Genomic DNA, 57,671 nt, shown 5'->3' with positions numbered 1-57,671 from the left:
TTATTCGTTAAGGTTTTGGTAATTTAAATTTAGCCACACGGCCATCAACGGTAAGCGGATACGCCTCGCCTTTATAAGTAATACGAACGTTACCCGGCGCACCAATAATCAATGCATAGTCATTACCATTAAAGGTTAAGACTTCGCCTTGTTTATATTCTTTTTGCGCTAAAACTTTACGATTTTGGTCTTTCACACTAATCCAGCTTGAATTTTTGGTAATCTCAATAACAAGATCGCCTTTTGCTGTGGTTGGCGCTTCAGAAATGGCTGGATTTTCAACCGCACTTTGAGCATCTGGTACGGTTGGCTCTGTTGTAGGTTCTGTGTTAGGTAAGGTTTGTTCCACAACAGGGGCTTGAACTTGTTCAACGGTAGGGGCCGAAGTTGCGCCAGTTGAAACTTCTGCGTTTACTGGTTGAACTTGATTCTCTTGAGTATTTGAAACAACAGGTTCAGCAGCATTATTTTTTGCTTCCGTTACAGGTGCTGTTTCATTATTTGACGTTAAAGGCTGGTTATTCACCGCGACTGGGATGTCATTCGAATGAGTAACCGGTACCTCTGCTGTTTTTTCTTTTTCAACGTAGGTTTGCACTAAATTATCACGTTCTTCGTTTGATTTTTGATAATTCTGCCACCACCATAAGCCTGTCATCCCAACAGCTGCGAGTAAAATAATGGTTGTAAGTGTGCCGACCCAGCGACTATGAGAAGAGTATTGGTTTACTGAACGCGTCGCGCGTGCATTTTTACTTAAATCGTTTTTGTATGCTTCACCAAAGGTTAAATGCGCCCATTCGCTCTCAGGAATACGTAAAAATTTTGTATAACTACGCACATATCCTTTCATAAAAGTTGATGGCACATTTTTTTGGACAAATTCATTATTTTCTAATTTTTCCAAAATGCTTGGGCGCAAAGAAATTGCCTTTGCCGCATCTTCCAGAGAAAGATTTAACGCTTCGCGAGCTTGACGAAGTTTATCCCCAAAGGAGATGTCTGTTTTTTCGGTTTGTTCAAGGATTGTATTCATAGGTATAAAAAAAGAAATAGCAATAAAAAACTAAATGCTAAATTTTAAAGTCGAAAGGGGCTTTTGGCAATGATTATTTGAGTGAACGGAGCTTTTCCGCTCTAGAAGGATCAACTTGACGCAATTTATCCAATGCCTGTTGATAAACATCGGTTTGTTTTCCAGCAAAAGCACAAAGCGCTATGTTTTCGTAAGTATCCGCTTGATGGTAATAATTCGGCGCAGCGAGTGCCGCATTAAATTGTGAATAAGCTTGTTCAAACTCACCTTGTCCACATAAAAATGCACCGAAGTTGTTATACACATCGCCTTGCTTATCATCTAACTTGATCGCCTGTAAATAAGCTTGCTTCGCTTTTTCCGTATCGCCTTGTAATTGATAAAAATGCGCAAGTGCTGAGTGCACAAGATAATATCGCTCATCATGTTCAAGGGCTTTATCTAAATTAAGTTTTGCTTGAACAAAATCATTTTGTTGAAGATAGCCTAATGCCAGTTCAACGCGAGCTTTTGCGGCTTGTTGTTTATTAAAGTCAACGGAAGACTGAGAGACACAAGCCGAAAAAACAAAAGGAAAAATGACCGCACTTAGAATGTTAATTGGGATTAATTTCATCTTATCACTCCTCTCTCTTATCACTCTTCTCTAGGACATTTTTCCTTTACAAGTATTGCTATATTTAGCTTAGTTAACCGCTTTTACGTCAATGCCTTCACCAAACTTACGCTTTATTGCTGTACGTTTGGTTCGGTCGATCACATCCCCCGCCAACTGGCCACAAGCGGCATCAATATCATCACCACGAGTTTTGCGTACAATCACCGTAAAGCCATATTCCATTAAGGTTTTTTGGAAGCGATCGACACGGCTATTTGAGCTTTTACCATAAGGCGCTTCTGGGAACGGGTTCCATGGGATCAAGTTAATTTTACATGGCGTATTTTTTAACACTTGAGCTAATTGATGCGCATGCTCTGTGCCATCATTCACGTGATCTAATAACACATACTCAATAGTCACTTTACCATGGTTAGCATTCGATACTTCTAAGTATCTGTGTACTGAATCCATCAGCATTTTGATATTGTATTTTTTATTGATTGGCATAATTTCATCACGCAATTCATCATTAGGTGCGTGAAGTGAAATCGCTAATGCCACATCAATCTTATCGCGCAACATATCGAGTGCAGGCACAACACCTGATGTGGATAACGTCACACGTCGTTTAGATAATCCGTAAGCAAAATCATCAAGCATAATTTCCATCGCAGGTACAACATTGGCTACATTTAACAATGGTTCACCCATACCCATCATCACCACATTGGTTATCGGACGAACACCTGTGACACCAAAATTACCGATAATTTTTGATGCGCGCCAAACCTGACCGATAATTTCAGACACTGTTAAATTACGGTTAAAGCCTTGCTGTGCTGTTGAACAGAAGGTACAAGCTAAGGCACAGCCTACTTGAGAAGAAACACAAAGTGTCGCACGATCTGCTTCAGGAATATAGACCGTTTCAACTTGCTGTTCACCTACCTGCATCGCCCATTTAATGGTGCCATCTGCAGAGCGTTGTTCAACCGCCACTTCTGGCGCTTTAATTTCCGCGACCGCTTTTAATTTTTCTCGTAATTTTTTATTAATATTGGTCATATTGTCGAAGTTATCTTCGCCAAAATGATAAATCCATTTCACTAATTGATCCGCACGAAATGGTTTCTCGCCTAATTCAGCAAAAAACTCACGCATCTGCTGACGCGTTAAATCCATTAAGTTAATCTTTTTTGTATTCGTTTCGGATGAAAGGGGTTGTTCTAACATAAAGCCTCGTTATTACACATTACGGCGATGATGTTACTCAGAATTGAGCAACAAAAAATTCGCATATTAAAAATGAGCCGAGATTTTACAGATTTACCGACGGATAAGCTAGCAGATTTGAAAAACAAAGAAAATTTTGACCGCACTTCTTTGCGATCGCTATCGCAAAAATCAAAAAACAAAAGAAAAAAGTGCGGTTAAAAAACTTTAAATTTTTTCTCTTTCACACATCCCAAACCCTTACAAAAACTGATAGAATACAAGCTTTGTTTTATTCTCTAAGTTGTCAATATTAAAAGATATGTTAAAAAAAGTGCTTTCTGTATTGTGTTTAGTGCCAGCAATGGCAACGGCACAATCTTATGTCGTGTATGATTTCACCCATGATCGCGTGCTCGAAAGTAGTTCACCGAATCATGTTCAACCTATCGCATCCGTCACCAAGTTAATGACTGCAAATGTGTTTCTTGAAAATAATCGAAACGCAAATTGTACTGCATCGATTACTGACGACGATTACGATTACATTAAAGGCACACATACAAAATTACCAAAATACACGCCGATTTCTTGTAATGAATTATTAAAAGCGATGCTTGTCCATTCTGACAACTATGCTGCTCATGCCCTTTCTCGCTCTGCGGGCATGAGTCGTTTGCAATTTATCCAAAAAATGAATGAGAAAGCGAGAGAATTAGGTATGCGCTCTACCCGCTTTTCAGATAGTTCTGGTTTATCCGACAGCAACATTTCAAGTGTGATGGATCTCGTAAAACTGGCTAAATACTCTCTTAACAAAGCACAAATCAAAAACCTCTCGAATATGCCAAGTGCTTTCATTCAAGCTGGCGGACGTAGCGTTTTTGTTAAAAACACCAATAAATTAGTGCGTGAAGAAGTGTTTGATGCGGCAATTAATAAAACGGGTTATATTCGCGAATCTGGCTATAATTTAGTCTTTGTGAATAAAAATCCATGTAATCGCGCGACCATTGGGGTGATCAGTTTAAATAACCATTCATCTGCGTTTCGTACTAACTTTACTAAAGGAAAATTGGAACAATACGGTTGTATCGCAGGGCGTAGCATGCACAACTTTACCGTTGATGAAGCCCAATATGAAGAAGGCTATGATGAAGCGGGTATGGATCGCCTAATCCAACAAGTTGGTGGTTAATCATTTCAAAAAGAGCGGTCAATTTTGCACAAAATTTTCCGCTTTTTAATTTTAATCACCTATCGATTTGATAATTATTTTCATTTGAAAACTTTATAAAAAATGATATTATTCTGCAGAATGCTAATCGATCATTATTTTTAAGGAGATCTCATGAAGCATTTATTTAAAAGCCTATCTGTTATCGCTCTAGGTTTAGCAGCTTTACAAGCCGAAGCGAAATTTAAAGTGGTGACCACATTTACTGTGATTCAGGATATCGCACAAAATGTTGCGGGCGATGCCGCGACGGTGGAATCTATCACCAAACCTGGTGCAGAAATTCACGAGTATGAACCGACCCCTAAAGATATTGTAAAAGCTCAATCTGCTGATTTAATTTTATGGAACGGATTAAATTTAGAGCGTTGGTTTGAGCGTTTCTTCCAAAATATCAAAGATAAACCAGCCGTTGTGGTAACCGAAGGCATCACGCCACTTTCTATTTATGAAGGTCCTTATAAAGATGCCCCTAACCCACACGCTTGGATGTCGCCATCTAATGCGTTGATTTATGTCGAAAATATCAAAAATGCATTCGTTAAATACGATCCGCAAAATGCTGATACTTATCAAAAAAATGCAGCGGCGTATGCAGAAAAAATCAAACAGCTCGATAAACCTTTACGTGAAAAACTCTCACTGATTCCTGCCGACCAACGTTGGTTAGTGACCAGTGAAGGTGCCTTTAGTTATTTAGCGAAAGATTACGATCTCAAAGAAGGCTATTTATGGCCAATTAACGCTGAACAACAAGGTACGCCTCAACAAGTGCGTAAACTTATTGATTTAGTGAAAAAAAATCACATTCCAGTGGTATTTAGTGAAAGTACCGTGTCAGCCAAACCTGCTCAACAGGTAGCGAAAGAAAGCGGTGCTAAGTACGGCGGCGTGCTTTATGTCGATTCCCTTTCTGCCGCTGACGGTCCTGTACCAACTTATATTGACTTACTGAATGTCACTGTATCCACCATAGTCAAAGGATTTGAAAAATAATGACCGCACTTTCCGCTTCGATTTCCGTTAATGATGTAACTGTGCGTTACAACAACGGGCACACTGCAATTTATGATGTTGCCTTTGCATTACAAGGAGGAACCATCTGTGCTCTTGTCGGCGTAAATGGGAGCGGAAAATCAACGCTATTCAAAAGCATCATGGGCTTAATCAAGCCACAGCAAGGCAATATTGCGCTTTGTGGTTTGCCAATTAATCGAGCATTGAAACAAAATTTGGTTGCCTATGTGCCGCAAGCGGAAGAAGTCGATTGGCAATTTCCAGTCTCCGTTTATGATGTTGTCATGATGGGACGCTACGGCTACATGAATTTCCTACGCATTCCAAAAGCTGAAGACAAACAAAAAGTGCTCGAAGCGATGCAACGAGTAAACATCGAGCATTTAGCTGAACGGCAAATCGGCGAGCTTTCTGGTGGGCAAAAAAAACGCGTATTTTTGGCTCGTGCATTAGCACAACAAAGTAAAATTATCTTGCTTGATGAACCTTTTACAGGTGTGGATGTTAAAACCGAAAATGCCATTGTGGAACTCCTTCGCCAATTACGTGCTGAAGGCCATTTAATTTTAGTTTCTACCCACAACTTGGGTTCTGTACCAGACTTCTGTGATCAAGTGGTGATGATTAACCGTACTGTGATTGCTGCCGGTAAAACGGAAGATACATTCAATCAGCATAATTTGGAAAAAGTCTTTGGTGGTGTATTACGACACATCAAATTATTGGGTGAAGATCTGCATAATGATGAAGATAAACGTGCTGTCACCGTGCTTACGGATGATGAACGCCCAGTTGTCTTCTATGGTGAAACCAAAAATGATCCGCCTGCAACGGCTGTAAAATCCTGTCGTCTGCCGCCGTCTGACAAGGAATAAGTCATGCTTGAATATTTGCTGGAACCTTTCTCCTATGAATATATGCAAAAAGCCATGTGGATAAGTACTGCAGTCGGCGGCATTTGTGCCTTTCTTTCTGCCTATTTAATGCTGAAAGGCTGGTCATTAATTGGCGATGCTCTCTCCCACTCTGTGGTACCTGGTGTGGCAATTGCTTATGCCTTTTCACTCCCCTATGCTTTAGGTGCTTTTTTTGCCGGAATTTTGGCCGCGCTTTCTATTTTATGGATCAAATCTATCTCAAAACTCAAAGAAGATGCCGTTATTGGCTTTATTTTCAGTACCTTTTTTGCCCTGGGATTGCTGATTATTTCTCTAAATCCAACCTCAATAAACGTGCAAAATATTATTCTCGGTAATATCCTCGGGATTGCCGATGAAGATATTTATCAAGTAGCCATCATTATGTTGATTTGCTTGGTCTTATTGCTTATTTTTTGGAAGGATCTGTTACTGATTTTCTTTGATGAAACGCAAGCAATTACAGTTGGACTTTCACCACTGTTTTACAAAGTTCTCTTTTTTACACTCTTGAGTGCTTGTGTCGTTGCGGCATTACAAACTGTCGGGGCGATTTTAGTGATTGCGATGGTAATCACACCAGGCGCAACCGCCTATTTACTTACTGACAAGTTCAAAACTCTTATCAAAATTGCCGTAGCATTAGGCGCAATCACTGGTTTTGTCGGTGTCTATTTAAGCTATTATCTCGATGGAGCCACAGGTGGTGTCATCGTAACATTACAAACTTTGTTATTTTTATTAGCTTTTCTATTCTCGCCAAAATACGGATTAATGAGTCAAAAACGACGTAAGGCGGTGGTTCATGACTGAAATATTCACTATTTTCGCTGAGCCATTTCAGTTTGACTTTATGCAAAATGCGCTACTCACCGCATTAGTGGTTGCCGTTATCTGTGCGCTACTCTCTTGCTATTTGGTATTGAAAGGATGGTCATTGATGGGAGACGCTATTTCCCATGCCGTCCTCCCAGGTATTGTTTTAGCTTTTTTAGCTGGTATTCCATTAGTGATTGGTGCCTTTGTCTCAGGTATTGCCTGTGCCTTAGGGGTGGGTTATTTAAAAGAGAACAGCCGTATCAAAGAAGATACCGCAATGGGGATTGTATTTTCGGGGATGTTTGCCATTGGTTTGGTGCTGTTCACTAAAATCCAAACTTCACAACATCTCACACACATCTTATTCGGTAACGTATTAGGTGTAAGCCGACAAGAGCTGATTCAAACGGCTATCATCGCCTTAATCATTTTTATTTTACTAGGCTTAAAGCGTCGTGATTTTCTCCTCTACTGCTTTGACCCTAGCCATGCCCGTGTTGCAGGTCTTTCGCCTAAATTATTACATTATGGACTACTCACACTACTTGCACTCACCATTGTGAGTACGATGCAAGTTGTTGGGGTTATTTTGGTTGTAGCGATGCTAATTGCACCGGGCATCACTGCTCTCACACTGACGAATCGCTTCGATAAGATGCTTGTTATCGCGATTATCAGCGCTGTAACTGCAAGTCTATTAGGCGTGCTACTTAGTTATCATTTTGATGCATCTACTGGTGCATGCATTATTTTGTTACAGGCTGTATTTTTCTTAATTGCGCTAATTTATAGCAAATTAAAAGTGCGATTAAATTTTTAAATAAAAAAGCTAACAGAGATGTTAGCTTTTTTATTAGGGATTGAGCTCCAGTAATGTTAGTGCTTCATAATGCGCTGTATGTGGGAACATATCAAATAATTGAATTTGAGTAAGTTTATAATTGGTTAGATGCTGCAAATCTTTTCCCATGGAAATCGCATTGCAACTGGAATAAAGAATAAAATGCGGTTGCATTTCATTGAGAAATTCAGCAAGTTCCTTTCCGATGCCTCGACGAGGCGGATTGACGATCACCAAATCGGGTTTGTTTTCATCTTGTGTTAAAGCAAAATTAGCCGCATCCAAAGATTGGAATTTAACGTTGTTTAACCCTAACACCTGGGCGGATAGAGTCGCCGCTTGAATAGCAGATGCCGAAATTTCAATCCCCGTCAATTCTACTTCTAGCTGATGTTTATCCTGTAAAGCTTTAGCGCAATGAAGTCCAAAACCTCCAACGCCACAAAAGAGATCCCAGAGTGTAGTAATCGGCAAATCTTGCACCCAATCTTGTGCCGTTGCATATAGCCCTTGTGCTACCAGTGGATTCGTTTGGAAGAAACCTTGAGGGCGAATAAACAACGGAATACCGTTAAAGCTTTCTGATAAAGTATGTTGGTCAGTCAAAAAGATTTCTTTCTCACCTTCTAAGATCGCCGCATGTTGAGGTTGGATATTCACGCTCACCACTTCAAGTTGTGGTAATTTTTCCAATAAGCCTGCAAATTCACGTTGAATTAACGGCAATTTAGTTTCTGAACGCAATACAAAACGCAACATCAATTTTTTTGTATGTTGGCTTTCTGTGAGCAGAATATATTTGAGCTCACCTTTTTGCTTAGCCACGTTATAAGGGACTAAACCCGCACGGCCAATAAAATCTTTTAGAATCGGAAAGAGTTCAGCAAAGCGTTGCGGATAAATCGGACAATCACATAAATCCACCGCACTTTGTGGATCATTCGAGTCTTGTAAAATACCTAAAATGGGACGTTCCACCGCGCCACTTACAACCATTTTCGCTTTATTACGAAAGGCAGTCTCGGAGGAATAAAAAGGCGGATGCCAAATTAAATTATCACAATCTAATTTGGCAAGTTGTTGTTTTAGATGCTCTTCTTTCTTGGCGAGTTGCTGTTCATAAGGCATTTCAAGCCATTGACAAGAACGGCAATTGCCTTTTTGATAATGATAGCAATCAATCATTTAGAAGCAAGCCACTCTTGTTGAAGTGCGGTCAGTTTTTGATGATTTTCAATCCAACGCGAAGTTTTTGTGAGTTCTGACCAATCAAAGGATTTTTGTTTAAAGAGCGATTTCAAGCGAGCTTGGCGTGCTGCAAAATGCTCTGTGGTTTCCTCTAACTTCAGATTATCAAGCACTTGGATGACACCTTCACGTTCATTGCAAAGCAATAATAAGTCACAACCAGCATTCAAGGCTTTTTCACTACGAGCCACAAAATCACCCATAAAACCTGCGCCCTTCATGCCTAAATCATCAGAGAAAATCGCCCCTTGGAAGCCCAACTGTTTACGCAAAATTTCTTTTAACCAATAAGTCGAACCACTTGCAGGCTGGCTATCACACTGCGTATAAATCACGTGAGCCGGCATAATCGCATCAAGCTTACTCTGTTGAATTAATTGCTGGAATGGCAAAATATCATGATTAAAAATCACTTCTTTTGCTCGCTCATCATAAGGGGTTTCAAGATGAGAATCAGCTAGAACATGACCGTGTCCTGGAAAGTGTTTTCCTGTTGTTGCCATGCCTGCTTGATGCATACCATCAATAAAAGCAGCCGCCAAATTGACCGCACTTTTTACATCACAGCCAAAACTACGATCGCCAATCGCACGACATTCGTGACCTAAATCCAACACGGGAGCAAAACTCAAATCAATATCTAACGCCACCATTTCTGCTGCCATTTGCCAGCCTGCTTCTTTTGCTATTTGCTGTTGCTGAGTTGAGCCCTCAACTAATGCCGCAAAAGCCTGCATCGCAGGGAGCTGAGTGAAACCCTCACGGAAACGTTGCACGCGCCCACCTTCTTGATCAACCGTGATCAATAAAGGCTTTTTCACTCGCTGACGAATGGATTTAATTAGCGCTTGAACTTGCTGACGATCATAAAAATTGCGGGTAAATAAAATCAAACCGGCAACTAAAGGATGTTCCAGTAATTCAACTTCTTCTTGTTTGAGCTCATGACCTTCAAGGTCAATTAATAGTGTGGACATAAACTATTGTAAATAAAGACGATAATTAGTACTTTCTGTGCTTGGTTTTGGTAGCTCAAACACTTTCTTTTCTTGTGGTTGCAACAAAATATTACCTGATTGGCTTTCTTGCTGATTCGGCCAAACTTGCGTTACACCTTGTGTGTTATACCAATAAAGGTGGTAAAGCACATTGAGTTGTTGTGTAGTTTTATTTTTTAAGGCTGCGGTATTATCCGACAAATCAACATCTAAAGCCGGTGCTAAATTTGCCGCCATATTTAAAATTGGCTTATTGGTTCCCACAATATTTGGTGCAGATGAACAAGCCGTTAAAAATAATACCGTTGCTGTAATTAGGATCTTTTTCATTATTTCGCCAACATTCTACCTAAAGGTTCACCACCAACAAGATGCATATGAATATGGAATACTTCTTGTCCACCATGTTTATTACAATTCACAATTAAACGGTAACCGTCTTCGGCAATGCCTTCTTCTTTAGCAATTTTAGCCGCGACAGTAAATAAGCGACCCAAGGTAACTTCATCTTGTTCTGTCACATCATTAACCGTTGGAATCACTTTATTTGGGATAATCAAAATATGGGTTTTCGCTTGCGGTGAAATATCTCGGAATGCGGTCACTAATTCATCTTGATAAACAATATTGGCAGGGATTTCTTTGCGAATAATTTTGCTGAAAATCGTTTCTTGAGCCATAGTCTTCTCCTTGTTTTATATAAAAAAGTGCGGTCAAAATTTACCGCACTTTGCTTTTATTTTCCATCAGAAATTGATGATGAATGACATTTCAATCGGCTTAGTGAGCCGCACCTTCTTCTGAATCATCTTGATTAATAAAGCTGGTATTAATCTCGATTTGTGCTTTTTCACGCAATGCTTGCATTAACTGTCCTTGTAATTCACCTTGACGCGCACGAACAAGTTGAGTGCTAAATTTCGCTAATTCTTGCTCATTTAAAGTAGGTTCTTCTACACGTTCAAGGGCAACCACAACCACATCACCTTTGCTGTTACGAGCAACTTGATAAGCCGCTTTGCCATCTTGTGGTTTTGCAATGGCAAATACACCTTCATAAAGCACCGGATCTTTATTATCCACTAACGTAAAGGTTTGTGGCTCACCAAAACTAATACCTGCTGGAACTTTAGCAGGATTCGCAGATAGTTCTTTAACTGCTTGTTCTGCTTTTTCAGCTAATACTTTATCGGCTTTTTCACGTTTTAAGAACTGCTCAATCGTTGATTTCGCTTCATCAAGGCTTTGTAAACCTTCAGCTTTATGATCCACGACACGCACCACAACAAATTCATTTTCACCCACAGTTAATGGCTCAGAATTTGCGCCGCCGTTTGCAATATCTGATTCAAAAATGGCAGAAGTCACATTTGGGAAATTTAACGCCGCAGGGACATTATTTTTACCGAAATAATCTGTTTCTTCCACTTTCACGCCTGCTGCTTCTGCTACCGCAGCTAAAGAATCACTGCTTTCTGCTGCTTTTTCACGAACCGCTTTTTCTACCGCTTGGAAACGACTTCCTGCTAAGTTTTTACGTACGGTATCCGCGATTTGCTCTTTTACTTCATCTAACGTACGTTCTTTACGATCTTGCACTAAAATAATATGGTAAGCCCCATCTACATTAACTGGTGTGCTATATTGACCAACATTTAATAATAATGCGGCATCTTCAAAGTTTTTCGGTAATTCGTTGTCTTTTACCCAACCTAATTCGCCGCCTTGTGCACCAGAAAGTTTATCCACAGATTTCGCTTTTGCTAACTCAGCAAAATCAGCGCCTTTTTGCAGTTCTTGATAAACTGCATCCGCTTCTTTCTCAGTGGCTAATTGGATATGCGCTAATTTTTGGCTAATGAATTGCGCTTTATTTTCTTGATAATATTGTGCAATTTGTGTTTCAGTGACAGGTTGTAATTTACCTAATTCGTTCGCTGAAACGCGAATATATTGCACTTTCGCCTGTTCAGGTTGAACAAGTGATTTCGCATTCGCATCGTAATACGCTTTAATTTCTTCTTCTGTCACCTTTTGTTTTGCCACTTCATCGGCTAATGGAAGGGTTGCAAGACGAGCGATACGTTTTTGGAAAAAGGTTTGTGCACTATCTTTTACTTGAGCCGGCACAACAAATTCACTGTCAGCCAAACCGTTTTGCATTTGTTCAAGTGTTAATGCATTACGTAAAATAGCCGCATAAGTATCTGACGTTAGACCATTTTGAGTCAATAATTGTTGATAGCGCGCGTTATCAAATTTACCGTTAGATTGTAAGTTAGGATCGCTTACAATCGCACGTTTGATCATCTCATCACTTACACCTAATTTTAATTCTTTCGCATATTGACGGATTAATTCTTGATCCACCAAACGTTGAATTAAATTTTGACGAAGTGCAGTCACAAATTCCACAGAGTCAGTTTTTGCTAGGAAGCTCTCGCCTTCTTGTTGAGCTCGCGCTTCAAACTCTTGGTTATAACGATTTAAGAAATCTTGTTGAGAGATAGTCTCGCCATTTACTTTTGCCGCAAAACTATCGTTGCTGCTATACAGATAACCTGACATCCCACCAATCAAAAATGAAACTGGAATTAAAGCAAAGATCGCTTTTCCGATAAAGCTATGGGCGATGCCATGCATTTTTTCAATTAACATTCAATTATTACCCTTTTAAAAAAGACAAAGTTCGTAAGATTATAATCTAAAAGGCGAAAATTCGCACTTAAAAAACACCATGTTCGTGTAGGATTTTCACAGCCATGACTAATAACACTAAACCGCCAAAAATCTCTGCTTTGCTTTTGAATTTTTTCCCTCAAAAATGACCGCTCTTTACACCAATAAAAGAGATGACGAAGGTTGTTAAACTTATGATGAAGACAGCCAATAAAATGTCCACGGAAAGAAAAGCAAAAGAGATACCGACGGCTAATGCATCAATACTCGTTGCCACACCAAGTGTTAGCAAGTGTTTTAAACTAATCAATGAGGGAGCGGGTTCATCATCCGAGCTAAGCCCTTCTCGAATCATATTCACACCGATGAGCGCAAGCAAAACAAAGGCAATCCAATGATCCCAATTTTGAATCATCTGACTAAATTGCAGCCCGACAACATAGCCTATAACAGGCATAATGCCTTGAAATAACCCAAAGCAGCATGCAATAGCTAATGCTTGTTTCCATCGAAAAGCGCGCATTGCTAAGCCTTTAGAGATGGAAACTGCAAAGGCATCCATCGAAAGACCAAGCGCAATGACCCACACCATATGAAAAGTCATAAACTAACGTTTATTTTCCAATACAGAAAGAACTGAAAATATTGCCGAGCAAATCATCCGAAGTAAATTGCCCCGTAATTTCACTTAGGTTAGCTTGTACTAAACGAAGTTCTTCCGCCAATAATTCACCTGCATGAAATTCAGTTAATTGGACTAACCCAATTTGTAAATGTTCGGCCGCTTTTTCTAAGGCATCAAGATGACGACGGCGTGCTAAGAAACCACCTTCCATCCCTGTTTGGAAGCCCATAGCCTGTTTTAAATGCTCACGCAATAAATCTACACCCTGATGTGTTTGGGCGGATAAACAAACGGTCGTTGTTCCATTTTCTTCTTTTAGCCCAACTGCCTCGCCGCTTAAATCTACTTTATTGCGAACAATGGTCACTGGCATATTATTTGGCAATTTTGATAAAAATTCTGACCGCACTTTTTCGATATTTTGGCTATCAGGATCGCTACTGTCTAACATTAAGATAATACGATCAGCTTGCTCAATCTCCGTCCAGGCACGCGAGATCCCGATACGTTCAACTTCATCTGTCGCTTCTCGAAGGCCTGCGGTATCAATAATATGTAAAGGCATGCCATCAATATGAATATGCTCACGCAACACATCACGAGTGGTTCCTGCAATATCTGTCACAATGGCTGCTTCTCTGCCCGCTAAAGCATTCAGTAAGCTGGATTTACCCGCATTTGGACGACCGGCAATCACCACTCTCATCCCTTCACGCAAAATCGAGCCTTGTTTCGCTTCGCTACGAACTAAATCAAGTTGATCAATAATTTCTCGTAATTTTGCTTCGATTTTACCGTCTGCCAAAAAGTCAATTTCTTCATCGGGGAAATCAATCGACGCTTCCACATAAGTACGCAGATAAATCACAGAATCCACTAACTGATTCACTTTATTAGAAAATTCACCTTGTAATGATTTTAATGCTGAACGAGCAGCTTGCTCCGAAGTGGCATCAATCAAATCGGCAATGGCTTCAGCTTGGGCTAAATCTAATTTATCGTTTAAAAAAGCTTGTTCAGAAAATTCACCTGGACGCGCAAGACGAACGCCATCAAGTTGTAAGATTCGTTTTAGCAACAAATCTAATACCACTTGTCCACCATGGCCTTGCAATTCCAATACGTCTTCACCGGTAAAGGAATTCGGCGATTTAAAATAAAGCGCAATGCCTTGATCTAATACTGTGCCATCAGCATCTTTAAAAGGTAGATAATCTGCCATGCGTGGTTTAGGACATTTACCTAGTACCGCTTGTGCTACTTCAACCGCTTTTGGGCCGGATACACGCAAAATACCAATACCGCCACGACCAGGCGCTGTCGCTTGTGCGACGATTGTTTCTTTCATAAAAACTCACTAAAAATTGACCGCACTTTTATCTGCGATAAAAAAATGAGAGGGCGCATTAATACGCCCATGTGATTATATATCAATCAATGATAGAAAAAAGGCATCTTTCGATGCCTTCTATCTGTTATTTTTTACGGGTATGTAACCCTTTTTTCTCTAAACCACGGTAGATCATTTGTTGTTGTACGATAGTGATTAAGTTAGACACTAACCAGTAAAGTACTAGACCTGCCGGGAACCAGAGGAAGAAGAACATGAAGATCAACGGCATGAAATTCATCACTTTTTGTTGCATTGGGTCGGCAACTGGTGTCGGTGACATTTTTTGTAACAAGAACATTGATCCACCCATTAAGATTGGGAGAATGTAGTAAGGGTCTTGTGCCGATAAATCTTGAATCCAACCAAAGAATGGCGCATGACGAAGTTCAACTGCTTCCATAAATGTCCAGTATAATGCAATGAAAATTGGCATTTGAAGGATTAATGGTAAGCAACCGCCAAGTGGATTTACTTTTTCTTCTTTGTAAAGTTTCATCATTTCTTGGCTCATACGTTGGCGATCATCACCAAAACGTTCGCGCATTTCTTGCATTTTCGGTTGCAACATACGCATTTTCGCCATAGAAGTGTATTGTGCTTTTGTAAGCGGATATAAAATCGCTTTAACCACTAAGGTGACACAAATAATTGCCACACCCCAGTTAGATACAATACTTTGAATGAAAGTTAATAACCAGAATAATGGTTTCGCGATAAACCATGCCCAACCATAATCGACAGTTAAATCTAAGTGGTTAGCCACTTCAGCCATTTTGTTTTGTAATTTCGGACCTGTCCATAATGAGCTGGTAATAGTCTCTGTTGCACCTGCTGGAATAGAAACGACTGGACCACGATAACCAATAGACGCAACGTTATTTTTACTGTCTGTAATACTATAAAGTTGGTTATTTACATCTTGATTTGGGATCCAAGCTGATACGAAATAGTGTTGTAAAATAGCAACCCAACCTGCTTTGGTATCGATAGAAAGATTTTTATCTTTCATATCGCTGAAGCTGTATTTTTTGTAATTGGTTTCTGAAGAAGAATACGCACCACCGGTATAAGTAGGCATTGCCACGTTACCGCTGCTTTCAACTAATGTGTGTTTTAATTGGCCGTAAGGTTCAACTTCAATTGCACTACCACTTTGGTTCACAATTTCAAAGTTAACACCTACATCGTAACTATCACGTTTTAACACAAAGATTTTACGATAAGTCACACCATCTTTTTCAAATGTTAATGGCACTGAAAGTTCATTTTGACCTTCTGCTAATTTGAAATTGTCGCCAGTAACTTGATATTGCGCGCGACCTGCTTTTGTATCGATCCCGTTTTTACCAATTAAACCGCTTTGTGCAATGTAAACATGCTCGTTTGTATCTTTTAACAAAACGAAAGGTTCTTTTGAACCTAATTCTGCATCATATTTTAATAGTTCAGAACTGATTACATCACCACCTAATGTATCCACTTTCAAACGGAGTACATCATTTTCTAATGTGATAATTTGACCTTTTGTTTGTGAGTCTGCCACTACTTCGGCAGATGAAGAAGAACTTGCCGGGACATCAGAAGAGGCGGCTGTTGTTTGTTCCGTGGTCTGTTGTTGAACAGGTGGATTTTTATCAAGTTGCCATTGCTGATAAACAAGGAAAGAAATAAAGAGTAGTGCAAGCACTAATAGGCTACGTCTTGAGTCCATTATTTTTTCTCATCGTTATTATTAATCTTTTTCGGCGGAACAGGATCGAATCCACCGGCGCTTAAGGGGTGACATTTTAATACACGTTTTAGCGTAAGCCAACTACCTTTTAACAATCCATGTGTTTTTAACGCCTCAATACCATAACAAGAACAGGTTGGCACAAAACGACAACGCGGCCCGATTAAAGGGCTAATCGCTACTTGATAAAACTTAATTAAAGCGATGAGGATTTTTGTGCCAAACGAATGTGACGTGCCCATAATTTATCCAAAGTTTGTAAAAACGTTTGATTATCAAGCTGACCAATGCCACGTTTCGCCACAAAGACAAAGTCACAAGAAGGCAAATTATGTTGAGATAAACGAAAACTTTCACGAACTAAACGTTTAATACGATTACGATCATGTGCTCGTTTAAGATATTTTTTAGCCACAGTTAAACCTAAGCGTGGATGCTCAAGATTATTTTTGCGTGCGAGAATGGTAATTTCAGGGGTGCTTGCTCGAAACGGTTGTTCGAAGACATTTTTGAATTGAGTGGGAGTTAGCAATCGTAACTCCCGAGAGAAGTTTAGCTTAATCACTAAAAACGGTGATTATGCAGATAAACTCTTACGACCTTTAGCACGACGACGAGCTAAAACTTGACGGCCGTTTTTAGTTGCCATACGAGCACGGAAACCGTGAGTACGGCTACGTTTTAATACAGAAGGTTGAAATGTACGTTTCATTGTAATCTACCTAAATCAAAATGGTTTACTGTTTTGATATTCAAAACACAACAAGGGTTATAAAAAATAGACCGCAATTTTAATCATAAATTGGGCTTTCGTCAAATAAGAAAAGAGAAAATTCCGAAATAATCTTCCGTTTCTTCTAAAATCGTGGGGATTATACGGATTTTGGACAAAATCTCAAGCAACCTTTTTGTCTTTTTTTGACGACCAACAGAAGATCTTTTGCCTAAATTATTGTAAAATTCTCTTCGATTTTTAACCGCACTTTTGCGGCTTTTATTTTATACGCATATAACATAAGGATAATTTATCGTGAGCCTTTCTACCCTATGGCAAGATTGCTTATCACAACTACAAGATCAGGTTTCCCCTATGGATCTCAGCACGTGGTTACGTCCATTACAAGCGGATGTCATCTCGCAAGATCAAGTGGTGTTATATGCGTCAAATATGTTTGTGAAAAGCTGGGTAGAAAATCATTACTTGGCCCAAATTCATCAAATTTGCCAAGCCCTTGCGAAAAATCCAAATTTACAAATTATCGTAAAAGAAGGGGTAAAACCAGCTCCAAAAGCTGTTGAACCGTCCTCAACTCAAACAGCTAACCATCAAGAAAGTGCGGTGAGTTTTCAGCAAGAATCTGATGTTCCCACTAAATTTGAATCTCATCTAAACCATAAACATTTATTTGAAAACTTTGTTGAAGGTAAATCAAACCAACTCGCTCGTGCTGTCGGTCAAAAACTCGCTCTCGCACCTGGTGAACCAACCGCAAACCCATTCTTTTTATATGGGGGGACAGGTTTAGGTAAAACTCACTTATTACACGCAATCGGTAATGGCATTTTAGCGAATAAACCGAATGCTCGCGTGCTTTATATCCATGCCAATAATTTTATGCAGCACATGGTAAAAGCGATGCGTGATAATAAGATGGATCAATTCAAAAAATTCTATCGTTCTCTTGATGCATTATTAGTGGATGATATTCAATTCTTTGCAGAGAAAGAAAAAACACAAGAAGAATTTTTCCATATTTTCAATAGTTTATTTGAAACTGGCCGTCAAATTATTTTGACCTCTGACCGCTATCCAAAAGAAATTGAGAAAATTGAAGAACGCCTAAAATCTCGTTTCGGTTGGGGCTTAACCACTGCGATTGAGCCACCTGATTTAGAAACTCGTGTTGCGATTTTGCTGAAAAAAGCAGAAGAACATAATATGGAGCTACCAGAAGAGGTGGCATTCTTTATTGCCCAACGCTTACGCACCAATGTTCGTGAATTAGAAGGTGCGTTAAACCGTGTGAAAGCGATGCAAGACTTCAAAGGTGGTCACATTGATATTGATTTTGTCCGTGACACATTAAAAGATATTCTTGCCTTACAAGAACGTTTGGTTACCATTGAAAACATTCAAAAAGTCGTGGCAGAATACTATCGAATTAAAGTGGCGGATTTAAAATCAAAAAGCAGAGCGAGATCAGTCACCCGCCCACGCCAAGTTGCGATGGCATTAGCAAAAGAATTAACCAATAAAAGTTTACCGGAAATTGGCCGTGCCTTTGAACGCGACCATACGACAGTCTTAAATGCTTGTCGTGAAGTGCCAAAATTCCGTGAAAAAGACAGCAGTATTCAAGAAGATTGGGCGAATTTAATTCGCACATTATCTGCATAAGGAGCCAATGATGCAATTTAGCATTTCAAGAGAAAATCTATTAAAACCCTTACAGCAAGTTTGTGGCGTATTAAGCAATCGTCCGAATATTCCCGTATTAAATAACGTGTTATTACAAATTGAAGGTAACCGTTTAACGATTACAGGTACAGACCTTGAGGTTGAGCTTTCTAGCTATACTCAACTTTCTTCTTCAACGGCAGATGGTGCTTTCACTATTCCGGCTAAAAAATTCTTAGATATTTGCCGTACATTATCAGATGAATTTGAAATTACAGTTACCTTTGAAGAAGATCGCGCCATTGTAGAATCAGGTCGCAGTAAATTTAATCTCACTACTCTGCCCGCTGAAGAATATCCAAATCTGACAGATTGGCAATCTGAAGTGGATTTTGCCTTACCGCAAAGCACCTTACGTCGCTTAATTGAGGCAACCCAATTTTCAATGGCAAACCAGGATGCTCGTTATTTCTTAAATGGCATGAAATTTGAAACGGAAGGTAATTTATTACGTACTGTTGCAACTGACGGTCACCGTCTTGCCGTTTGTACGATCGAATTAGATCAAGATCTGCAAACCCATTCAGTTATTCTCCCTCGTAAAGGTGTATTAGAACTGAATCGCCTATTAGAAAGCAGTGATGAACTTGCTCGTTTGCAAATCGGCACGAATAATCTTCGCATTCACTTAAACCACATTGTGTTTACCTCAAAACTCATTGATGGTCGCTTCCCTGATTACCGTCGTGTATTACCACGTAATGCAACGCGTATCGTAGAAGGTAACTGGGAAACCTTAAAACAAGCTTTTGTACGTGCTTCTATCCTTTCTAATGAGCGTGTGCGCAGTGTGCGTTTAAACTTAAGTGAAAACCAACTTAAAATTACCGCATCAAACCCTGAACACGAAGTGGCGGAAGAAATTGTTGATGTAAACTACCAAGGTGAAGAAATGGAAGTGGGCTTTAATGTGACTTACATTTTGGATGTATTGAACGCCTTAAAATGCCAACAAGTACGCATTCGCCTCACTGATGCGTCATCAAGCTGCTTAATTGAAAACAGCGAAGATGCAAGCGCAGAATACGTCATTATGCCAATGCGCCTCTAAGAATAATGGCCATTTCCCGCTTAATTGTTGAAAAATTTAGAAATTTAAATGCCGTGGATCTTGAATTTGATCACGGCTTTAACTTTCTAGTCGGCAATAATGGCAGCGGAAAAACGAGCTTATTAGAAGCCATTTTTTATCTCGGGCATGGTCGCTCTTTTAAAAGTGCGGTCGCAAATCGCATCATTTCTTACGACGAACCTCATTTCACGCTTTTTGGCCAAATTCAAGAAAGCCAACATCAATGGTCTGTTGGCTTACAAAAACTTCGTCAAGGTAATACCATCGCGAAAATAAACGGTGAAGACGGCAATAAAATTGCCGATCTCGCTCACCTTTTACCCATGCAATTAATTACGCCTGAAGGGCTTACCTTATTAAATGGCGGCCCTAGTTTTCGACGTGCATTTTTAGATTGGGGCTTATTCCACCACCATAATAGTTTCCATTCCTCTTGGGTTGCATTAAACCGCTTATTAAAACAGCGAAATGCCGCATTAAGTCAAAATCAGCCTTATTCTGCAATAAAAATATGGGATATTGAATTAGCTAAATTAGCCCACCAAGTGAGTGATTGGCGAGCTGAATATGCAGAAGCCTTACGCCCAGAAATTGAAAAAACCTGCCAGTTATTTTTACCTGAATTAGAAATTACTGTTAGCTTTCATCAAGGCTGGGAGAAAGCGACAGAATATGGTGAATTATTGGCGCAAAACTTTGAGCGAGACAAAGCCATTGGTTATACAGTTTCAGGCCCACAAAAAGCGGATTTCCGCTTTAAAGCCAATGGACTACCTGTAGAAGATGTGCTCTCTCGTGGTCAATTAAAATTATTGATGTGCGCGCTACGTTTAGCGCAAGGTGAACATTTAATGATTCAAAAACAGCGTCATTGCATCTTTTTAATTGATGACTTTGCCTCTGAGTTAGATCAACATAAACGAGCCCTGCTTGCGGAACGCTTGCAACAAAGTGGTTCTCAAGTTTTCGTAACCGCTATTACTCAAGGCCAACTCAAAGAAATGCAAGTGGGAAAAGGAAAATTGTTCCAAGTAGATACCGGTAAGATCGCCGAACTACAGTCATAAAAAATAATCCGATCTGTTTAAAGATCGGATTACGTTTAAAACAATACTATTTTTGACCGCACTTTAGTTTGGTTTCCATTCGCCGTTCAGCACAGTACCAATCACGTCATAATCTTTTGTAAATACCGCTAAGTTTGCTACCTTACCAGCTTCAACAGAGCCTAAACGATCATCTACGTCAATCGCTCTTGCTGGGTAAAGATTACTCATACGAATTGCTTCTGCTAATGGAATTTCCACATATTCCACGGCATTCTTGATGGATTCCATCATGGTAATTGATGCGCCTGCAATCGTACCATTTGCGTCGTAGCAACGACCGTCTTTCACATAAATCGGTTTTCCTACAAAAGTGAAGGTTTCCAATTCAGGTGGTGCACCTGCAGCAGCAATAGAATCGGTCACAATACAAAGTTTGTCGCCTTTCGCTTTTTTATCTAAACGAACGTTACCAAAATTCACATGCACGCCATCTACAATAATGCCCGTGTAAACATCGGAGTCTAATACCGCACCAACTACGCCCATTGCACGTCCTGAACTGATTGGCGACATGGCATTGTGTAAGTGAGTCGCAAAAGTCGCACCTTTATGAAAAGCGGCTTTCGCTACTTCATAAGTCGCATTAGAGTGCCCAATAGACACAATAATGCCTGCTTTTACAAAATCCGGAATATATTGCACCGTTGGATTTTCAGCGGCAATGGTAAGCTTGGTAATAACATCCGCATTATCACATAAGAAATCTTTCATCTCTGGCGTCGCTTCACGGATATATTCCGGGCGATGCACGCCTTTTTTCTCAAGACTTAAATAAGGGCCTTCGATGTGTAAGCCAAGCGCTTGATTTTTATGCTTATTCAAATACTCACGCATGATATTTATTGCGTATTTGATATCTTCATCCGGTGCAGTAATAAACGTTGGTAAGAAACTGGTGCAGCCTGATTTCAAGTTCGTGGCTTGCATGATTTCTAATGTTTCTACGCTTGTTTGATCGTTAAACATCACGCCACCACAGCCATTTAATTGCAAATCAATAAAGCCTGCTGTAAGATTATGCCCTTTTAAATCAATGGTTTTAATCCCACTTTCTAATTCGCTTTGTGGAATAACAGATTGAATATATTCCCCTTCAATAACCACTGCATAATCTCTTAACACCTCATTTTTGGTGTAGATTACGCTATTAATTAATGCATACTTCATCATACCTTCCTAAAATCAAATTAAAATTAACCGCACTTATAACACACTATGAATCGCGCGTCCTTCCAATTCAGTAAAATATTTCACTGTTTTGACTTTCAATTCTTGCAATGCAGGCTCATCACATACCAAAACGAAATGGCGATGAAGCTGTAAAGCACTCACTGTCCAAAGGTGATTAATACTGCCCTCAACTGCAGCTTGCACGGCTAAGGCTTTATTATGGCCTGTTGCTAAAATCATTACTTCTTCTGCATCAAGTAATGTTCCTACACCGATTGTTAAAGCATATTTTGGTACTTGATTTACATCGTTATTAAAGAAACGAGAATTCGCGATAATGGTATCAGGCGTTAAGGTTTTAATACGGGTACGCGAACTTAAAGAAGAAGCCGGTTCGTTAAAAGCAATATGACCATCTACGCCTACGCCGCCCATAAATAAATGAATTTTGCCGTAAGATTTAATTTTTTCTTCATAACGACGACATTCTTCATCATGGTCAGCTGTGTTACCATTCAAAATATTGATATTTTGCGGTTGAATATCAATATGATTGAAGAAATTATTATGCATAAAACTGTGATAGCTTTCTGGATGTTCTTTTGGCAAACCCACATATTCATCCATATTAAAGGTCACCACATGTTTAAAACTCACTTCTCCCGCTTGATTTAATTTAATCAATTCTTGATAGGTCTTAAGTGGTGTGCTGCCTGTTGGTAAACCTAATACAAAAGGACGTTCTGCTGTAGGTTTAAAATGATTAATTCGATCAGCAATATGACGCGCCGCCCAACGGCTGACTTGTTGTTCATTGTTCAGAGGAATGAGACGCATAATAATCTTCCTTATCAGTGACACACCGACATTCTTTCCTCCCTCCATTGAAGAGAGAGGAAAGAAGTAAGTGCGGTCACTTTTCCATTAATTTATAAATATTTTGCTTTTAACTCTTTCGCTTTCGCTAATTGCTCTGGTGTTGCTTTCGCTGTCATTGGCTCACGGCAATAACCTGCGTCCACACCCTCTAGTTTCAATAGCTCTTTGATAGTGAGATATAAGCCATTCGCTAAAATGCCTTCGATAAGGTCATTGGTCACGTGTTGAACTTGAAGCGCATCAGCCAATTTACCTTGTTTGGTTAATTCAAAGATTTGTCTTGCACGCACACCATTTACGTTGAATGTACTACCGATCGCACCATCTACACCAAGAGATACTGCCGGTACCATCATTTCATCAAAACCAGCCCAAATGAGGTGGTTTGGATAAGCTTTTTTCAAGCGTTCTAATAGATAGAAATCCCCAGCGGTAAATTTCACACCTAGCACTTTCGGGTTTTTATAAAGTTCGCCGAATTGCTCAATCCCCATATTCACGCCTGTTAAGAACGGAATTGAGTACACGATCATGTTATTGCCTGTTTCAGCAATGATAGTGTCATAGTAATGTTTGATTTCAGGGAAGCTGAATTTATAGTAGAACGGGGTTACTGCAGAAAGACTGTCATAGCCTAATTCGGTTGCATATTTACCTAATTCCACTGCTTCATGTAAGTTCACACTACCCACTTGTGCGATTAGCGCGACTTGGTCTTTTGCTTCATCTTTCGCGATACGGAAAATTTGTTTTTTCTCTTCCGTAGAAAGCATGAAGTTTTCACCTGTTGAACCGCCTACATATAAACCATCAATTTTCATCTTATCAATGTTATAGCGAATGATTTCACGCAAACCTTTTTCATTGATAGAGCCATCTTCATTGAATGATACTAATAACGCACTAAAAATACCTTTTAAGTTACGCATTTTTCTCTCCTATTTGATACGTTGTTCTAAAATGACATTTAATGTTTTTTGCTTTATTTTGACTGCACTTTCCTGTGATGCCTGTACTAATAAAGCGTAAATCAAATCTAATACGAATAATTGGGCAATCTTCGTGCCGATAGAGTCGCCTTGCAACTTGCCTTGCTTATTCCCATTTACTAAAACAAGATCGGCATATTCTGTGATGGGTGAACGCAAACTGTGCGTAATCGCAATGGTTTTGGCACCGTTTTCTTTGGCAATTTTCATGGTATGAGTGGTTTCTTGAGAATAACCGGAATGGCTCAAACCAATTGCCACATCTTTTTTCGTCAATAACGATGCCTGCATATACATAAAATGGTTGTTACCCGTGGCATCTACTTGCACACCGATACGCATCAATTTATTTTTGGCATCTTCCGCGGTAATACCTGATGTACCCACACCAAATAAAAAGACTCGATTTGCTTGCTGAATGGCTTTTACTGCTTCTTCCAACTGCTCAAAATCTAATAAATTAATGGTTTCATCCATCACGTTATTGATGGCAGATTTCAGTTTATGTGCAATATTCAATGAGTTGTCAGAATCGGTAATATCTGAATCTAATACGGTGTTATCTTTGCCATCTTTTGTGGCAAGCTCGATGGATAATTCCAATTTAAAATCACTGAAGCCTTTAAAGCCGAGAGTACGGCAAAAACGCACAAAGGTCGCCTCCCCCACTTCTAAATGGGCGGCAATTTCAGCTAAAGGAGCTTGCACCGCAAGATCGGGATTTAATAAAATCGCATCCGCAATTTTCTTTTCAGTCTTCGTTAAACTACGATACAACGAGCTAATGGTATTTAAAATATTGCCGTTTTTAGCCATAAACCACTCCCGTATTTTTTGCTTGTAATAAGCAATCTTTTACCCAGTAAGCCGCGCCAATCAAGCCTGCATCTTGTCCAAATTGAGCGCTTTCTAATTCGCAGTGATAAACAGCGGGAAGTTCACTTAATAAAGATTGAACTAACGGTAAATAGCCTTCTGCCAATCCTACGCTACCGCCAACCACGACTTTTTGCATGTCTAATCCAATCTTCAAATCCGCAATTAAATTTGCAATGGCTTGTGCTGAACGAGTCACAAGTGCGGTTGCTTTTTCATCATTTTGGCGGAAACGCACAAAGACTTCTTTTGGATCACAAGGATCATCCCATTGAGAAGAAACCGCTTCAATCGCGCGACCTGATGCAATGGCTTCGACGCAGCCACGGCGACCACAACCGCAAATGGGACCATTAGGATCGGCCAAAGTATGGCCTATATGCCCCGCAATACCGTTTGGCTCAGTAAGTAAACGATGATTTAAAATTAAACCGCCCCCTACGCCTGTGGAAACAGTAATAAAGGTAAAGTTTTGAACATCATTAGGATTTTGTAGTTGATACTCTGCATAGGCTGCCGCTTGCACATCATTAAGTAAACCAATCGGTTTATCAGTATGCTGTGCAATGCTGTCTTTTAATGGGAATTGGGCTAATCCACCCAGGTTTTTAGGATTAAGTGCGGTCAGAATGCCTTGATTAATAATGCCCGTTGAAGCAACGGCGACATAATCAAACTGCCCTTCATATTCTTTTACCAACTGAGCAAGGGTTTGATGCATCGCTTGCGCAGCATCATCTTGTGGCGTAGAAATCTGTTTTCGCTGTTGAATTTCACCATTTTTCACTATAGCAGAAGCGATTTTCGTGCCACCAATATCTAATGCCAAACAACGCTGTAATGTCTGACCACTATCCACTGTTAATGACATATCTTCTTCCTTTATTTTTTCGCTGAATGAATGGCTTCGGTAAACCAACTTACGATATGCTCTAAGCGAGTTAATGCAGAACCTACGGTCACACAATAAGCACCAATTTCAATTGCCGTTTTCGCCAACTCAGGGGTGTTATAACGTCCTTCCGCCATGACTCGGCAGCCTGCCGCTTTCAAATCTTTAACTAATTGATAATCAGGTTCTTCCGGCACCGTGCCACCTGTGTAGCCAGACATCGTACTGCCCACAATATCAAAACCGAGTTTTTGACAGTACAAGCCTTCTTCTAAATTCGAACAATCAGCCATGGCTAAACAGCCTAATTCGTGGATTTTTTTGACCGCACTTTCAATATCTACCGGTCTAGGGCGATTTGTCCCATCCACGGCGATAATGTCTGCACCGGCTTTCGCTAAATCTTCAATATCATGCAAAAACGGGGTAATTCGTACAGGGCTGTCAGGTAAATCACGTTTCACAATACCAATAATTGGTACATTCACGGTAGGGCGTGTTGCTTTAAGATTTTCTATGCCCTCGATACGCAATCCGGCGGCACCACCAGCGACAGAAGCCTGTGCCATGGCAGCCACGATTTCTGGTTTATCCATCGGGCCATCATCGACAGGCTGACAAGAAGCAATAAGACCAAATTTGATTTTATCTAAGACTTCATTATGTGATAATTTCGACATATAAACTCCTACATTAGACAGTAACACTTGGTTTCCTTTTTGGCTTTCTAACCATTATAGTAAAACGCAGTAAAACTTGCACCATAAAAAAATATTTTTTGAAGTACAATTTCAAAAATTGTGATCGGCTTCTCAATTTTGAGATAAAGTTACCACATTTGTACAAAATATTTTTTTTTACTTTAGAATATGAAGTAATACTTCATTACTTATAAATAGGAGAAAAAAATGAATGTGTTAGGTTATGCGCAAAAAATTGGGCAAGCCTTAATGGTACCTGTTGCGGTCTTACCAGCAGCAGCTGTACTGATGGGTATTGGTTATTGGCTTGACCCAGATGGCTGGGGAGCTAACAGTCAACTTGCTGCATTTTTAATTAAATCGGGCGGTGCTATCATCGATAACATGGGCCTGCTTTTTGCCGTTGGCGTTGCTTTCGGTTTATCTAAGGACAAACATGGTTCTGCTGCACTTTCAGGTTTAGTGGGTTACTATGTGGTAACAACTCTACTTTCACCTGGTAGTGTTGCTCAGTTACAACATATCGATGTAAGTGAAGTGCCAGCCGCCTTCGGGAAAATCAATAACCAATTTATTGGGATTTTGATCGGCGTGATTTCGGCTGAACTTTATAACCGCTTCTATCAAGTAGAATTGCCAAAAGCGCTTTCCTTCTTTAGCGGAAAACGCCTTGTGCCAATCGTCGTTTCTTTTGTCATGATGTTCATCAGCTTCGTATTGCTTTACATCTGGCCATATATTTTCGGCGGTTTAGTGTCATTCGGTGAAAGCATTAAAGACTTAGGTGCTGTTGGTGCAGGTCTTTACGGTTTCTTCAACCGTTTACTCATTCCTGTTGGCTTACACCATGCATTGAACTCAGTATTCTGGTTTGACGTAGCAGGCATCAATGATATTCCAAACTTCTTGGGTGGTGCAAAATCACTTGCTGAAGGCACTGCAACGGTTGGAGTAACCGGTATGTACCAAGCTGGTTTCTTCCCTGTTATGATGTTCGGTTTACCGGGTGCAGCATTAGCGATTTATCTCAGCGCTAAACCAAGTCAAAGAACTAAAGTGGCATCAATCATGCTTGCAGGTGCATTTGCCTCATTCTTCACTGGTATCACTGAACCATTAGAATTCTCTTTCATGTTTGTTGCACCAGTGCTTTACTTCATCCACGCAGTATTAACCGGTATTTCTGTCTTTATCGCGGCGACAATGCATTGGATCGCAGGCTTCGGTTTCAGTGCGGGTCTCGTGGATATGGTACTTTCATCACGCAACCCGTTAGCCGTTGAATGGTATATGCTAATCGTACAAGGCTTAGTATTCTTCGTGATTTACTATGCAGTATTCCGTTTTGCAATTAAAGCTTTCAACTTAAAAACATTAGGTCGTACAGAAGAAGCAGAGGAAACCACTGCAGCACAACCAGCAGCGAGCCAATCTCGTGAAGAAAGAGCGGTCAAATTTATTGATGCTTTAGGTGGTGCTGATAACTTCAAAAATATTGATGCTTGTATCACTCGCTTACGTTTAAGCTTAGTCGATCAACACAAAATTAATGAAGAACAGCTTAAGTCTCTTGGCGCAAAAGGTATCGTGAAAATTGGTAACGATGGCTTACAAGTGGTTCTTGGCCCTGAAGCTGAACTTGTGGCAGAAGCCATGAAACAAAAAGTGAAATAACACACACCAAATGAAATGCCGACTCAGAAATGGGTCGGTATTTTTTTGCCAAAAATAAAGTAAAAAATGACCGCACTTTAGCTGAGAATTTTCCGTTTAAAGTGAGTTAATGAATGTTTGAAAGTTGAAGATTGTTTTGAAGGGTGGTGGAACTAAGCAGAATTGGTCTTAACAGCAAGTGGCTTACTGCATCGCATCCCTGCGGGATTTCTACCTAGCCCACCATAGATTTAAAGCATCTCTGGGGTTCCAGTCTGCGATATAAAATTAAAAGATTAAGAATCTTTTAAAAGCCACTTATATATTCAGGAGACCAATCCTGACTTCCAAAGAAACTACATTGGAAGGCAGTGGTATGATAGAAGTCTTCCACTATTTTGTCAATTAAGATATTGCACTAAAAGAAGTATTTTTTCGTTTTTCGTATAAAAATTAACAAAGGCATTTCAACTATCACATCAATGTAACAAAAACAAAATAACCGTCTTATTAAAGACGGTTATTTTTACTATCGAGTGCCGTAAACCACAATGGTTTTACCGTGGGCATGAATTAAATTTTGATCTTCCAGCATCTTAATTATTCGCCCTACGGTTTCACGTGAACAGCCCACCATTTGACCAATTTCCTGACGAGTAATTTTAATCTGCATGCCATCCGGATGAGTCATGGCTTCAGGTTGTTTTGCTAGATGCATAAGCGCCTGAGCAATACGCCCCGCCACATCCAAAAAGGCCAGGTTAGTCACTTGTCGAGATGTATTTTGCAAGCGTTTTGATAACTGAGAAGTAAGGAACATTAAAATCTCAGGATTAATTTGAATAAGCTGACGATATTTTTTATAGGAAATTTCTGCAATTTCACAAGGGGTTTTCGTTTTTACCCAAGCAGAACGTTTCGAACCTTCGTCAAATAAACCCGCTTCACCAAAAAATTGTCCAGCACCTAAATAAGATAAAATCATCTCTTTGCCTTCATCATCTTTCGATGAAACCATCACCGTTCCTTTAATTAAGAAATATAAAATATTGGCATCTTCCCCTGCGTGGATTAAGGTCGATTTTGCCGGATATTTATGTAAATGACAGTGGGTTAGGAACCAATCCAGAGCAGGATCGCGTTGCTGATCATCGTCTTGTAACTTTTGTTCTTCAAGTAATTCTACATCTTCTGACATATAAGCTCCTATTGATTCATTTTAGAAATTCCATTTTATCTTTTATATCAATGGATTCATGTAATTCTGACCAAACAATCACTGCACTTCCATTGTGAATCTTGTTTAGTAGGTGTTGTTTTTTTTGTTCTAAAGAAAATTCGTGTGAACCATAATCAGTACCTTCTCTAAGTACCACACTTTCCACAATATTTTCTAAGGTTTCGGTTGGCAATTCTTGCCACGGAATAATCATATATTTATCAACTAAAGTCAATTAAGCAAAAAGCGGTTCAAGAAAACGCCATTGCTGTTCAAAACTTTGATTTGCACCTAAACGGAAGTTTGTGCGGACATAACGCATAAACTGCCCTTCACAAAGCGTCACTAAATGCCCTGCAATAATACGTTCATCGACATTAAAACCCCGCCCTTCGCGTAATTTTCGCATTTGTAAAATATTCACAAATTGCATTTCAAGGCGATCGAAAAATTGCGCAACACGAGCCTGTAAAAGAGGTTCTTCAAACATCAATGCATGTCCGGTTAAAATACGTGTCAAACCTGGGTTTTTACGCGCAAAGTCAAGGATCATCTGCATAATGTCGCGCACTCGATTCATCGTATTGGTTTCGTTACGAATCGATGTGGTGATACGGCTAAATAAATTCGCTTCAATATTATCGATCAACGCTTCAAACATTTTAGTTTTACTCGGGAAGTAACGATAAAGTGCCGCCTCTGACACCCCCACTTCTTCCGCTAAACGCGCTGTTGTCATACGCTCCATTCCACGTTCAGAATGTAGCATATGCGTAAGTACCGTCAACACTTGTTGACGACGTTCTTTTACCGTGCGTTTTTCGATTTTTGGCGGTTTGATTTCCGCCGCAATCTCATCAACTTCAACGAGAGATAATTGTTCTACCATAGTTTATTTTTTACCTGAATGACCAAAACCGCCCTCACCGCGTTCAGTTTCGGTAAATTCGCTGACAATATTGAATTCTGCTTGTACGACTGGCACAAAGACTAATTGCGCAATACGGTCACCAACTTCAATTTTGACCGGTTCATGACCACGATTCCATACAGACACCATTAATGGACCTTGATAATCTGAATCAATTAAGCCCACTAAGTTACCTAATACGATACCATGTTTATGACCTAAACCAGAACGAGGCAAAATCACTGCTGCAAGGTTCGGATCGGCAATATAAATTGAAAGGCCTGTTGGAATAAGTTTAGTTTCGCCTGGTTGAATTTCAATGCCTTCTTCAAGTAATGCACGTAAATCCAAACCAGCTGAACCTTCGGTTGCATAGGTTGGTAAAGGAAATTCGTTGCCAATACGGCTATCTAAAATTTTTACATCAATTTTTTTCATGCTTATTTATCCTTTAAAAGAAATCTGTCATACAAAAGTGCGGTCACAAAATCTAACAAATTTTGAGCCTATTTTATTTGTGATAATGCGCAACAATTTCAGTGACCAACACTTCTGCCAATTTATTTTTATCAGTTAACGGCAACGCTTTTTCGCCTGTTTTCCAAAAGATCTGCAAAGCATTTTGATCTTGTCCGAATACTTGCCCACCCGATACATCATTGGCACAAATCATATCTAAATTTTTGCGTTGAAGTTTGCTCTTCGCATACTCAGCGACATTTTGCGTTTCAGCTGCAAAGCCCACAACAAATGGACGATCTTTTTCTAAACTTGCCACACTCGCGATAATGTCTGGATTTTTCACCAATTTAAGAGAAAGCTCATCGTTATCATTGGTTTTCTTAATTTTTTGATCAGCAACGTCCGCCACTCGATAATCAGCCACAGCAGCACAGCCAATAAAGATGCGATTTTTGACCGCACTTTCAAGGGAGGCTTGCCACATTTCATGGGCGGTTGTTACATCAATACGATGAACATTTTTCGGTGTAGCCAGATTAACCGGGCCGGCAATTAAGGTGACATTTGCCCCACGTTTTGCAAAGGCCTCGGCAATTGCAAAGCCCATTTTACCTGAGCTGTGATTAGAAATATAACGAACAGGATCGATAGCCTCACGCGTTGGGCCTGCCGTAATGGTGACACTTAAATCAGCTAAATCTTGTTGAACGGTAAAGAGTGATTGAAGCGACGCAAAAATTTCAGCGGGCTCAGACATTCTGCCCGCGCCCACATCACCACAAGCCTGAAAACCGCTATTTGGCCCCACAAAATAAATGCCTCGCGCAGAAAGAGCGGTCAAATTTTGTTGTGTAATCGCCTGGCGGTACATTTGCTGATTCATAGCCGGTGCGAGCAAAATAGGGGCACTTGTCGCGAGACAAATCGTGCTAAGTAAATCATTTGCCATTCCAACGGTTAAACGCGCAATAAAATCGGCGCTAGCTGGCGCAATCACAATCGCATCAGCCCATTTGGCCAGCTCAATATGCCCCATAGCTAATTCAGCTTGAGGATCAAGTAAAGATTGAGAAACCGCATTGCCCGAAATGGCTTGTAGCGTTAAAGGTGTGACAAATTCAGCGGCAGCGGGCGTTAAAGCCACTCGAACTTCTGCGTTAGATTTGCGTAATAAACGAATAAACTCAATGGTTTTATAGGCGGCAATGCCCCCTGTAATCCCGACAACAATACGCTTTCCGCTCAAGCTCATCTGCTACTCCGCTACGACTTAATAGAATGGATATGTTTTTGTGTGTTAGTACTTAACAACTTAAGGTCGCCTATTTTACTTCAAATTTCACCAATAAAAAATTTTATTTTTACGATCGCCGTTCCAAAAATAAAACTGATTTCTCGCCAAGATTGAAAACATCCTGAAAATTGACCGCACTTTTTTCTTTTCATTAATTAATATGCAGACAAACGCCCCCTTAATGCCTCGTGAAAAACTGTTGAAATATGGCGTTGAAGCCTTAGAAGATCACGAATTACTCGCTATTTTCTTACGCACCGGGATTAAAGGCTGCCCAGTCATGGAGTTATCACATCACGTGCTGCAACATTTTGGCTCTCTTCGAACCTTATTAAGCGCAGATAAAGAAGCCTTTTGCAAAGTAAAAGGATTAGGCATTACTCAGTTTATTCAACTGCAAGCCACCACAGAAATGACAAAACGCTATCTGAAGCAAGAATTACTGATAGAGCATGTATTTAGCGACACATCTACGGTAAAGCTTTATCTTCAAGCGGAGCTTCACCACGAAGAACGTGAAATTTTTATGGTGTTATTTCTAGATAATCAACATCGTTTGATTAAAAAAGAGCGGTTATTTTTAGGCACAATTAATGTAACGAATGTTTATCCACGAGAAATCATCAAAGAAAGCCTTTACTGCAATGCAGCCGCTTTAATTTTGGCTCATAATCATCCTTCTGGTATCGCAGAACCCAGTTATTCCGACAAACTGATTACACAAAAAATTATTGAAGCCGCTGAGTTAATGGATATTCGCATTTTAGATCATTTTATTGTCGGCAAAGGGACTTGTTATTCTTTTGCAGAACATAATCTGTTATAGTTTTAGGGAATTTGATGATTTTTTTATCGTTCATTTCCATTTAAAGACGGAAAAATCGCTTTTGGACTTGAGAAATGAAAATAAAGTCAGTATAATTTGCGACCTTTAATATAGTAAGTGGGTCGGATACTGCGACCTGACGAGGAAGCAAGCTTAGTTTTAAGCTTCATTATCCGAACCATAAGCTCGAGCTTATATTTAAATTATTGGAGATTATTATGTCTAGAGTTTGTCAAGTAACAGGCAAGCGTCCAGCTGTGGGTAACAACCGCTCACACGCGTTGAATGCGACACGTCGTCGTTTTCTTCCAAACCTTCACACTCACCGTTTCTGGGTTGAAAGTGAAAACCGTTTCGTGACCTTACGTTTAACTGCGAAAGGTATGCGTATTATCGATAAAAAAGGCATTGATGCAGTGTTAGCTGAAATCCGTGCTCGTGGCGAAAAAATCTAAGGAGCTAAAACATGGCAGCTAAAGGCGCTCGTGAGAAAATCCGTTTAGTTTCTACAGCAGAGACTGGTCACTTCTACACAACTGATAAAAACAAACGTAATATGCCTGAAAAAATGGAAATCAAAAAATTTGATCCAGTAGTGCGTAAACACGTTATCTATAAAGAAGCAAAAATCAAATAATTTTGCTGATTTGAAAAAAGCCCGACATTGTTCGGGTTTTTTTATATCACAAATTCATTACCGAGATTATCTATGCCTGAACTTCCTGAAGTCGAAACAGCCCTACGCGGTGTCAGTCCCTATTTAAAAGGTTTTACCATTGAAAAAATTGTAGTGCGTCAACCACAATTACGCTGGGTTGTCTCTCCTGAATTAACAACGCTCAAAAACGTCAAAATTTTAGATACTTCTCGCCGTGCGAAATACCTCATTATTCATACTGAAAAAGGTTATATCATTGGCCATTTAGGCATGTCTGGCTCTGTTCGAATTGTGCCGCACGATAGTCCTATTGATAAACACGATCACCTTGATATTGTAATGAATAATGGCAAATTACTGCGTTATAACGACCCGAGACGCTTCGGTGCATGGTTATGGACGGAAAGCTTAGATGACTTTCATCTTTTCCTAAAACTTGGTCCTGAACCGCTTTCAGATGAATTTAACGCCGAATACCTTTTTAAAAAATCACGCAAGAAATCGACCGCACTTAAAACCTTTTTAATGGATAATGCTGTCGTTGTGGGCGTAGGAAATATTTATGCTAATGAAACGCTCTTTTTATGTGGTTTGCATCCGATGAAATTAGCTGAAAATCTCACGCGAAACCAATGCGCCTTACTCGTTGAAACAATTAAAGATATATTAGCAAAAGCTATTATACAAGGCGGTACAACATTAAAAGATTTCTTACAACCCGATGGTCGCCCTGGTTATTTTGCGCAGAAATTGTTGGTTTATGGAAACAAAGACAAACCTTGTCCCAAATGTGGCACTAAAATTGAAAGCATGATTATTGGGCAACGCAACAGCTTTTATTGTCCTTATTGTCAGAAAAAGAAATAGGCGTTATACACGCCTATTTTTTAGAAAAAGGTACTCCAGAAATGAGAAATTGGCATGGCAAGGAAAAGAGCCGGCAGCATATTCGCCACATGGAACATTTGGATATTACAAATGCGAAAGCCTGCCGCTATCATTAGCATACCGCCTACCGCAGCAAAATCACCTCGCATTTCAGGTGTCACGAAAGGAATAATAAACACCGCAGAATAAGCTAAAATCACTTGAACTAATGTTTGTGGCACAAAAATACTCGCTACAGAAATGCCAAGCGATGTAGCAAAGATCATCGCCGTGAAGAAATCTAGAAAGGATTTCACAATAAGAATATCAAAATTCCCCGTCATCCCCTCATTCATCGCCCCGAAAATTCCCGTTCCACTAAATGAAAACAAAACCACAATCGCAACAAATTTAGACAAAAACTCTTCTTGGTTATGCATGCTACTTGGTGTATCAGGGAACATCTTTTCAACAAGGCCTTTCGCTGATGAGGCTAGCTTATTAATTCCGTGCTCTAATAAAAGCAATTCCCCAATTATCGTCCCTAATAACACCGATAAAATCATTGCGGGCATATTGGTCGTTTTCGCTACCATCACAATGCCCATGCCCATAGAACACAGACCAAAGATCAAGGTTAAATTAGTGCGTAAACGTTCTGGAATGCGTCCACCGAGCGCCGCACCGATAACTGCACCACCGATAATCGCCAGTGCGTTGATATAAGGTCCGATAATCATATTCTTCTCCGAGTTGACTTACCCTATTATACGAAAAATAGGGTGAAAATCGACCGCACTTTTAATAATAAAAAAGGCATGGTTCCCCATGCCTTTTGTTTATTAACGATAAATTACCAGTGGTAACCTGCACCAACTGCTACACCCACTTTACCTTGTGTATCGCTAGTACCAGCTAAACGAATAATGATTTTACCGTTGTCTGAAATACGTGACATACCTAATGCCACTGCATTTTGACCTTGGTAATTACCCGCCGCCACAGATACCATGCTCTTACCTGGAATGTAAGCTTGTGGTAATTGAGACGCCGCTAATGCGCTTGCTGTACCTGCATTTACACGTTTACCTAACTTGTTCACCTGACCATTTAAGTGGTTGATCTTGTTATTCATGTCAGCTTTTACTTCGTGTAATTGGCTGCCGTTTACCGCATCAGTACTGTCTGCTGCAATGCGTCCTGGTGCAACATTGGTAATTTGTTTATTACCTGCATTAATACCATTTTTAGTCATACTTGGACCGTTTTTAATGGTTACACCATTGCTATCAATCACAGTATCACCCGCGGTGAATTTATTCGCTGTTACGCTTTCCACTTTAAGGTTTTTCTTGATACCTACACGAACATTACCGCTCTTATCAATGTTTGTCATTACATTATCGCCACCATCAAACTCACTCCAGTTTGTGTTGCTATCTGCGCCTTTCACATTAATTTGACTATTTAATTTCGCACCGTAAACATCGCCTACGTTTGCGCCAAATTTTAAGCCATCGCTTAATGTTGCAATAGTTTCACCACCAAAGTTCATACGATTTGGTGTTTTACCATCCAAGTTTGGAGCTGCATCTTTACCACTTACTACTGTAATTGGCGTTGAATTATCACCTTCGCCAAGATTGATGGTAGTAGTGTTAACCGTTGTTGCAGTAACATTTTCAGCTTTCAAGTCTTTTGTGGTTGAAATGGTAAAATTCATACCATCTTGCTTAATTTTGATATTTTGTCCTGCGATATAAGTCACAGTATTACCTGGGCTTACCTTTTGAACAGTTTCACCTTCAGCCTCACCACCGTCTTTATTCACAGTGACATTCCAACCAGAATTATTGATTGCATTTGCAACTGTGGTTGCATTCACCAATTTAGATCCATCTACAGGTGCATCAATTTTTCCTGTTGTATTAGGTGTTAAATCAGTGGTCGCTACAGCATTATAAAGTTGGCTACCGTTTATTGCATCCTTACTATCTGCATTAACATCACCATCTGCAACATTAGTGACTTTGTTTCCACCTGCATTCACGCCAGTATTAGAGATTGATACCGTTTTATTTGGATCTTTAACTGAACCATCTGCATTCAAATTATCCGCTTTATTAACTGCAACACCTGCTGGAGTGATTTTTGTCACATCACCTGCAGCATCTTTAAATTCAGCGCTATTTAACCCTTTTAAGTCTTTAGCTAACTGAACTTCTAATGTATCAGTGCCATCTGCTTTAACATTGATATTACCTGCTGCTGATTTAAAGTTTGTTGACTCTGCTTCAGCTACACCTTCACCTTTAATTTTCACTAAGGTATTCAGTTTATGTTTGTTTACCGTACTTTCATTATTACCTGTAAACTTCAAGCCATCATTTAAAGTTGCAACACTTTCACCGTTTACATCTAAACGAGGTTTCTTAGTTGTATCATCACCATCTACACCAGCAGGGCCCTCTGCGGTCTTAATTGTAAGTGGATTTGCACCATCTTTACCCGCTAGACCGATTGAGCCATCTTTTCCGTTAATTGAAACAGCAGAACCATCTTTACCTTTAACATCTAACGATCCATCAGTACCTGGTTTCCCATCTTCTGCTTTTTCACCTAGTGTCATATTATCTGATGTCGCAATTTCATAACCATTTGTAATTTGGGTAACCTTAATATTTTTACCTTGGTTAATTACAAATGTTTCATTGCTCGTAATACGTTTATCAGCATCAGAAAGAGCTGGTGTCTCAGTGCCATTCGTTGTTAAATTGAAGCCCATACCATCAATTTTCTTATTGATTGTATCGCCTAATGAATATAATTGACTACCGTTCACCGCATCTTTGCTATCCGGTGCTACATTACCATCTGCCACGTTGCTAATTTTGTTACCTGCAGCATCAATACCTGATTTAGTCACACTTGGGCCGCCAGTAATCGTCAAACCATCGTTATTAATGGTTGTATCACCTGCTGTTACATTACCTGTAGCATTAACATTTTTGACATTAATCGTGTCATTTAACTTAAATGTTACATTATTGCCATCTTTAGTGATTTGAATGTTGTCATTAGCACTTCTTAAATCTACCGTCGCATCTGGTGCAATATTCGATTTATTTTCACCGCTATTTACTGATAGATTCCAACCTTTGTTAGCAATTTCTTTCACTTCTTTCAATTGTGAAACATTCACTGCATCAGTGTCATCGGTACCTGCTGCAACACCTGTGATTTTTTTGTCACCTGCATTAATACCTGATTTGGTTACACTTGGTCCACCGTTAACAGTTAAACCATCGTTATTAATGGTTGTATCACCAGCCTTGACGCTATCAACTTTAAGATCTTTGTTTAACTTAACTTGAACACCATTAGGATTCGCTTCAGTGGTAATATTATCATCACCAGTAATTGCGACTTTATCACCTAATTTCTTAACATCAGACTCTTTAGTATCACCTGTAAACGTTAAACCTTTAGTGTTAACGGTAGTATTCGCATCAACACCTTTTTGAATATCATCTTTTGTTGCTTGAGAAAGATCGACAGCATAATCTGTTACATCTACGCCATCAGCATTTTTAGTCGTGCCGTTAGCTGTAACAGAAACTGCAGCTGAACCATTTGAAACGGATGCTGAAACTTCTCTATCAATTTTCTGACGAGTTTCATCATCAATTTTCACTTCAATGCCATTATCTTTGGCTACGGTAGTTAAACCATTTGAACCTGTGATATTTAAAGATTGTGTGGCGAGATTAACCGCACCAGCCCCCGTATTACCAGCTGTTGTTAAGTTGATTGCTTTAATTGCCGTATCAACTGCACCACTGGTTACAGCCTTATTATCTCCTGCTGTGACTGCAGTAGATTTGTTTAACGTAAATGTCACATTGCTTGCATCAGCAGTACTTGTAATATCGGTACCATCCCCCACAATGCCTAAAGATTCACCTAATTTTTTGACCGCACTTCCGCTATTACCTGTGAAAGTAATTGGCATGTTACGCACTTTATTAATTGCGCTAGTGACATCACCTGCCGTAGCAATATTATTAGGATTTGCCGCTGTTGCATTACCAGTTGTCGTATTAGTCGTGATATTTGTTGTATTCACATCAAATTTCACAATAGTGCCATTTTCAGCATCAGTTACATTTACTGTGGTTAAATTACCATCTTTAAAGTTCACAAAACCATTGTTATTGATACGTGATTTAGAAGTACCATTTTGTTGTACGTTAAAGCCACTATAAGTTAATACGGTATAAAGCTGTGAACCGTTAATTGCATCAGTAGAGTCTGCAGTAACACGGCCCGCACCAACATTTTGAATTTGACGTTCAAAACCCTCTTTACCAACAGAAACAGCACCAAGCGAATTATTAGCTAAACCAGCTTTAAACTGTTTATTTTCACTCACGCCATTATCATTTTTGAAAGCGGCTTCATGGGCTGTTCCACCGAAAATATTGCCACCTGCCACACTATCTTTACCTAACGCAACCGAATTTTGCACCGTTGCATTAGCTGATGAACCAATCGCTACACCATCAGCTGCCGATCCAGCTGCGCCCTTACCGATAGCAATAGATGCTTGTTCTGAAGCATTAGCATTATTACCTATTGCGATACCATAAATGCCACTAACATTTGCATTTGCCCCCGTAGCAACGCCTGCATAAGCAGAAGAGGCAGTATGGCCAATGGCCACGCCTAACTCTTTAGCATCTGTATTAGAACCTAGTGCTGTCGAGTTAGTAACGGCTTTAGCATTTGTACCCACTGCTGTAGCATTACCACCATTAGCATGGGTCGCAAAACCAATCGCTGTAGAATTTGAAAAATTACTGGTTGCATTATTACCTAATGAAACGCCATTAACTGCACTTGATTTCGCATCTGGGCCAATTGCAATAGAATTAACTGCCGTTGCACCATTATTATTTTTATTTCCCTCAACAGTCGAATTAACCGAGAAATAACGAATTTTTTCAATTTCTGCCATCGCAGCATAAAGCTGAGAACCATTGATTGCATCAGTCGAGTTTGCAGAAATATCACCTGGTGATAAGTTGATGAGTTGACGTTCATAGCCTTTTTTACCAATGGAAACAACATCCCCCGCGATAGTATCAGCACCACCCGCCCAAGTATAAGTTGTCCCTAAAATAGTACGAGTAGTATAGGCAACCCCTGCTTTATCCGTTGCGGAACCGCCACCAATCGCTACTGAGTTTGCAAACGATGCATTAGCCCCAGTACCAACAGCGACAGCATTCGTTTTTTGAGCTGCAGCCAATGAACCTAATGCTAATGAAAGATCCCCAGATTTTGTTTTTGTTCCTAATGATACAGCAGCTTCCCCTGCAATTGTATTCATCCAACGAGGGCTTTGAAGCTCCCCTCCAGTTAAATCTCTAAATGCTTGTTGAACCGTTCCCGTTTTATCTTGGCCATTAGTATTGATATAAGTCGTTTGTGTAGCCGCTGCTGAATCAGTATCATCCCCACCAATCGCAACCGATGCATTACCATAAGAAATAACATTACCGCCAATCGCAATTGATTGATCGCCTCGAGCCCATGCACCCTCAGTAATAGAATTACCACCAAATGTAGCCGCTTTATCAGCTCTAATGCCAGCTCCAATAGCAATAGACTGGTTTACTCGTACAACAGAAGTGCTATCGCCAACTTGAGCATTTTGACCGATGAGAATATTACGACTACCCGTTGTTCCACCATAATTTCCTGTGCCATCACCAATCAGCACACTATTGTCATAACGACCATTTACGCCATAACCAATAGCGGTAGTACTTCCACCGCTTGCTGATGTGGCACTGTTCCCAACCGCAATACTAAAAGGATGTACATTTGTAGGCGCATTGCTTCCATCCCCCACAATCACTTTCGCTTGCGCCGGCATCATCACTGCAGATAAAGAAAGTGCAAATGCTGAAAGTTTAAAAAGAGAAGATAAACGTGTTTCGCTTGTTACACGTTGTTCTGAGTTTGAAGAAGCTTTTACGGCTCCTTTTGCTAATTCTGATGTGACGACAAAAGATTGTGTCGTTTTGTTCCAAATAATCTTAAATACTTTGTTCATAAAAAGGTTCTCCCAAACAAATAGGCCAATAAGTTGTTGCGAAGCTAAAATAATGCAAACTAAGCAAGTAAATAGTAAAGTCTTTGGAGTATATAGGAGCTAAGCATAAGATCAAGGAAATGTTTGCTTTTTACACTGTTTTTTACAAAAAATTTACATTTTAACGTTTGCGTAAAAAGCGAACATTAAAAAAGTACTCAGGATGGGCTAATCACATGGGTTTAATCCCTCTCAAACAAGTAAAAAAACACGATGAAAATCAACCGCACTTTTGCCTCTTTTAGAATATTATCCTTTACCACTTTCTCAATACCAGCATACCCCTTTATGAGTATTTTTATTTTAAAGTTTGATCAACCTCAAAGTTTTGAAAAAAAACCTTAGGAAAACTACTGCTTTTTGGTATCTTATGCTTGCGTTGAGCTATTTTTATGAGTGAATTCAAAAGCTTAATAGGAATTGTTCGCATTTAAAATTGTTTTTTTATTCTTTCCTAATGGAGTGATTATCGTGAACGCATTGAGAAAAAGCCTTGTTTTGGCCACTTCTTTCGCAGCTTTAGGTGTGTATAACTCAGCGATGGCTGAAATGGTATACAAGCCTGTTGAACAACCTGTGGAAGCACCAAACCCTAATTTAAAAATCGAAGCAGTGAATGAAAAATTTGCTGAGAAATATCCTAGCCAATTCAATTCGTGGAAAGCGACTGAAAAAGGCGACAAAATCATCTATGCTAATGAACAAGATCCTCGTTTAATCGTGTTATGGGGGGGCTATTCTTTCGCAAAAGAATATAACGCACCTCGTGGTCACGTTTATGCAGTAGAAGATGTACGTAATATTTTACGTACTGGTGCGCCCAAAAATGCAAATGATGGCCCTCAACCAATGGCATGTTGGACTTGTAAAGGTCCAGACGTTCCTCGTTTAATTGCAGAATGGGGTGAAGATGGTTACTTTGGTGCCAAATGGGCTAAAGGTGGACCAGAAATTGTCAACTCGATCGGTTGTGCTGACTGTCACGATACGACCTCTAAAGACTTTGCTGAAGGCAAACCTGCATTACGTATTGCTCGTCCACACGTTCTTCGTGCATTAGATCACTTAAATAATGCACTTCAAGCAAAAGCAAAAGCTGAAGGTAAAGAACAAGCTAACTTAAGCTTTAACACAGCTGCTCGCACTGAAAAACGTGCTGAAATCTGTGCAAACTGTCATGTTGAATACTACTTCGCGGGCGACTTAAAACAAGTAACCTTCCCTTGGGATAACGGTCAAACTGTTGATGACATCGAAAAATACTATGATGATATCGGCTTCAGTGACTGGACTCACTCTCTTTCTAAAGCACCAATGTTAAAAGCGCAACACCCTGACTTTGAAATTTGGTCTTTAGGTATGCACGGTAAAAACGGCGTAACTTGTATCGACTGTCACATGCCTAAAGTACAAGGTAAAGACGGTAAAGTTTACACCGACCACCAAATCCAAAACCCATTCGATGCATTTGATACCACATGTGCAAACTGTCACGATCAAAGCAAAGAAAAACTTAAAGACATCGTTGCTTCACGTAAAAAAGAAGTGAAAGATGTAATGGGTCGTTTAGAAGATCAAGTTGTTCGTGCTCACTTTGAAGCGAAAGCGGCATGGGATGCAGGTGCAACTAAAGAAGAAATGGAACCTGCTTTAATGGATATCCGTCACGCTCAATGGCGTTGGGACTACGCAGCAGCAAGTCACGGTGGTCACATGCACGCACCTGATGTAATGCTTCGCGTATTAGGTTCTGGTATCGACAAAGCTGCGGATGCACGTGCTAAACTTGCAGCAATCTTAACTAAACATGGCGTGAAAACTCCGGTTGAAGTACCAGATATTTCTACAGCTGATAAAGCATGGAAAGTAATGGGTATTGATATCGAGAAAGAACGTCAAGCGAAAAAAGAATTCTTAGAAACTGTTGTACCTCAATGGGTAAAAGAAGCGAAAGCCAATGGCAAATTAGCTGAAGATACCGCAACAAAACAATAAAAAAAGAACCGCACTTTGTAACTTAAAGTGTCGAAGTGCGGTCATTTTTAACCATATATTTGAGGTAATCAGAATGAATTTAACTTCTTTAATCAGCAAATCGGCAAAATCCCTCGCATTGCTTGCAATGCTTGCGGCAATGCCAATGGCTGCAAGTGCGGAAGAGATGGCAAAAACACCTGCCTCTCAACTCACTTATGAGCCACAATTGGATAACCAACGTGACCCAAACCAATATTGTGCGAAATGTCACAAATTTGACCAAGTTGATAAAAACCAAACTTTAGATCAATCTGGTGGTGAATTACACTTTGGTAAATTCCACGGCGCACACTTAAATCAAAAAAGCCCTAACACAGGTAAACCGATTAACTGTGTAAACTGTCACGGTAATATTTCGGAAGATCACCGTCGTGGTGCAAAAGATGTGATGCGTTTTGATGGCGATATCTTTGGTGATAAAAAACCAATGTATACCGCGCAAGAACAAAACCAAGTTTGTTTTGCTTGTCACCAACCTGCAAAACTTCGTGAAAAACTTTGGGCGCACGATGTTCACGCAATGAAATTGCCTTGTGCAAGCTGCCACACATTACACCCGAAAGATGATGCGATGAAAGGTATTCAACCGAAAAATCGTGTGAAACTTTGTGTAGATTGCCACGGCGAACAACAAAAACGCAAAGCGGCAAAAGACGCACAATCACAAACGCAATCAACCGAACAAAAGGATAAATAATGACAGCTTGTTCACGCCGAAACTTTGTTTCCGGCATGGGGGCACTAATCCTTATGACGGGGACATCAGTTACCTCTTTAGCGAAAGAGGAAAAGGCGGATAAACCGAAACGCTATGCAATGGTACACGACGAAACAGCTTGTATCGGCTGTACCGCTTGTATGGATGCTTGTCGTGAAACAAACCACGTTCCTGAAGGCGTTTCACGTTTGGAAATTCTCCGTAGTGAACCTTACGGCGAATTCCCAAATCAAGAATACGAGTTTTTCCGTCAATCTTGCCAACATTGTACAAACGCCCCTTGTGTGGCTGTTTGTCCAACCGGTGCATCATTTATTGATCCTGAAACAGGTATCGTCGATGTGCATAAAGATCTTTGTGTAGGTTGCCAATACTGTGTTGCAGTTTGTCCTTACCGCGTACGTTTCATTCACCCAGTACACCGTACTGCGGATAAATGTAACTTCTGTCGCGATACAAACTTAGCAGCTGGCAAACAACCTGCTTGTGTAGAAGCTTGTCCAACCAAAGCATTAACCTTTGGCGATATGAATGATCCAAGCAGTGCAGTTTCCCGCAAAGTGAAAGAAAATCCGGTTTATCGCACTAAAGTGGAATTAGGTACTCAACCAAATCTTTACCATATTCCATTCCAACACGGGGAGCCAAGAAGATGACATTAGATTATCCTGTTCCGTTTCACACACCTAATTTGGTGTGGGATTCAACAATCGCTATCTATTTGTTCTTACTTGGTATTTCTTCCGGTGCGGTACAATTAGCGATTGCTTATAAACGTAGTCACAAATTAGAAAATCCTAGCAAAAACTGGATTATCCGAGCGGCCGCCGTTTTAGGTTCTGTGCCAACATTAATTGGTTTAACCCTGTTAATTTTCCACTTGGCACGTCCTTGGACATTCTGGAAATTGATGTTTAACTATCAATTCAACTCTGTAATGTCTATGGGGGTAATGTTATTCCAAGTTTATATGCTGTTTTTGGTATGTTGGTGTGCGGTTATCTTCAAAGAAGATATCATGGCGTTCATTCAACGTTTTATGCCAAAACTTGGCTTCGTCGGTAAAATTATCAATGTATTAGAACGTTTAACTGGTCCTGTAGAAGTTATTCTCTTCATCTTAGCCGCTGTGCTAGGGGCTTATACTGGTTTCTTACTTTCAGCATTGATCAGTTACCCAATGTTGAATAACCCTGTTCTACCAGCGTTATTCCTGGCTTCTGGTACCTCTTCAGGTATCGCAGCAACCTTCTTATTTATCCTCATTGCAGGTAAATTAAAAGGTGATAGCCATGAATCACACTTCATTCATAAATTTGAAGTGCCAATTATGGTGACTGAACTTGGTTTATTAATCTGTTTCTTTGTTGGTCTACACTTCGGTGGTGGTCAGAAAGTGGTTGCATTACACAATGCACTTTCCGGCTTCTGGGGTGCAGTGTTCTGGATTGGGGTATTCTTAATTGGTATCTTAATTCCTCTACTTGCGAACCTTGCAGTAAAAGACAACTTAAAATACAACAAGAACTTTATTATCCTTGTGTCAATCTTCGACTTAATCGGGGTTCTCTGCTTACGTTACTTCATCTTGTATGCAGGACAACTTACCGTTGCGTAAGGATAAACTTCTTATTTAATCAAAAGGCGTATACAATACGCCTTTTGTTTATTTAAAAGACTAAAGTGCGGTTAATTTTACGTATGTTTTTCATGCTTAAAATTAACCTTATTTTGTAAAATACAACCATTAATACTGAAGAATACTATGCTCCCCGAATTCGGATTTCTATCACTACTCTTCGCCACCACTGCCGCACTCTTACTTTCTATCGTGCCGCAAATTGGTATTTGGCGAAATAAACCCTCTCTCACCAACACGGCTTGGGGATTAAGTTATTGCTTCGGTATTTTTACGAGCGTTTCAATCGGTATTCTTGCCTACTCTTTTGCAACAGATGACTTCACTTTGGAATACGTGGCAGCGCACTCCAATTCTCAACTACCAACATTTTTCAAAGTCGCCGCCACCTGGGGGGGACATGAAGGCTCAATTTTATTTTGGCTTTTCACATTAAGTCTTTGGTTAGTGGCTTTTGCCTTTTTCTCTCGCAAAAATGACCGCACTTTTTCTGCACAAACCCTTTCTTTACTCGGCTTAATTTGTCTTGGGTTTGCTATTTTTATTTTGTTCTACTCCAATCCATTTGGACGTGCATTTCCTGCCCCTGCAGAAGGGCGAGATCTCAATCCAATGCTGCAAGATATTGGCTTAATTTTCCATCCGCCGCTTTTATATGTGGGTTATGTGGGCTTTGCTGTTAACTTTGCCATGTCAATTTCTGCCTTAATCTTTAATCGTTCTGCACAAGTAATTGCGCGTGCGATGCGAGCTTGGGTCCTCGTTTCTTGGTTATTCTTAACGTTAGGGATCGTGCTCGGTGCCTGGTGGGCATATTACGAATTAGGCTGGGGTGGCTGGTGGTTCTGGGACCCTGTAGAAAACGCCTCACTTATGCCATGGTTATTAGGACTTGCACTTTTACACAGCTTAATGGTGACTGAAAGACAAGGCATGTTTAGCTACTGGACAACACTCTTTTCCCTACTCGCTTTTGCATTTAGTGTATTAGGCACATTTATTGTCCGTTCAGGTGCATTAACCTCTGTTCATGCTTTTTCTTTAGATAGCTCCCGTGGTTATGTACTATTACTTATTTTCTTCTTATTGACTGTCGGCTCACTCAGTTTATTTGCCCTACGCACAAATACCAATGAAAGTGCGGTCAAATTTCCACTCATTTCTAAAACTGGAGCTATTTTAGGTTTAAACATCGTATTGGCCGTCGCCACCGTCAGTACCTTCTTAGGCACCTTCTATCCGATGCTATTCCAAGCCATGAATTGGGGAAGTATTTCTGTGGGAGCCCCTTACTTTAATAGTATTTTCTTGCCATTGCTCACGTTAGTGCTTTTTGCGATGGCGGCGACGCTTTGCTTAAGCTGGTTTAAATCAGACAAAAAACGCTTTTTCAAACGTCTGTTATTACTTATTCCCGCTGCAGTAATTGCTTATGGCATGATTTGGAACGCGTTGCAAAATGATGACGCATTACGTTTCCATGTCTTCGCTTATGTGTTGCTCACCCTCGCTATTTGGGTATTATTCGTCACCTTATGGCAAAATTGGGCAAAAGTAAGACTATCCTATTTTGGGATGATTCTCGCACACTGTGGCGTGGCTATTGCGACAATGGGCGCCGTGATGAGTAGTTACTTTGGCAGTGAATTAGGTGTTAGACTTGCACCACAACAAAGCCAGCAATTAGGTCAATTTGAATTCCATTATGATCGTTTTTCCAATGAAATTGGGCCAAACTTTACCGCCGAAGTTGCTTTCTTTAACGTGTCAAAACAAGGCAAACCTTACGCTGAAATTGTACCAGAACGCCGCTATTACGACGTTCGTACCATGACCATGAGTGAAGTGGGTTTAGATGCTGGTCTTTGGGGCGATTTATATATTGTGATGGGCGATAACTTAGGCAAAGGTGAGTTCACATTCCGCTTACATTACAAACCACTTATTCGCTGGTTATGGCTCGGAGGCATTTTAATGGCACTTGGCGCATTATGTTCAGCCATCAATTTGAAGAGAAAACGCGATGAATAAAAAGTTTATTTTGTTTTTACCACTGATTTTATTATTGAGCGTTTGCTTACTGCTTTTTGTTGGTTTGCATAAAGATCCCAAACAAATTGCCTCTGCACTCATTAATAAGCCCGTGCCGGAATTCTATCAAGCAAATCTACTTGAACCGAGTCAAATTGTCAGCCCAAGAGATTTCCCAAAGAAACCTTTTCTGCTTAATGTGTGGGGAAGTTGGTGTGGCTATTGCCAACAAGAACACCCTCTTTTGATGGAAATATCAAAAGAAGTCCCCATTGTTGGAATCGACTATCGTGACAAACCTCAAAATGGCATTGCGATGCTCGAACGCATGGGCAATCCGTTCATACTTACCATTGACGATAGCCGTGGTGAATTTGCGATGCAATTGGGCGTAGATGGTGCCCCAGAAACCTATATTGTCGATGAACACGGCATGATCCGTTATCGTCATTCTGGCTATATGGATCGTGAAACGTGGCTTACCGAAATCAAACCAAAACTTGATGAATTAACAAAAAAGTAAAATGAAAAAATTAACCCGATTTCTGACTGCACTTTTACTTACTTTCGCCCTTTTTGCTCACGCAGAAATGGTGGATACTTATGCGTTTAAAAACCAAGCCGATCGTACTCGTGCTGTTGAGTTAGCAAAATCCTTACGCTGCCCACAGTGTCAGAATCAGAATTTAGTTGAGTCCAATTCGCCGATTGCTTATGACTTACGTATTGAAGTCTATAAAATGGTGGATGAAGGAAAAACGAACCAACAAATTATTGACACCATGACAGCACGTTTTGGTAATTTCGTGAACTATAAGCCCCCTTTCCAATGGAATACTGCACTACTCTGGTTATTGCCTATTTTGCTATTAATTGGGGCTTTTGCGTTGATTTTATTTTCCACTAAAAAATCAGAAGACGCCCCTAAACCACTTGAAAATCAACCTCATACAGCGCCTAAAGAGGAAAAAAGTGCGGTTAAATTTGAAACCAAATCCGCCATTTGGGTCTTTGCTATTTTGTTGGTTCTTCCTTTAAGTTATTACTTCTCCCTTGATCGTTTTGAGCGTGTTCAGCAAGGTGAAAAAGAGATGATTGAGCTTGCCAATAAAAAAGCCGATACATCAATGGTGCACCAAAAAGAAGATATGGTGCTCAAAATTCAAAATAAAATTCGAGAAGATGTGAATAACCCTGAGCTTTGGGCTCAGCTAGGTGATGCTTATATGCAAAATGATGAATTTGATCATGCGCTCATCGCCTATAGCAATGCAGAAAAAATTTCAGGCACAACACCGGCTATTTTAGGCTTAAAAGCGACCGCACTTTATTATCAAGCCGGCCAAAGCATCACACCACAAATCCAGCAAATAATGGATGAGGCGTTAAAACAAGATAAACATGAAATCTCGGTAATCACATTATTGGCGACAGAAGCGTTTAAAAATCATGAACCCGAAAAAGCCAAAGCTTATTGGCAGCAATTATTAGATTCAGGTAATGCTGCCGTGGATCGCCGTACTGTTATCCAACGAATCAAAATGATAGACTATTTTGAAAAAGGACAAACCTCACAATAAGCTATGTCTCATTATTCAGAAAATATCATTATTGGAGCCGGTGCTGCTGGCTTATTTTGTGCCGCTCAGTTAGGCAAACTGGGCAAACAAGCCACTATTTTTGATAATGGTAAGAAAATTGGCCGAAAAATTTTAATGTCTGGCGGTGGATTCTGTAATTTCACCAATATGGAAATTACGTCTGGCCGTTATATCAGCCAGAACAAACACTTCGTCAAATCCGCCTTAAAACGTTATACACAATGGGATTTTATTGCTTTAGTCGCTGAGTATGGCATTCCTTACCACGAAAAAGAATTAGGTCAGTTATTTTGTGATAACGGTGCAGAAGATATCGTGAAGATGCTCGGAACGGAATGTGACAAATACGGTGTCAACATTCAACTACGCAGCGAAGTGAGTGATGTCGAAGCCGTTGAAAACAACCCTAAAGTGCGGTTTAAATTGAAGGTAAATGCGGTTGAATGGCAATGCCAGAATTTAATTATCGCCACAGGTGGGCTCTCCATGCCCGGTTTAGGTGCTTCGCCTTTTGGCTATCAAATTGCAGAACAGTTTGGATTAAATGTGATTCCTCCGCGTGCAAGCCTTGTACCCTTCACATGGCGAGAAAGTGACAAATTCTACGCGGCACTCTCTGGCGTTTCATTAGATGTAGCTGCAACGAATCAGCACAAAACCTTTACTCATCAAATGCTATTCACCCATCGCGGTTTATCTGGTCCTGCTATTTTGCAAATATCCAATTATTGGCAACCGGGTGAAAGCATTCATTTAGATTTATTGCCTTATAGAGATATTCGCTATCACCTGGATGAAATGCGTCAATCTTCACCTAAATTGCAGTTAAAAACCGTATTAAGTCTCTTATTACCGAAAAAATTAGTCGAGCTTTGGTTAGAACAAGGCTTGATTCAAGATGAAGTGATTGCAAACTTAAGTAAAGTGCGATTAGAAAATTTAGAGAATTTAATCCACAATTGGCAATTTATGCCTAATGGTACTGAGGGCTACCGTACAGCTGAAGTCACGATGGGCGGTGTTGATACCCATGAGATTTCATCCAAAACCATGGAAGCTACAAAGATTAAAGGACTCTATTTTATCGGTGAAGTGCTCGATGTTGTCGGCTGGTTAGGCGGCTACAATTTCCAATGGGCATGGAGTTCTGCGGCCGTTTGTGCGGTGGGAATTGCTGAAAGTTAATCTTTCTCTACATTAATTATTTTCATCATAAATGAAAAAATCATTACTTTGATCGTGAAATATCCTTACGTTAAAATCAGCATACGAAAATAAAAAGAAGGATATAAACATGACATCAAAAACACTTCCCTTCCACGCTGATACTGTGGGCTCATATTTACGTTCTCAACCTTTAAAAGAAGCCCGTGCAAAATTTGCAGCAGGTGAAATTTCTCGTGAACAATTAACGGAAGTTGAAGATCAAGAAATTGCTAAATTGGTACAAGCTCAGTTAGATGCAGGTATTCAAGTCATCACGGATGGGGAATATCGCCGTGCATTTTGGCATATCGATTTCTTAGAACACTTAAATGGTATTGAAGGTTATCACCCTGAACACGGTTATAAATTTAATGGCGTGGAAACCAAACCTTACAATACTCGCTGCTGCGGTAAAGTATCTTGGAATCCAAACCACCCATTTATCGAACATTTCAAAAAATTAAAAGACATTGTTGGGGATCGTGGCGTCGTAAAATATACCATTCCAAGTCCGAATCAATTAATGTATCCAATCCAATGGGATACTGGCGTTTATGCGACACGTGCAGAATTTGCCAAAGATGTTCAACAAGCTTATAAAGATGCGATTAAAGCCTTCTATGATGCAGGTTGCCGTTATTTACAATTTGATGATGTGTATTGGGGTTCACTCTGTAACAATCACCTAAAACCAGAATTTGAAGCAGATAAAGCACAGGCGCTTGAAAATATTCAGGTTGTATTAGCTGCTAAACCAGCAGATATGGTTATCACAACGCACGTTTGCCGTGGCAATTTCCGTTCAACGTATTTATTAACTGGCGCATACGATCCTATTGCGGATGCATTATTTGGCCAAACTCAATACGATGGCTACTTTCTTGAATATGACGATGAACGTTCTGGTGGGTTTGAACCATTAAAACACTTTGCCAATAATTCACACAAAGGCCGTGTTGTATTAGGTTTAATCAGTTCAAAATTCCCTGAATTAGAAGATAAAGCGGCTATTAAAGCACGCATTGAAGAAGTGACTAAATATGTTCCACTTGAACAGCTTTGCTTAAGCCCACAATGTGGTTTTGCTTCAACAGAAGAAGGGAATATCATGACGGAAGCACAGCAATGGGCTAAAGTTCGTTACGTTGAAGAAATTGCTAAAGAAGTATGGGGTGAAGATTAATTCTTTTCATATCTGATGTTAAAAACACGCTGTTTTTTAACCGCACTTTTATAGACTTAGAGCGTAGCAATACGCTCTTTTTTATTACTGCCTTTCAATAAATAAAAAAGCTGATGTTATTCACATCAGCTTTTTCATTATCAATTTGTCACTAGATTTGCGTTAAATCGACATTTTTCGTTTCTTTTGAGGCTAATAACGCTAACAAGGTTAAGAATGCATTAATGGCTAAATAAATTCCCACGCCCATTAAGCCATAAAGCGCGTTGATTTTTAATGAAATCATTGCCGCAATAGTTGCCCCGATAATCGATGCAATATTATAGGCTAAAGAAGCACCGGAATAACGTACTTCCGTTGGAAATAATTCAGGTAATAACGCCGCCATTGGGCCAAATGTCATGCCCATTAATGCCATACCAATTACTAAGAAAGCAAATACAGAAACTGGTGTACCGTTTCCAAGGAATAATGGCATACATAATGCAAAAATTAAAATGCTGACCGTTGTCCAAATCAACCATTTACGACGACCGATTTTATCGGCATAAAGACCTGAAATACTGATAAAAATCGCAAAAACGATCGCACTCATTAAAAGTAATCCCGTGAAGGTATTGGCAGGAATGCCTAATCCCATAGGATAGCCCGCTTCTGAAAGCGTTGCCGGTGTACGAGAATACGCTTGAGCAAAGGCAGTCATAATATAGAACAAGGAATAAGTCGCCACCATAATAAAGGTACCAATCACCATTGGTTTAAAGTGTTTAGTGAAAACCACACTCACCGGTGCTTTTAATTTTTTCCCTTTTTCTTCCGCTTCAACGAAGACATGGCTCTCATGTAAAGTTAAACGAACATATAATCCAACTAAAACTAAGGCTAAAGAAGACACAAACGGGATACGCCATGCCCACTCAACAAGGGCTTGTTGCCCCCAGAAATAGCTCACTAAGAAGAAGGTTGCATTAGCCACAAATAAACCAATTGGCGCCCCTAATTGAGGGAATGTGCCATACCAAGCACGTTTTCCTTCTGGCGCATTTTCTGTTGCCACTAAAGCAGCGCCGCCCCATTCACCACCAAGACCAATACCCTGACCGACTCGGCAAATACATAACAAAATCGGTGCCCAAATACCAATTTCAGAATAAGTCGGTAATAAACCGATAACGACCGTAGATCCGCCCATTAAAACCAAAGAGGCAACCAAGGTTTTCTTACGACCAATCTTGTCACCAAAGTGTCCAAATAAAGCAGAACCAATTGGACGAGCAAAGAATGCTAAAGCTAATGTCGAAAGAGAAAGCAAATCATCTGAAAGCGGATCGCCACTATGGAAGAATTGCGTGTTAAAAACTAATACTGCCGCAGCGGCATAGATATAATAATCGAAGAATTCAATTGCGGTACCCACCATGGATGCTAAAGCAACCTTAAGTGGATCATTACGAAGTTGTGAGGACATTTTGCTTCCTTAAGAGTCAAATAAAATGAAAGGGCTAAATCCTAGCATTTCTCTTAAGGTTGAGCAATTTTTAATACGATATTTTCGATTTTTTCAGCAAAATATGTCGGATTTTCTAAATGTGCATTATGACCAGCATCAGGAATAAGCGTTAAATTGAGTTGATTGGCTTCAGCCATTTGACGAAACTTCTGATCTCGCTCACCACAAAAATAAAAAAATGGCAGCAAACTTGACCGCACTTTCTCTCGAAAATCAGGCTGCTTGGCAAGGCTCGTTGCTAATAATATCTTACCAATATTTGCCCAGCAATTAGCTTTTCGCTTTTCAATTAACGACTTACGTTGCTGTTCATTTAAATGGGAAAAGACAGGCTGTTTATACCAATCTTCTAACACGGTTTCAGGCTTTTCATGGAAAAAACGCTCAGCCCACATTTTGTCATTAACTAAACGGCTTTGTTTTTCTTGCTCAGACTGTAAACCTAAATTCGCCCCTTCTAAAATCACTGCTTGTAAATTGCCTCTTTGCACTTGAGCTTGCAGTGCATAATATTGTGCGATTCGTCCACCAAGTGAATAACCAATTAAGATATAAGGCTCATCTTTTATGAGATGTTGAATTTGTTCTTCAAGGCACTGAGCGGTTTGCTCAAAATCTTCAACGGCAACAGCTTTATTCTCTCCATGAAACGGTAAATCGAGAGAGAGACAACGAAAGTGCGGTAGATTTTCGATGACTTTTTGCCAATCTGATTTCGTACCTAATAAGCCATGGAGAAAAACAAGATTCATCATAATAATGCCATATAAAGAAATCCCCTCTATATAAGAGGGGAAAGAAATTATTCACCAATCACCGCGTGGCTGATTTGTTCAATCAAGCGCTTATAGGTTGCGCTGCCATCACTTGGGTTTGTTTTGATTTCAATTAATGTCGCACGGCGGCGAGTATAAGCTTGTTTTAACACGGAGCTTAAATCTGCCCAGGTGTAAGGCAAGGCATACTTTAAGCCAAACATTGCCGCGACTTGAGAGAAATCACCATTATGTGGCAAGCGATAGAACTGCTCTTTCACCTCTTCATCCACCGGCAACATATCAAAGATTGCGCCACCATTATTGTTAATCACAAAAATAATGGTCGGTTGAGTGACATTTTTAAATAAGGCTAAAGAGTTTAAATCATAAAGCGTAGACGTATCGCCAATCATGGCTACCACTGGTTGATCGGCACCGATACCGATACCTGCAGCTGTTGCTAATAAGCCGTCAATCCCACTTGCACCACGATTGGTGAAAATCGGATACCCTTCAGGTAATTTAGTTAACGCATCAACCAAACGCACAAAAAGACTGTTTCCTAAGAACAAAATACCGTTGTAAGGTAAAACACGTTCAATATGATGGGCTAATGAGGCTTCATTAAGATTGCCACCGACTTGTTGTTCGATAAAGGTTGCACAGAATTTTGAAAGTGCCAGAGGTTCGAGCAACCAAGGCTTTTGACGCAATGGCGGGTGTGCACGCAACCAATGATGTGCTTTGGCGTTAAAGCGAGTTTGCGTATGGTGGTTTGGATCAACTGCATTTTGACTTTGCTCCACCACCCAAAATTCACCTTGGAATTCCGCTAAGAATTGGTTAATACGTTTACTGATAAAACGAGAACCAAATTGAATCACGATATCAGCTTGAAGTAATTTTTGCTTCACCGTTTGGTTTGCCAGCCAAATATCCGCATAAGGCATGAGAGGTTCTACACCTGATTGAATATCCGTCAGCAAAATCCACCCCATGGTATTTGCCCATGAGTTAATGCCCATTGCTTGTTCAGGCGTTAATTGCCCTGCCACAATCACACCACGTTTAGTACGCCAAGTATCCCAATTCTCGTGCATTAACACTTCTTGCTGTAATGGTTGATGATCAACCCAATTTTTAGGCTGACTTAACCAACGTTGAATTGGCATTAACCACGGATGACCGTCAATTTCTTGATCTTGGGCATTATAAAGTGGCTCTGCAAAAGGCACATTGATATGTACCACACCTGGTTGTTGCTTTTGTTTATAGCAAGCTTGTTCTAACGTCGAAATTAACCATTTTGCTGCATAATCTGCCTGAGGTTTAGGTAGATTGACACTTGCAACGGGGTAATCGGCAAACATATTTTGTTGCACTATAGCTTGATTCGCCCCACATTCCCACAATTCAGGTGGACGATCAGCGGTAAGAATAATTAAATTCACGCCTGTTTGGCGAGCTTCAATAATCGCTGGATATAAATTTGCTGCTGCGGTGCCCGAGGTGACAATCACGGCAACAGGTGCTTGCGTGGATTTTGCAATACCCAAAGCAAAAAAGCCTAAGCCACGTTCATCAAAGTGACTATGGCACGTTGCTCGAGAGGCATTTTGTAAACGCACAGCTTCTAGCGTTAAAGGTGTTGATCGTGAACCTGGCGCAATACAAAAGTGACTCACCCCTTGGCGAACCAAGGTTTCTAAGATCACCTTTGACCAACAACGATTAAATACGCTTACAGACATTCTTCTTATTCTCCGTTATTCTCTGCAAACAGGGAAATGAGCCCTGCCGCTTTACGTTCAATTTCCAACCACTCTTCTACAGGTTGTGAGCCTTCCACAATACCGGCTCCAGCAAATACACGCACTTGTTTTTCTTCGATAAAAGCCGAGCGAATGGTGACACAAAATTCTGATAGATGTTGATTCATCACACCTAATGTACCGGCATACCAACGACGATCAAAGGTTTCTATTTCAGCCAAAGCTTTCCTCGCTTGCTGCTGTGGTAAGCCTGATACAGCCGCCGTTGGATGGATCGCTTTCAGCAAATCGGCATCCGTACAAAGTGCGGTCAATTTTGCTTGCATTTTTCTAATTAAATGCTGCACTTTGCGTAGTGACTTTAATGCGACATCATCAACAGTAATTTGTTCCACTAAGTGACTGATATTTTGTGAAATATCTTCAACCACTAACCAGTTTTCATTGAGGTTTTTTTCGTCATTTAACAGCCAATTCGCACGTTCGTCATTTTCACTCGGATTATCACTAACAGGTGCTGTCCCCGCAAGCGCCTCCGTAAATAACTGACGATCATCTCGTGCGAATAAGCGTTCAGGCGTCGAACCTACAAAACAGTGTTCAGCATTATCTGCCCATAAAAAATGGTAACAACCACTATTTTTTGCTTGGCTTGCTGCAAGAAAATCTTTTCCGTTTAACTCACCCTGAAGACCAAACACGGTTTCATTCGCCAAAACAAGCTTGGTTAATTCCCCTTGTCGAATTCGACTGAGTGCTTGATTGACCCAATCGCACCACGTTTCTTGGTTTGCTTTTGGCACCATGCTTTCGATGGTTAATTGATTAAGTGGTAAAAGTGCGGTCGTTTTTTCGAATGAATTCAATACCGCTTTTGCCAGATTAAGCTCATTTGTTTCAACAAAAACTGAAATCTCAGTCTCGCCATGTTGTTGTTCAATTAAAACTTGAGGCAAAATAAACTGGCTTTCACCTTGAAACTGTAAACCACCGACTAAAGGGAAATCGTGTTCTTGGATAAATTGCTGTGCCAAATTCACATCTGAAAATGACCGCACTTTCCCCACCGCTGCGACGGTTTTATCTTCATCACGAAAACGTAAATAAAATTGTGGATAAACAAGTTGCCCCTTCATCCATGCCAAAAGATCAACACCCAATTTCATCTTCGTCTGAAGACGTGCAATAGCGGATTGCTGATCAGTTGTCACCAAGGTTTCAAACTGGCGAATTAGCTCAGATTTAGCTTGTTCTAAAGGGCCCATGAAAAATAATAAAACACACAAAAAATTAGCCCATATTCTACCGCACTTTAATACATTCAAAAAATTTTTTTATTAAATCTTTTCAAGATAAGAATTTAAGCGTAAATTAGACGTAATTTTTGAATGAAAATCTAATTATCATAGGATGTTATTAATGAGATCTTTTCCGAAATCAGACAAATTAGAACACGTTTGCTACGATATTCGTGGACCGGTTCACAAAGAAGCTTTACGCCTAGAAGAAGAAGGCAATAAAATTTTAAAACTGAATATCGGCAACCCTGCCCCATTTGGTTTTGAGGCGCCTGATGAAATTTTAGTTGATGTTATCCGCAACCTACCATCTGCACAAGGTTACTGCGATTCGAAAGGGTTATATTCGGCACGTAAGGCTATCGTGCAATACTATCAATCTAAAGGTATTCATGATGCGACAGTAAACGATGTGTACATCGGAAATGGTGTATCTGAATTGATTACTATGTCCATGCAAGCACTTCTCAATGATGGTGATGAAGTCTTAGTTCCAATGCCAGACTATCCATTATGGACAGCGGCTGTGACCTTAGCGGGCGGAAATGCAGTACATTATTTATGTGATGAAGAGGCTGGTTGGTTCCCTGCTATTGATGATATTCGCGCAAAAGTCAATGCCAAAACCAAAGCTATCGTCGTGATCAACCCGAACAACCCAACGGGTGCAGTTTATAGCAAAGAGTTACTTGAAGAAATTATCCAAGTTGCACGTGAAAATAATCTGATTATTTTTGCAGACGAGATTTATGACAAAATTCTCTACGATGGTGCTGTCCACCACCATATTGCAGCTCTTGCACCAGATGTATTAACCATTACATTCAATGGCTTATCAAAAGCGTATCGTGTTGCGGGTTTCCGTCAGGGTTGGATGATTTTAAATGGTCCAAAACAACATGCTAAAGGCTATATTGAAGGCTTAGATATGCTGGCATCTATGCGTTTATGTGCAAATGTGCCAATGCAACACGCCATTCAAACCGCATTAGGTGGCTATCAAAGTATTAATGAATTTGTTCAGCCTGGTGGTCGTTTGCTAGAACAACGCAATAAAGCCTATGAGTTGCTCACTCAAATCCCGGGTATTAGCTGTGTAAAACCAATGGGAGCGATGTATATGTTCCCGAAACTCGATATCCAAAAATTCAACATTCATAGTGATGAAAAATTTGTGCTCGATTTATTACGTAAAGAGAAAGTACTTCTCGTGCACGGTAAAGGCTTTAACTGGCATTCACCGGATCACTTCCGTGTGGTGACACTTCCTTATACCGGTCAATTAGAAGAAGCCATTGGCAAATTGGCACGATTCTTAGAGACTTATCGTCAATAATAAAAAAGAGCGGTTAATTAACCGCTCTTTTT

The 57,671-nt window shown here is 40.1% G+C and carries 54 protein-coding genes and 1 pseudogene; 24 read left to right on the top strand and 31 right to left on the bottom strand.

Features of this window, described 5'->3' with window-relative positions:
• Positions 1-7: 7 nt before the first annotated feature.
• The 3 genes from HMPREF2732_RS01930 to HMPREF2732_RS01920 all read right to left on the bottom strand — a co-directional run bounded on the left by HMPREF2732_RS01930 (position 8) and on the right by HMPREF2732_RS01920 (position 2,870).
• Positions 8-1,036: a RodZ domain-containing protein gene (locus HMPREF2732_RS01930; protein WP_049385012.1), complete on the bottom strand. Its 1,029-nt coding sequence runs from the start codon at positions 1,034-1,036 to the stop codon at positions 8-10.
• Between the two features lie 73 nt (positions 1,037-1,109).
• Entirely contained in the window at positions 1,110-1,652 is a 543-nt protein-coding gene (gene pilW, locus HMPREF2732_RS01925) for a type IV pilus biogenesis/stability protein PilW (protein WP_049385013.1), read from the bottom strand.
• 69 nt (positions 1,653-1,721) lie between these two features.
• The gene (locus tag HMPREF2732_RS01920; protein ID WP_049385014.1) at positions 1,722-2,870 is read right to left on the bottom strand and encodes a dual-specificity RNA methyltransferase RlmN; all 1,149 of its coding nucleotides are present in this window, start codon (positions 2,868-2,870) and stop codon (positions 1,722-1,724) included.
• Positions 2,871-2,897: 27 nt separating this feature from the next.
• Between HMPREF2732_RS01920 and HMPREF2732_RS09835 the strand changes: the two genes are divergently transcribed.
• From HMPREF2732_RS09835 to HMPREF2732_RS01895, 6 genes are all read left to right on the top strand, one after another.
• Positions 2,898-3,071, top strand: a complete 174-nt coding sequence (locus HMPREF2732_RS09835) for a hypothetical protein (RefSeq protein WP_186821522.1) — start codon at positions 2,898-2,900, stop codon at positions 3,069-3,071.
• Positions 3,072-3,171: 100 nt separating this feature from the next.
• Positions 3,172-4,047, top strand: coding sequence for a D-alanyl-D-alanine carboxypeptidase family protein (locus HMPREF2732_RS01915; protein WP_049363744.1), 876 nt, complete (start codon positions 3,172-3,174; stop codon positions 4,045-4,047).
• Between the two features lie 153 nt (positions 4,048-4,200).
• A complete protein-coding gene (locus tag HMPREF2732_RS01910; RefSeq protein WP_070590595.1) occupies positions 4,201-5,082 on the top strand; it encodes a metal ABC transporter substrate-binding protein in 882 nt (293 codons plus the stop codon).
• Positions 5,082-5,978: a manganese/iron ABC transporter ATP-binding protein gene (locus HMPREF2732_RS01905; protein WP_049372887.1), complete on the top strand. Its 897-nt coding sequence runs from the start codon at positions 5,082-5,084 to the stop codon at positions 5,976-5,978. The genes HMPREF2732_RS01910 and HMPREF2732_RS01905 overlap by 1 nt, the downstream gene beginning before the upstream one ends.
• A gap of 3 nt (positions 5,979-5,981) precedes the next feature.
• The gene (locus HMPREF2732_RS01900; RefSeq protein ID WP_070590590.1) at positions 5,982-6,833 is read left to right on the top strand and encodes a metal ABC transporter permease; all 852 of its coding nucleotides are present in this window, start codon (positions 5,982-5,984) and stop codon (positions 6,831-6,833) included.
• A complete protein-coding gene (locus HMPREF2732_RS01895) occupies positions 6,826-7,659 on the top strand; it encodes a metal ABC transporter permease (protein WP_049367071.1) in 834 nt (277 codons plus the stop codon). Before HMPREF2732_RS01900 ends, HMPREF2732_RS01895 begins: the two co-directional genes overlap by 8 nt.
• A gap of 33 nt (positions 7,660-7,692) precedes the next feature.
• Here HMPREF2732_RS01895 and rlmC read toward each other — a convergent pair whose 3' ends face one another.
• The 11 genes and pseudogenes from rlmC to rpmH form a co-directional block, all read right to left on the bottom strand.
• The gene (gene rlmC, locus HMPREF2732_RS01890) at positions 7,693-8,865 is read right to left on the bottom strand and encodes a 23S rRNA (uracil(747)-C(5))-methyltransferase RlmC (protein ID WP_070590588.1); all 1,173 of its coding nucleotides are present in this window, start codon (positions 8,863-8,865) and stop codon (positions 7,693-7,695) included.
• Complete coding sequence (gene nagZ / locus HMPREF2732_RS01885; protein WP_070590583.1) at positions 8,862-9,905, bottom strand: beta-N-acetylhexosaminidase; 1,044 nt, start codon at positions 9,903-9,905, stop codon at positions 8,862-8,864. Before nagZ ends, rlmC begins: the two co-directional genes overlap by 4 nt.
• A gap of 3 nt (positions 9,906-9,908) precedes the next feature.
• Positions 9,909-10,256, bottom strand: a complete 348-nt coding sequence (locus HMPREF2732_RS01880) for a DUF1425 domain-containing protein (RefSeq protein ID WP_005698418.1) — start codon at positions 10,254-10,256, stop codon at positions 9,909-9,911.
• A complete protein-coding gene (gene hinT, locus HMPREF2732_RS01875) occupies positions 10,256-10,606 on the bottom strand; it encodes a purine nucleoside phosphoramidase (RefSeq protein WP_005695575.1) in 351 nt (116 codons plus the stop codon). Before hinT ends, HMPREF2732_RS01880 begins: the two co-directional genes overlap by 1 nt.
• Positions 10,607-10,706: 100 nt before the next feature.
• Complete coding sequence (gene ppiD, locus HMPREF2732_RS01870) at positions 10,707-12,584, bottom strand: peptidylprolyl isomerase (RefSeq protein ID WP_070590579.1); 1,878 nt, start codon at positions 12,582-12,584, stop codon at positions 10,707-10,709.
• A 67-nt stretch (positions 12,585-12,651) separates the two neighbouring features.
• Positions 12,652-13,209, bottom strand: a pseudogene (locus HMPREF2732_RS01865) (manganese efflux pump MntP family protein).
• Positions 13,210-13,219: 10 nt separating this feature from the next.
• Positions 13,220-14,578 (bottom strand): tRNA uridine-5-carboxymethylaminomethyl(34) synthesis GTPase MnmE, encoded by a 1,359-nt coding sequence (gene mnmE / locus HMPREF2732_RS01860; RefSeq protein ID WP_070590574.1) that lies wholly within the window; start codon positions 14,576-14,578, stop codon positions 13,220-13,222.
• A gap of 127 nt (positions 14,579-14,705) precedes the next feature.
• The gene (gene yidC, locus HMPREF2732_RS01855) at positions 14,706-16,334 is read right to left on the bottom strand and encodes a membrane protein insertase YidC (protein WP_070590571.1); all 1,629 of its coding nucleotides are present in this window, start codon (positions 16,332-16,334) and stop codon (positions 14,706-14,708) included.
• On the bottom strand, positions 16,334-16,597 hold the full coding sequence (gene yidD, locus HMPREF2732_RS01850) for a membrane protein insertion efficiency factor YidD (protein WP_005695569.1): 264 nt from the start codon (positions 16,595-16,597) through the stop codon (positions 16,334-16,336). The genes yidC and yidD overlap by 1 nt, the downstream gene beginning before the upstream one ends.
• Positions 16,552-16,920 carry a ribonuclease P protein component gene (rnpA, locus tag HMPREF2732_RS01845; protein ID WP_070590566.1) on the bottom strand — a complete coding sequence of 123 codons (369 nt, stop codon included), beginning with the start codon at positions 16,918-16,920 and terminating at the stop codon, positions 16,552-16,554. Before rnpA ends, yidD begins: the two co-directional genes overlap by 46 nt.
• Before the next feature lie 12 nt (positions 16,921-16,932).
• Complete coding sequence (gene rpmH, locus HMPREF2732_RS01840; RefSeq protein WP_005539760.1) at positions 16,933-17,067, bottom strand: 50S ribosomal protein L34; 135 nt, start codon at positions 17,065-17,067, stop codon at positions 16,933-16,935.
• 318 nt (positions 17,068-17,385) lie between these two features.
• Here rpmH and dnaA point away from each other — a divergent pair, with 318 nt between their 5' ends.
• Genes dnaA through recF form a run of 3 tightly spaced genes read left to right on the top strand, consistent with a single transcriptional unit; the run spans position 17,386 to position 20,952 of the window.
• Positions 17,386-18,753, top strand: a complete 1,368-nt coding sequence (gene dnaA / locus HMPREF2732_RS01835) for a chromosomal replication initiator protein DnaA (protein WP_070590563.1) — start codon at positions 17,386-17,388, stop codon at positions 18,751-18,753.
• A 10-nt stretch (positions 18,754-18,763) separates the two neighbouring features.
• The gene (gene dnaN / locus HMPREF2732_RS01830; RefSeq protein ID WP_070590559.1) at positions 18,764-19,864 is read left to right on the top strand and encodes a DNA polymerase III subunit beta; all 1,101 of its coding nucleotides are present in this window, start codon (positions 18,764-18,766) and stop codon (positions 19,862-19,864) included.
• A gap of 5 nt (positions 19,865-19,869) precedes the next feature.
• Positions 19,870-20,952 carry a DNA replication/repair protein RecF gene (recF, locus tag HMPREF2732_RS01825; RefSeq protein WP_070590556.1) on the top strand — a complete coding sequence of 361 codons (1,083 nt, stop codon included), beginning with the start codon at positions 19,870-19,872 and terminating at the stop codon, positions 20,950-20,952.
• Between the two features lie 63 nt (positions 20,953-21,015).
• Here recF and nagA read toward each other — a convergent pair whose 3' ends face one another.
• The 6 genes from nagA to HMPREF2732_RS01795 form a co-directional block, all read right to left on the bottom strand.
• Positions 21,016-22,161, bottom strand: a complete 1,146-nt coding sequence (nagA, locus tag HMPREF2732_RS01820) for an N-acetylglucosamine-6-phosphate deacetylase (RefSeq protein ID WP_070590552.1) — start codon at positions 22,159-22,161, stop codon at positions 21,016-21,018.
• Between the two features lie 36 nt (positions 22,162-22,197).
• Positions 22,198-23,001: a glucosamine-6-phosphate deaminase gene (nagB, locus tag HMPREF2732_RS01815; RefSeq protein ID WP_049363069.1), complete on the bottom strand. Its 804-nt coding sequence runs from the start codon at positions 22,999-23,001 to the stop codon at positions 22,198-22,200.
• Positions 23,002-23,093: 92 nt separating this feature from the next.
• Positions 23,094-23,972 (bottom strand): N-acetylneuraminate lyase, encoded by an 879-nt coding sequence (gene nanA / locus HMPREF2732_RS01810; protein WP_049367080.1) that lies wholly within the window; start codon positions 23,970-23,972, stop codon positions 23,094-23,096.
• A 9-nt stretch (positions 23,973-23,981) separates the two neighbouring features.
• Positions 23,982-24,848 carry a MurR/RpiR family transcriptional regulator gene (locus tag HMPREF2732_RS01805; protein WP_005698439.1) on the bottom strand — a complete coding sequence of 289 codons (867 nt, stop codon included), beginning with the start codon at positions 24,846-24,848 and terminating at the stop codon, positions 23,982-23,984.
• Positions 24,841-25,779 (bottom strand): N-acetylmannosamine kinase, encoded by a 939-nt coding sequence (locus tag HMPREF2732_RS01800; RefSeq protein WP_070590548.1) that lies wholly within the window; start codon positions 25,777-25,779, stop codon positions 24,841-24,843. The genes HMPREF2732_RS01805 and HMPREF2732_RS01800 overlap by 8 nt, the downstream gene beginning before the upstream one ends.
• 11 nt (positions 25,780-25,790) lie before the next feature.
• Entirely contained in the window at positions 25,791-26,480 is a 690-nt protein-coding gene (locus tag HMPREF2732_RS01795; protein WP_070590546.1) for an N-acetylmannosamine-6-phosphate 2-epimerase, read from the bottom strand.
• A 228-nt stretch (positions 26,481-26,708) separates the two neighbouring features.
• On the opposite strand from HMPREF2732_RS01795, the gene nagE reads away from it, so the two are divergent.
• Positions 26,709-28,175, top strand: a complete 1,467-nt coding sequence (gene nagE, locus HMPREF2732_RS01790) for an N-acetylglucosamine-specific PTS transporter subunit IIBC (RefSeq protein WP_014064025.1) — start codon at positions 26,709-26,711, stop codon at positions 28,173-28,175.
• Between the two features lie 508 nt (positions 28,176-28,683).
• Here the strand turns inward: nagE and crp are convergent.
• From crp to coaBC, 5 genes are all read right to left on the bottom strand, one after another.
• Complete coding sequence (gene crp, locus HMPREF2732_RS01785; RefSeq protein ID WP_014064026.1) at positions 28,684-29,352, bottom strand: cAMP-activated global transcriptional regulator CRP; 669 nt, start codon at positions 29,350-29,352, stop codon at positions 28,684-28,686.
• A gap of 16 nt (positions 29,353-29,368) precedes the next feature.
• On the bottom strand, positions 29,369-29,587 hold the full coding sequence (locus tag HMPREF2732_RS01780) for a YheU family protein (protein ID WP_005695554.1): 219 nt from the start codon (positions 29,585-29,587) through the stop codon (positions 29,369-29,371).
• A gap of 21 nt (positions 29,588-29,608) precedes the next feature.
• Complete coding sequence (gene slmA / locus HMPREF2732_RS01775; protein WP_005698358.1) at positions 29,609-30,262, bottom strand: nucleoid occlusion factor SlmA; 654 nt, start codon at positions 30,260-30,262, stop codon at positions 29,609-29,611.
• 3 nt (positions 30,263-30,265) lie between these two features.
• A complete protein-coding gene (gene dut, locus HMPREF2732_RS01770) occupies positions 30,266-30,721 on the bottom strand; it encodes a dUTP diphosphatase (RefSeq protein WP_070590543.1) in 456 nt (151 codons plus the stop codon).
• Between the two features lie 73 nt (positions 30,722-30,794).
• Positions 30,795-31,997 carry a bifunctional phosphopantothenoylcysteine decarboxylase/phosphopantothenate--cysteine ligase CoaBC gene (coaBC, locus tag HMPREF2732_RS01765; protein ID WP_070590539.1) on the bottom strand — a complete coding sequence of 401 codons (1,203 nt, stop codon included), beginning with the start codon at positions 31,995-31,997 and terminating at the stop codon, positions 30,795-30,797.
• A 202-nt stretch (positions 31,998-32,199) separates the two neighbouring features.
• On the opposite strand from coaBC, the gene radC reads away from it, so the two are divergent.
• The 4 genes from radC to mutM all read left to right on the top strand — a co-directional run bounded on the left by radC (position 32,200) and on the right by mutM (position 34,390).
• Entirely contained in the window at positions 32,200-32,865 is a 666-nt protein-coding gene (radC, locus tag HMPREF2732_RS01760; RefSeq protein WP_070590535.1) for a RadC family protein, read from the top strand.
• Positions 32,866-33,083: 218 nt separating this feature from the next.
• Positions 33,084-33,320, top strand: a complete 237-nt coding sequence (gene rpmB / locus HMPREF2732_RS01755; RefSeq protein ID WP_005599762.1) for a 50S ribosomal protein L28 — start codon at positions 33,084-33,086, stop codon at positions 33,318-33,320.
• An 11-nt stretch (positions 33,321-33,331) separates the two neighbouring features.
• The gene (gene rpmG / locus HMPREF2732_RS01750; RefSeq protein ID WP_005613503.1) at positions 33,332-33,502 is read left to right on the top strand and encodes a 50S ribosomal protein L33; all 171 of its coding nucleotides are present in this window, start codon (positions 33,332-33,334) and stop codon (positions 33,500-33,502) included.
• A 72-nt stretch (positions 33,503-33,574) separates the two neighbouring features.
• A complete protein-coding gene (gene mutM / locus HMPREF2732_RS01745) occupies positions 33,575-34,390 on the top strand; it encodes a DNA-formamidopyrimidine glycosylase (RefSeq protein WP_070590532.1) in 816 nt (271 codons plus the stop codon).
• 20 nt (positions 34,391-34,410) lie between these two features.
• Here the strand turns inward: mutM and HMPREF2732_RS01740 are convergent, their stop codons facing one another.
• Positions 34,411-35,130 carry a DUF554 domain-containing protein gene (locus HMPREF2732_RS01740; RefSeq protein WP_070590529.1) on the bottom strand — a complete coding sequence of 240 codons (720 nt, stop codon included), beginning with the start codon at positions 35,128-35,130 and terminating at the stop codon, positions 34,411-34,413.
• A gap of 113 nt (positions 35,131-35,243) precedes the next feature.
• Positions 35,244-40,511, bottom strand: coding sequence for a YadA-like family protein (locus HMPREF2732_RS09635; protein ID WP_083304331.1), 5,268 nt, complete (start codon positions 40,509-40,511; stop codon positions 35,244-35,246).
• A gap of 510 nt (positions 40,512-41,021) precedes the next feature.
• On the opposite strand from HMPREF2732_RS09635, the gene nrfA reads away from it, so the two are divergent.
• The 9 genes from nrfA to HMPREF2732_RS01690 all read left to right on the top strand — a co-directional run bounded on the left by nrfA (position 41,022) and on the right by HMPREF2732_RS01690 (position 50,965).
• Positions 41,022-42,545: an ammonia-forming nitrite reductase cytochrome c552 subunit gene (gene nrfA, locus HMPREF2732_RS01730; protein WP_180363118.1), complete on the top strand. Its 1,524-nt coding sequence runs from the start codon at positions 41,022-41,024 to the stop codon at positions 42,543-42,545.
• A gap of 73 nt (positions 42,546-42,618) precedes the next feature.
• Positions 42,619-43,284: a cytochrome c nitrite reductase pentaheme subunit gene (gene nrfB, locus HMPREF2732_RS01725; RefSeq protein ID WP_049367089.1), complete on the top strand. Its 666-nt coding sequence runs from the start codon at positions 42,619-42,621 to the stop codon at positions 43,282-43,284.
• A complete protein-coding gene (gene nrfC / locus HMPREF2732_RS01720; RefSeq protein ID WP_005695543.1) occupies positions 43,284-43,961 on the top strand; it encodes a cytochrome c nitrite reductase Fe-S protein in 678 nt (225 codons plus the stop codon). The genes nrfB and nrfC overlap by 1 nt, the downstream gene beginning before the upstream one ends.
• Entirely contained in the window at positions 43,958-44,923 is a 966-nt protein-coding gene (nrfD, locus tag HMPREF2732_RS01715) for a cytochrome c nitrite reductase subunit NrfD (RefSeq protein ID WP_049367090.1), read from the top strand. The genes nrfC and nrfD overlap by 4 nt, the downstream gene beginning before the upstream one ends.
• Positions 44,924-45,070: 147 nt before the next feature.
• Positions 45,071-46,975 (top strand): heme lyase NrfEFG subunit NrfE, encoded by a 1,905-nt coding sequence (nrfE, locus tag HMPREF2732_RS01710; protein WP_070590526.1) that lies wholly within the window; start codon positions 45,071-45,073, stop codon positions 46,973-46,975.
• Entirely contained in the window at positions 46,968-47,498 is a 531-nt protein-coding gene (locus HMPREF2732_RS01705) for a DsbE family thiol:disulfide interchange protein (RefSeq protein ID WP_070590521.1), read from the top strand. Before nrfE ends, HMPREF2732_RS01705 begins: the two co-directional genes overlap by 8 nt.
• Position 47,499: 1 nt before the next feature.
• Positions 47,500-48,555 carry a heme lyase NrfEFG subunit NrfF gene (nrfF, locus tag HMPREF2732_RS01700; protein WP_070590517.1) on the top strand — a complete coding sequence of 352 codons (1,056 nt, stop codon included), beginning with the start codon at positions 47,500-47,502 and terminating at the stop codon, positions 48,553-48,555.
• Between the two features lie 3 nt (positions 48,556-48,558).
• Positions 48,559-49,761 carry a BaiN/RdsA family NAD(P)/FAD-dependent oxidoreductase gene (locus HMPREF2732_RS01695; protein WP_070590514.1) on the top strand — a complete coding sequence of 401 codons (1,203 nt, stop codon included), beginning with the start codon at positions 48,559-48,561 and terminating at the stop codon, positions 49,759-49,761.
• 109 nt (positions 49,762-49,870) lie between these two features.
• Positions 49,871-50,965 carry a 5-methyltetrahydropteroyltriglutamate--homocysteine S-methyltransferase gene (locus HMPREF2732_RS01690; RefSeq protein WP_070590510.1) on the top strand — a complete coding sequence of 365 codons (1,095 nt, stop codon included), beginning with the start codon at positions 49,871-49,873 and terminating at the stop codon, positions 50,963-50,965.
• 151 nt (positions 50,966-51,116) lie between these two features.
• Here HMPREF2732_RS01690 and HMPREF2732_RS01685 read toward each other — a convergent pair whose 3' ends face one another.
• The 4 genes from HMPREF2732_RS01685 to HMPREF2732_RS01670 are packed head-to-tail and all read right to left on the bottom strand — an operon-like array spanning position 51,117 to position 56,270.
• Positions 51,117-52,433 carry an MFS transporter gene (locus tag HMPREF2732_RS01685; RefSeq protein WP_070590507.1) on the bottom strand — a complete coding sequence of 439 codons (1,317 nt, stop codon included), beginning with the start codon at positions 52,431-52,433 and terminating at the stop codon, positions 51,117-51,119.
• Positions 52,434-52,486: 53 nt separating this feature from the next.
• Positions 52,487-53,230 (bottom strand): 2-succinyl-6-hydroxy-2,4-cyclohexadiene-1-carboxylate synthase, encoded by a 744-nt coding sequence (gene menH / locus HMPREF2732_RS01680; protein ID WP_070590503.1) that lies wholly within the window; start codon positions 53,228-53,230, stop codon positions 52,487-52,489.
• A gap of 47 nt (positions 53,231-53,277) precedes the next feature.
• The gene (menD, locus tag HMPREF2732_RS01675; RefSeq protein ID WP_070590500.1) at positions 53,278-54,984 is read right to left on the bottom strand and encodes a 2-succinyl-5-enolpyruvyl-6-hydroxy-3-cyclohexene-1-carboxylic-acid synthase; all 1,707 of its coding nucleotides are present in this window, start codon (positions 54,982-54,984) and stop codon (positions 53,278-53,280) included.
• Positions 54,985-54,989: 5 nt separating this feature from the next.
• The gene (locus tag HMPREF2732_RS01670) at positions 54,990-56,270 is read right to left on the bottom strand and encodes an isochorismate synthase (RefSeq protein WP_070590497.1); all 1,281 of its coding nucleotides are present in this window, start codon (positions 56,268-56,270) and stop codon (positions 54,990-54,992) included.
• 154 nt (positions 56,271-56,424) lie between these two features.
• Between HMPREF2732_RS01670 and HMPREF2732_RS01665 the strand changes: the two genes are divergently transcribed.
• Entirely contained in the window at positions 56,425-57,639 is a 1,215-nt protein-coding gene (locus tag HMPREF2732_RS01665) for a pyridoxal phosphate-dependent aminotransferase (protein WP_005697883.1), read from the top strand.
• Positions 57,640-57,671: the final 32 nt, after the last annotated feature.

Source organism: Haemophilus sp. HMSC061E01, assembly GCF_001810345.1.
Classification (GTDB): domain Bacteria; phylum Pseudomonadota; class Gammaproteobacteria; order Enterobacterales; family Pasteurellaceae; genus Haemophilus_D.
This window is presented reverse-complemented; position numbering and strand designations above follow the sequence as displayed.

What these genes read in the sequence shown, in the direction of transcription:
- HMPREF2732_RS01930 (WP_049385012.1), bottom strand. Translation starts at nt 1,036, where the DNA reads ATGAATACAATCCTTGAACAAACCGAAAAAACAGACATCTCCTTTGGG.
- pilW (WP_049385013.1), bottom strand. Translation starts at nt 1,652, where the DNA reads ATGAAATTAATCCCAATTAACATTCTAAGTGCGGTCATTTTTCCTTTT.
- HMPREF2732_RS01920 (WP_049385014.1), bottom strand. Translation starts at nt 2,870, where the DNA reads ATGTTAGAACAACCCCTTTCATCCGAAACGAATACAAAAAAGATTAAC.
- HMPREF2732_RS09835 (WP_186821522.1), top strand. Translation starts at nt 2,898, where the DNA reads ATGATGTTACTCAGAATTGAGCAACAAAAAATTCGCATATTAAAAATG.
- HMPREF2732_RS01915 (WP_049363744.1), top strand. Translation starts at nt 3,172, where the DNA reads ATGTTAAAAAAAGTGCTTTCTGTATTGTGTTTAGTGCCAGCAATGGCA.
- HMPREF2732_RS01910 (WP_070590595.1), top strand. Translation starts at nt 4,201, where the DNA reads ATGAAGCATTTATTTAAAAGCCTATCTGTTATCGCTCTAGGTTTAGCA.
- HMPREF2732_RS01905 (WP_049372887.1), top strand. Translation starts at nt 5,082, where the DNA reads ATGACCGCACTTTCCGCTTCGATTTCCGTTAATGATGTAACTGTGCGT.
- HMPREF2732_RS01900 (WP_070590590.1), top strand. Translation starts at nt 5,982, where the DNA reads ATGCTTGAATATTTGCTGGAACCTTTCTCCTATGAATATATGCAAAAA.
- HMPREF2732_RS01895 (WP_049367071.1), top strand. Translation starts at nt 6,826, where the DNA reads ATGACTGAAATATTCACTATTTTCGCTGAGCCATTTCAGTTTGACTTT.
- rlmC (WP_070590588.1), bottom strand. Translation starts at nt 8,865, where the DNA reads ATGATTGATTGCTATCATTATCAAAAAGGCAATTGCCGTTCTTGTCAA.
- nagZ (WP_070590583.1), bottom strand. Translation starts at nt 9,905, where the DNA reads ATGTCCACACTATTAATTGACCTTGAAGGTCATGAGCTCAAACAAGAA.
- HMPREF2732_RS01880 (WP_005698418.1), bottom strand. Translation starts at nt 10,256, where the DNA reads ATGAAAAAGATCCTAATTACAGCAACGGTATTATTTTTAACGGCTTGT.
- hinT (WP_005695575.1), bottom strand. Translation starts at nt 10,606, where the DNA reads ATGGCTCAAGAAACGATTTTCAGCAAAATTATTCGCAAAGAAATCCCT.
- ppiD (WP_070590579.1), bottom strand. Translation starts at nt 12,584, where the DNA reads ATGTTAATTGAAAAAATGCATGGCATCGCCCATAGCTTTATCGGAAAA.
- mnmE (WP_070590574.1), bottom strand. Translation starts at nt 14,578, where the DNA reads ATGAAAGAAACAATCGTCGCACAAGCGACAGCGCCTGGTCGTGGCGGT.
- yidC (WP_070590571.1), bottom strand. Translation starts at nt 16,334, where the DNA reads ATGGACTCAAGACGTAGCCTATTAGTGCTTGCACTACTCTTTATTTCT.
- yidD (WP_005695569.1), bottom strand. Translation starts at nt 16,597, where the DNA reads ATGGGCACGTCACATTCGTTTGGCACAAAAATCCTCATCGCTTTAATT.
- rpmH (WP_005539760.1), bottom strand. Translation starts at nt 17,067, where the DNA reads ATGAAACGTACATTTCAACCTTCTGTATTAAAACGTAGCCGTACTCAC.
- dnaN (WP_070590559.1), top strand. Translation starts at nt 18,764, where the DNA reads ATGCAATTTAGCATTTCAAGAGAAAATCTATTAAAACCCTTACAGCAA.
- recF (WP_070590556.1), top strand. Translation starts at nt 19,870, where the DNA reads ATGGCCATTTCCCGCTTAATTGTTGAAAAATTTAGAAATTTAAATGCC.
- nagA (WP_070590552.1), bottom strand. Translation starts at nt 22,161, where the DNA reads ATGAAGTATGCATTAATTAATAGCGTAATCTACACCAAAAATGAGGTG.
- nagB (WP_049363069.1), bottom strand. Translation starts at nt 23,001, where the DNA reads ATGCGTCTCATTCCTCTGAACAATGAACAACAAGTCAGCCGTTGGGCG.
- nanA (WP_049367080.1), bottom strand. Translation starts at nt 23,972, where the DNA reads ATGCGTAACTTAAAAGGTATTTTTAGTGCGTTATTAGTATCATTCAAT.
- HMPREF2732_RS01805 (WP_005698439.1), bottom strand. Translation starts at nt 24,848, where the DNA reads ATGGCTAAAAACGGCAATATTTTAAATACCATTAGCTCGTTGTATCGT.
- HMPREF2732_RS01800 (WP_070590548.1), bottom strand. Translation starts at nt 25,779, where the DNA reads ATGTCATTAACAGTGGATAGTGGTCAGACATTACAGCGTTGTTTGGCA.
- HMPREF2732_RS01795 (WP_070590546.1), bottom strand. Translation starts at nt 26,480, where the DNA reads ATGTCGAAATTATCACATAATGAAGTCTTAGATAAAATCAAATTTGGT.
- nagE (WP_014064025.1), top strand. Translation starts at nt 26,709, where the DNA reads ATGAATGTGTTAGGTTATGCGCAAAAAATTGGGCAAGCCTTAATGGTA.
- crp (WP_014064026.1), bottom strand. Translation starts at nt 29,352, where the DNA reads ATGTCAGAAGATGTAGAATTACTTGAAGAACAAAAGTTACAAGACGAT.
- HMPREF2732_RS01780 (WP_005695554.1), bottom strand. Translation starts at nt 29,587, where the DNA reads ATGATTATTCCGTGGCAAGAATTGCCAACCGAAACCTTAGAAAATATT.
- slmA (WP_005698358.1), bottom strand. Translation starts at nt 30,262, where the DNA reads ATGGTAGAACAATTATCTCTCGTTGAAGTTGATGAGATTGCGGCGGAA.
- dut (WP_070590543.1), bottom strand. Translation starts at nt 30,721, where the DNA reads ATGAAAAAAATTGATGTAAAAATTTTAGATAGCCGTATTGGCAACGAA.
- coaBC (WP_070590539.1), bottom strand. Translation starts at nt 31,997, where the DNA reads ATGAGCTTGAGCGGAAAGCGTATTGTTGTCGGGATTACAGGGGGCATT.
- radC (WP_070590535.1), top strand. Translation starts at nt 32,200, where the DNA reads ATGCAGACAAACGCCCCCTTAATGCCTCGTGAAAAACTGTTGAAATAT.
- rpmB (WP_005599762.1), top strand. Translation starts at nt 33,084, where the DNA reads ATGTCTAGAGTTTGTCAAGTAACAGGCAAGCGTCCAGCTGTGGGTAAC.
- rpmG (WP_005613503.1), top strand. Translation starts at nt 33,332, where the DNA reads ATGGCAGCTAAAGGCGCTCGTGAGAAAATCCGTTTAGTTTCTACAGCA.
- mutM (WP_070590532.1), top strand. Translation starts at nt 33,575, where the DNA reads ATGCCTGAACTTCCTGAAGTCGAAACAGCCCTACGCGGTGTCAGTCCC.
- HMPREF2732_RS01740 (WP_070590529.1), bottom strand. Translation starts at nt 35,130, where the DNA reads ATGATTATCGGACCTTATATCAACGCACTGGCGATTATCGGTGGTGCA.
- HMPREF2732_RS09635 (WP_083304331.1), bottom strand. Translation starts at nt 40,511, where the DNA reads ATGAACAAAGTATTTAAGATTATTTGGAACAAAACGACACAATCTTTT.
- nrfB (WP_049367089.1), top strand. Translation starts at nt 42,619, where the DNA reads ATGAATTTAACTTCTTTAATCAGCAAATCGGCAAAATCCCTCGCATTG.
- nrfC (WP_005695543.1), top strand. Translation starts at nt 43,284, where the DNA reads ATGACAGCTTGTTCACGCCGAAACTTTGTTTCCGGCATGGGGGCACTA.
- nrfD (WP_049367090.1), top strand. Translation starts at nt 43,958, where the DNA reads ATGACATTAGATTATCCTGTTCCGTTTCACACACCTAATTTGGTGTGG.
- nrfE (WP_070590526.1), top strand. Translation starts at nt 45,071, where the DNA reads ATGCTCCCCGAATTCGGATTTCTATCACTACTCTTCGCCACCACTGCC.
- HMPREF2732_RS01705 (WP_070590521.1), top strand. Translation starts at nt 46,968, where the DNA reads ATGAATAAAAAGTTTATTTTGTTTTTACCACTGATTTTATTATTGAGC.
- nrfF (WP_070590517.1), top strand. Translation starts at nt 47,500, where the DNA reads ATGAAAAAATTAACCCGATTTCTGACTGCACTTTTACTTACTTTCGCC.
- HMPREF2732_RS01695 (WP_070590514.1), top strand. Translation starts at nt 48,559, where the DNA reads ATGTCTCATTATTCAGAAAATATCATTATTGGAGCCGGTGCTGCTGGC.
- HMPREF2732_RS01690 (WP_070590510.1), top strand. Translation starts at nt 49,871, where the DNA reads ATGACATCAAAAACACTTCCCTTCCACGCTGATACTGTGGGCTCATAT.
- HMPREF2732_RS01685 (WP_070590507.1), bottom strand. Translation starts at nt 52,433, where the DNA reads ATGTCCTCACAACTTCGTAATGATCCACTTAAGGTTGCTTTAGCATCC.
- menH (WP_070590503.1), bottom strand. Translation starts at nt 53,230, where the DNA reads ATGATGAATCTTGTTTTTCTCCATGGCTTATTAGGTACGAAATCAGAT.
- menD (WP_070590500.1), bottom strand. Translation starts at nt 54,984, where the DNA reads ATGTCTGTAAGCGTATTTAATCGTTGTTGGTCAAAGGTGATCTTAGAA.
- HMPREF2732_RS01670 (WP_070590497.1), bottom strand. Translation starts at nt 56,270, where the DNA reads ATGGGCCCTTTAGAACAAGCTAAATCTGAGCTAATTCGCCAGTTTGAA.
- HMPREF2732_RS01665 (WP_005697883.1), top strand. Translation starts at nt 56,425, where the DNA reads ATGAGATCTTTTCCGAAATCAGACAAATTAGAACACGTTTGCTACGAT.